This is a genomic window from Olleya sp. NP1-10 (genome assembly GCF_055804415.1).
Genome location: NZ_CM147840.1, coordinates 175,001 through 232,671, shown reverse-complemented (window position 1 = coordinate 232,671; position 57,671 = coordinate 175,001). Strand labels below are relative to the sequence as shown.

Below are 57,671 nucleotides of genomic sequence, written 5' to 3'. Positions count from 1 at the left end.
ATTTAGCTAATTTGTCAAAAGAGCCTTCATGGATTACAGCGGTAACAAAGTTGCTTAAATCTTCAGGAGATCCCATTTTAAAAGAATTTACATCTTCAATAACGTAATCTTTAACTTCGTTCCAAATACTTTTAGATACATACGCTCTAGATGCAGCGCTACATTTTTGACCTTGAAACTCAAAAGCACCTCTTACAATTGCAGTAGCAACTTGTTTTGGATGAGCGGTTTTGTGTGCAACAATAAAATCTTTCCCTCCAGTTTCTCCAACTATTTTAGGGTAAGTTTTATAATTATGAATGTTGTTACCTATTTGTTTCCACAGTTCTTTAAATACATATGTAGACCCAGTAAAGTGTAAACCAGAAAAATCAGGACTTGCTAAAACAGTATCGGTAATCATTACAGGATCACCAAAAACAACGTTTATAACTCCAGCAGGTACGCCAGCTTCTTTAAAAACGTCCATGATTACTTTAGCAGAATATATCTGAGAATCACTAGGTTTCCATACTACAACGTTACCCATTAAAGCCATGCAAGCAGGAAGGTTTCCGGCAATAGCAGTAAAGTTAAAAGGTGTAACAGCATAAACAAACCCTTCAAGTGGTCTGTATTCTAAACGGTTCCAAGCGTCACTAGTACTTTCTGGTTGATCATGATAGATCTCAGTCATGTAATGTACATTAAAACGTAAAAAGTCAATTAATTCACAAGCAGCATCAATTTCGGCTTGATGTACAGTTTTTGACTGTGCAATCATTGTAGCTGCATTAATTTTAGCTCTGTAAGGACCTGCAATTAATTCGGCAGCCTTTAAAAATATTCCAGCTCTGTGCTCCCAAGGTGTATCAGCCCATGCTTCTCTTGCTTCTAAAACTGTAGAGATTGCTTCGTCGATATGTTTTTGTTCTGCTATAGCGTGTGTTCCAACAACATGTTTGTGGTCATGTGGAGGAGACATAGTGTTTGTTTTATCTGTTGTAACATCTTTACCATTAATATACATTGGTACATTAATTTGACTGTTAAACATTGTTTTGTAAGCGTCTAAAACTGCTGCTCTTTCTGGTGATCCAGGAGCATAACTTTTTACAGGTTCGTTAACAGCAATTGGTACATTGAAAAATCCTTTTCCCATGATAAGTGTTGTGTTTGTAGTTTAAAATTTAAAGTACAAAGTTAAGGATTTTTGTTGGGTTATTTGTGTTAGTAAAATTGTAAAATTAAGAGGGTTTAAAACGTTATAAATAACTTTAAATATCCTATTAAGGAAGATTAATTTAGGGCAAAAGGCGCACTTAATTTAAATGTAGGAATAGCTACATTAAATTTTTTGGTAGTTGTAAAATTAACCATATTGTAGTGTCCTTTCATAGCTCCAAATGGAGAAGTAAGTAAGCAGCCTGAAGAGTAAGTGTGAGATTCTCCTGGTTTTAAAACAGGTTTTTGTCCAATAACACCTTCGCCTGTTACAATTACTGGTTGGTTTAAGGCATCAAAGATGGTCCAATGTCTTGCATTAAGTTGAACTGAATCTTTGCTTTGATTTTCAATGGTAACTTGGTACGCGAATGCAAAGTTAATTTTATAGTCTTTATAAAATGTACCTTCAAATTCCGTTTCTACCGTAATTTTTATTCCTCTTGTAACTTGTTGAACCATTATGTAAGCAGTTTGCTTATTGTAAAAATAATAAAATATATTTTAAGTTAAACTTATTTATGGATGTAACTACCTTTTTAACAATTAATTAGTGATTCCAACAGAGTTAATTTCGCCTAAACCTATAATTTTATCATACCTAGCACCTAATTCTCTATAGTAAACTAAGACTTTATAGTTGTTTTCGGTTTGCCAAAAATTACCGCCAATGGTATATTGGTCAACGTCACCTTTGTCATTAACAATAGCATATTTGTAATTGTAATACCCTTGTTTTAATAAAATAGCAGTACTGTAAACACCTTCGTCCTCATAGTATTCTAATTTTGTTGCATCTTCTATTTCGTAATTATTAAAATTACCATAAACATAAATGTGACTGTCTTCTTCTAATTTAGGGTATTGTAGTGCAAAATGTACCCAAGCATAATCTGCTTCAGTTTCTGGTTGCTCAGAATTTAAAGCGTTAATAAAAAAGTTTCCGTTTAGATCTGGATTATAGCTGTATTTTTGATTTGCTCTAGAAGTGTTAGTGTATAAGTAAGTTTGGTATAAATCTTCTAATCTTATGTATTGTACGCCATTATTTGCAGCTCTTATTTCTTTATTTTCAAAACTTAAAAATTCATTACCTCCAAAAAAGCTTGAGGCTTCGGTGTATCTGTAGCTTAATTCGTTAGCTAAAATATACTGAGGTTCTAAATCGGTGATTGCATTTTTAATATTGTTATTTTGAATTATAACCGTTTTTACTGTTTTTTTAGGATTTACAAATTGAATTGTACTTGAGCTTATTGCAATGTCAACCGATTGTTTCTCGGCAATTGTTGATACATCTCTAGAGCGTTTTATTTGTACTCCAACATCTGATAGTTGTTGATAAACCATAAATTTTCTGTTAAAAACAATATCATCATAATCATCATAAACGGTTATGATATAATTACCGGTAACTTTAATGTTTTTGGTGTATTGATTTGGTATAGAAAGGTTGTAATGTGAGTAAGTTTGAAGTGTATTAAAAGAGTTATCATAATCCCTTATGCGTTGTTCGTCAAAACCTTCAATGTATTCTGATTTGACTAAGTTTGAAGGTGTCCAATCAAAATTATAGTGTTTAATTTCGTAATAATAATCTTCTTCATCTCCATTTAAAGCATCAAATTCTAGTGTTATAGTTTCTCCTAAAGCAATGATTGGCAATTGACTTTCAGTTGTTCCTCCATTAAAATAGATAGATTTAATATAGTCTGGAGGAATGATTTCTTCAACTTGTGCAAAACTGCAGTAAGAAATAAGTGAAAAACAGATGTAATATATGGTGTTTTTGTACATTTAAAAAGTAGCTTTAAATAACAAATATAATCAATTTCTGTGCCTAAGCGGTTTGCTTTATTTAGAATTGTTATAAATAAAGAAACAACAGTGTTAACCTCAAAGTAAATTTGTTATAAATTTGTATTTTTGCTCGGATTTTTAAGCCTTAAAAATCACAATCAGTATAACTATTAACCAATAGATTTATAATATGTCAAACGACATTAAGATTAAAAAAGGTCTGGATATTAAATTAGTCGGAGCAGCCGAAAAGGTTACCGAAAGTGCTATTGTTAGCAATTATTATTCAATTAGACCGGAAGATTTTCATCAAGTTACCCCAAAATTAATAGCTAAACAAGGCTCAAAAGTAAAAGCAGGAGAACCTGTTTTTTATGACAAAGCTAATGAAGCTGTAAAATTTGTTTCACCTGTTTCAGGAGAAATTATTGAGATAGCTCGTGGTGAAAAAAGAAAAATTATTTCAGTAAAAATTCAAGCAGACAAAGAACAATCATTTCATGATTATGGTAAGCTAGACGTAAATTCAGCTTCAGCTGAAGCTATTAAATCACGTTTACTAGAGTCAGGATGTTGGGCATTTGTAAAGCAACGTCCTTATGATGTTATTGCAAAGCCAGATGGTCAGCCTAAAGCTATTTTTATATCAGCTTATGCAAGTGCCCCTTTAGTAGCAGATTTAGATTATGTGTTACAAGGTAAAGAGGCGCAATTGCAAGCAGCAGTAACAGCTTTAAGCAAATTGACAACTGGTAAAGTTCATGTTAGTGTTGCTAAAAAAGGTAATTCGCCTTTAGCAGGACTATCAGATGTCACTTTACACAAAGTATCTGGACCACATCCTTCAGGAAATGTAGGGACGCAAATTAACAAAATAGACCCAATTAATAAAGGTGAGGTTGTTTGGACAGTAAATGCTCAAGACCTTGTTATTATTGGAGACTTATTGTTAACTGGCCAGTTTAATGCAGAGCGTATTGTAGCTTTAGCAGGTTCTTCTGTAAAAAAACCACGTTATTTTAAAACTAAATTAGGTAGCGAAATCGCAACTATGGTTTATGATAACGGAGTTGATAAAGACGGAAATGATCGTATCATTTCAGGAAACGTTTTAACAGGTAAGCAAGTTAAACCAGATGGATTTTTAGATTATTACAGTAACACAATTACTGTAATTCCTGAAGGTGATGATTACGAGTTTTTTGGATGGAATAAGCCGATTTTTAATAAAGTATCAACATCAAGAGCTTTAACTTTTTCATGGTTAACACCAAACAAAAAGTTTGACTTAAACACCAATACAAACGGAGAACATCGTGCTTTTGTTATTACTGGTAGTTATGAAGAAGTATTTCCTTTAGATATCTTTCCAATGCAAATTTTAAAATCTTGTATGTATAAAGATTTAGATGAAATGGAAGCTTTAGGTATGTATGAGGTTGCACCAGAAGATTTTGCTTTAACAGAATTTGTATGTGTGTCTAAACAACCACATCAAAAGATTATTAGAGAAGGATTAGATTTAATGCTTAAAGAAATAGGATAATGGGCTTAAAAAGTAATTTACATAATTTAAAAGAAAAGTATAAAGGAACCAAAATGGCTCCTGCGTTTAACGCCATTCATACTTTTTTATACTTGCCAAATGAAACCACTCATGGTGGAACGCACATTAAGGCAGCAGATGATTTAAAACGTACTATGAATATTGTAATCATGGCTTTAGTGCCATGTTTAATATTTGGTATTTTTAACGCAGGTTACCAGCATTATGCAGCTATTGATGCAGCATCAGGAGTTATTAGAGAAGCCTCTTTATTTAGCAACTTTATAACTTGGGACAACTTTGTTGTTGGAGCTTGGACTGTGTTACCATTAGTAATTGTATCCTATGGAGTTGGTCTTATTGTTGAATTTATTTTTGCAGTAATTAAAGGTCATGAAGTAGAAGAAGGTTACTTAGTAACAGGTATGTTAGTACCATTAATAGTGCCAGTTGATATTCCATTATGGATGTTATCTGTAGCAGTAATTTTTGGTGTAGTAATCGGTAAAGAAGTTTTTGGAGGTACAGGAATGAATATTCTAAACCCAGCATTAACCATTCGTGCTTTCTTATTTTTTGCATATCCAACATGGATGTCAGGAGATAAAGTTTGGGTACATGAAGCGGTTGAGCGTGCAGGAACTGCAGATGCAATATCAGGAGAAACCTTATTAGGTGCTTATGCACAAAATAGTAGCTTAGCAGGAATTGATTATATGGACATGTTTTTTGGATTTATTCCAGGATCAGTTGGAGAAACTTCTAAATTGTTAATCATTATTGGTGCTCTGTTTTTAATCTTTACTAAGGTTGGAAGCTGGAGAATTATTATTTCTACTCTAATAGGAGCTTTAACAATGGGATTAATATTTAACGGAGTTGTATCTGCTGAATGGATTGGAGAATCTAGCAAATTTTACGGATTAATGAATGTGCCATTCTGGCAACATTTAATTATTGGTAGTATTTTATTTGGTGCTGTTTATATGGCAACAGATCCAGTAACTGCATCTCAAACAAATAAAGGTAAATGGATTTATGGGTTTTTAATTGGTTTCATTTCAATAATGATTCGTGTATTTAATCCAGCGTATCCAGAAGGTGTGTTTTTAGCTATTCTATTAATGAATGTCTTTGCACCAACTATTGACCATTACGTAATACAAGGAAACGTAAAACGCAGAATGAAACGTTTAAAAGTTAAAACAGCATAATCATGGCAATGAACACAGATAAAAATTCATATACTGTAATATTTGCAATTGTAATGGTGCTTGTTGTAGGGTCTTTATTAGCCTTTACTGCAGCAACCTTAAAACCAAATATTGCTGAAAACAGAAGAATGGAAAAGCAACAGAATATTCTGTATGCTATGGGAGTTAACGGTAACGAAGGTGATGGAGACATAACTTTTGTATCTACAGATAAAGTCGCTGACGATTTTAAAAAGTACATCACTAAACAATTAGTTATTGAAAATGGTGTGGCTAAAGAAGATGATGAAGCTTACTTAATCGATATTAAAAAAGAACAAGCAAAAGCTAAAATTGGTGGAACAAGACGTTTACCTTTATTTGTTGGAGAAAAAGATGGAGAAACATTTTACATCGCTCCAATAAGAGGAAAAGGACTATGGGATGCTATTTGGGGTTATGTAGCTTTAGACCAAGATATGGTTGTAAAAGGTACATTTTTTGACCATGCTGGTGAGACACCAGGTTTAGGAGCAAACATCAAACAACGTTACTTTATGGACGATTTTTATGGTGAAAAATTATTAACTGACGCAGGTGTATTTAAAGGTATTACTGTTGCTAAAGGAAATAATGATCCAAAAAACGAAATTAAAGACGACAATGAGGTTGACGCTTTAGCAGGAGCAACTATCACAGGTGATGGTGTGTCTGCAATGATTAAAAAAGATTTAAAGTTATACCAACCGTATTTCGAGAATTTAAAAAAACTAGCTAGCAATTAATTATGGGACTACTTTCAAAAAAAGACGCAAAGTTAATAACAGACCCTTTAGCAGATAACAACCCTATTACTATACAAGTATTGGGTATATGTTCTGCTTTAGCTATTACCGCAGAGTTAAAAGCGTCGTTGGTAATGGGTATTGCTGTAATGTTTGTATTAGGAATAGGTAACGTGGTAATATCATTAATGCGTAACATAATTCCTTCTAAAATTAGAATTATTGTACAACTAATTGTAGTTGCTGCTTTAGTAATTATTGTTGATCAAGTATTAAAAGCTTTTGCTTACGAGTTAAGTAAAACACTTTCAGTATTTGTTGGTTTAATTATTACTAACTGTATTATTATGGGACGTTTTGAAGCTTTTGCTTTAGCAAACAAACCTTGGAGGTCTTTCCTTGACGGAATTGGAAACTCTTTAGGTTATGCAGTCATCTTAATAATTGTTGGTTTTTTTAGAGAACTTTTAGGATCTGGTACTTTATTTGGTATTCCAGTTTTAGGTGATCCAATCGAAAAAACAGGAGTGTACGCATTAGGTTACGAAAACAACGGATTTATGTTAATGCCTCCAATGGCATTAATAATTGTTGGACTTATCATTTGGGTACAACGTAGTAGAAACAAAGCATTAATCGAAGACTAAAAATATTATGGAACATTTAGAATTATTTTTCAAGTCGATTTTTATAGACAACATGGTATTTGCAGTATTCTTAGGAATGTGTTCTTACCTAGCAGTATCTAAAAAAGTAGCAACAGCTGTTGGATTAGGTGCAGCAGTAATATTTGTATTAGCCATTACTGTACCATTAAACTGGTTATTGGATCAGTACATTTTACAACCAGGAGCATTAACTTGGTTAGGTGCAGAATATGCAGATTACGATTTAAGTTTCTTATCATTTATCATGTTTATTGCAACTATTGCAACAATGGTACAATTGGTAGAGATAGTGGTAGAAAAATTTTCACCATCACTTTATAACTCATTAGGTATTTTCTTACCTCTTATTGCAGTAAACTGTGCCATCTTAGGTGGATCATTATTTATGCAGTCAAGAGAAATCGAAACTTTAGGTTTAGCATTTAACTACGGTATCTCTTCAGGTATCGGATGGTTTTTAGCAATACTTGCTATTGCGGCTATTAGAGAAAAGATTAGATACAGTAATGTACCTGCACCATTAAGAGGATTAGGAATCACATTTATCATTACAGGATTAATGGGAATTGGATTCTTAAGTTTTGGAGGTATGTTAACTGGAGGAGATGAAGAAGAAGCTCCTAAAAAGGAAAATACAACAGTAGTGAAAACTAAAGTTGAAGCAACAAAAGAATTAGCTAACAATACTAAAATAATAGAGTAATATGATTTTAGCAGCAGGAACAACAGGAACAGTAATAGTAACTGTAGTAGCTTTTTTACTTATAACATTAGTATTAGTAAGTTTACTACTTTTTGTAAAACAAAAATTATCACCTTCAGGTCCAGTAAAGATCTTAATTAATGGTGAAAGAGAAATCGAAGTATCTTCAGGAGGATCATTATTATCAACTTTGGGTAGTAATAAAATCTTTTTACCATCAGCTTGTGGTGGTGGTGGGACTTGTATTCAATGTGAATGTCACGTTTTATCTGGTGGAGGTGAAGCTTTACCAACAGAAACACCTCACTTTTCAAGAAAAGAATTAGCACATGGTGCACGTTTATCTTGTCAAGTAAAGGTTAAGCAAGACATGGAAATTACAATTCCAGAAGAAGTATTCGGAATTAAAAAATGGGAAGCAACTGTAGTATCTAACTACAACGTGGCAACATTTATTAAAGAGTTTGTAGTTGAAATTCCAGAAGATATGGACTACAAAGCAGGAGGTTATATTCAAATAGAAATTCCTAATTGTACAGTTAATTATTCAGAGATGGATATTACTGCACATCCAGAAGATCATCCAGGCGAGCCTAACAAGTTTGAGGCAGATTGGGATAAATTTGGTTTACGTCCTTTAGTAATGAAAAATGATGAGTTAGTTGAAAGAGCATACTCTATGGCTTCTTATCCTGCAGAAGGAAGAAGAATCATGCTTAACGTACGTGTGGCTACTCCTCCTTTTGATCGTGCCAAAGGTGGCTGGATGGATGTTAATCCAGGTGTTGCATCATCGTATATCTTTAATCAAAAGGTGGGTGATAAAGTAACTATTTCAGGACCTTATGGTGAATTCTTTATCAACGAGTCTGATGCAGAAATGCTATACGTTGGTGGAGGTGCAGGTATGGCTCCAATGCGTTCTCATTTATATGAGTTATTTAGAACGATTAAAACTGGTCGTAAAGTTACGTATTGGTATGGTGGACGTTCTAAAGCAGAGCTATTCTACATTCACTATTTTAGAGCATTAGAAAAAGATTTCCCGAACTTCAAATTCTTTATTGCATTATCAGACCCAACCGAAGCTGATAACTGGAAATTAAAATCAGATATTAATGATGAGTCTGGTGATGGATTTGTTGGATTTATTCACCAAGTGGTAATAGACCAATATTTATCTAAGCACGAAGCTCCAGAAGACATAGAATTATACTTCTGTGGTCCTCCTTTAATGAACCAAGCAGTTCAAAAAATGGGAGAAGATTTTGGTATTGACGATGAAAATATCAGATTTGATGACTTTGGAGGATAGAAATAATCAAAAGATTATAAAGTTTTCTTAATATATAAAAAGCTCGATACGAAAGTGTCGAGCTTTTTCGTTATTTGTATTATGAGAAAATTAGCTCTTATTACTTTAATTATTGTCACATTAGTGCTTTTGTTTTATCAATTAAACCCAAAACCTATTAAGCATTTTGTAAATGCAGTTACTAAAACAGTACAACTTTTAGATAAAGATAGCTTAACAATAGCCTCTAGGGTTAATATACCTTCAGGTTTTAAACGCGTTGATTATCCAAAGGGAAGTTTTCAAGAGTATCTTAGACATTATAACTTAAAACCTTTTGGTAGTAAAATTATAAATTATGATAATTCAGAATACTATTGGCAGAAAGGACATATTGGTATTTTAGAAGTACCAGTACCCAAAAATGGTTTACAGCAATGTGCTGATGCTTTAATTAGAATACGAAGCGAATACCTTTGGGACACCAATCAAAAAGACAAAATAGGTTTTAATTTTACTTCAGGACACTATTGTTCTTGGTCAAAATATGCAAAAGGTTATAGACCTAAAGTCAATGGTAATAGAGTTACATTTAACAAAACAGCAAGAGAGGATTATAGCAAGTCTAATTTTTATAAGTATTTAAACTTAATTTATATGTATTCAGGGACGTTGTCTTTGTATAATGAGTTAGATGCTATAACAGAAGTTCAGGATCTTAAAATTGGAGATATGTTAATCCTTGGTGGTAGTCCAGGACATATTGTAATGATTACAGACGAGGCTATTAACAAGAAAGGCCAAAAGTTGTTTTTGTTGTTTCAAGGTAATACACCTGCGCAAAGTGTTCATTTAGTAAAAAATTTAGAAGACATGACCATTTCTCCTTGGTATGATCTTAAAATGAATGCTATAATTCCTGTATCCAACTACACTTTCTACAATTCCAAATTTGTAAGATTTAAGTAATTTGTTATCTGGCTTTTCTTCCGCGAAAGCGAAATAAACTTTATTTTTGTTACATGAGTAAAGCATTATCAAAACAAGAGTTACATAACTTGGCTATGAATCATGTTGGTAAAGATTTAGAACAACGTGGTTTTGAGTTTATAGCCATAAACAGTCAATTAAAAAGGCATCCACAATTTGTTTGTATGGACAAAAACAAGCAATATTTTTTTGTGGTTGTTCGTGCTGTTATTTTACCTGAAAATGCCAATAATTATGATATTGTTTGGATGGAGTCCTTTAAAAAGCATGCATTTGAAAAAAATGCAAAAGTGCTTTATGCTGGTGTTGGATTGGGTAATCCTAAAGGCGAAGATTTACCAATATATCTAAATGAAGAATATTTAATTGAATACAACGGTATACAATTATTAGAATCTAATTTGAATTAAGATGAAAAAAAGTCTACTAGCTATTTTATTTTTGGTTGTAATGAGTTGTAAAAAACAACCTGAATTACTTAAAATATCAGGACCTGTATTTGGTACCAGTTTTAGTGTGCAGTATTTTGACTTAGATGGTCGTGATTACAATAAACAATTTGATAGTTTGTTTACGGTTATAAATAAGTCTATGTCTAATTATCAGGCAGATTCTGATATATCTAAAATTAATAGAAACGAAGCTGTTACTGTAGATCATCATTTTAAAAACGTCTTTAAAGCTTCAAAACAAATATATCGTGAAACTGAAGGTGTTTTAGACCCTACTATTGGACGTTTGGTCAATGGATGGAACTTTGGGTCAGAGCAAACTAAAACAGCTTTAGATAGCGTAAAAGTAGATAGTTTAATGCATTTTGTTGGACTTAATCGTGTTGGTCTAAAAAACAATAAAATTATAAAATCTAAAGAGGCTTTTATAGATTTTAATTCCATTGCAAAAGGGTATGGTGTAGATGTTATTGCAGATTTTTTAGAGTCTAAAAATATCAAAAATTATATTGTAGATATTGGTGGAGAGCTTCGAGCTAAAGGGATTAATCTTAAAAAAAATAAAGGTTGGACCGTTGGAATAGAAAATCCAAATTTTGATGGTTCTCAAACCTATGATAAAACGATAGTATTAACCAATCAAGCTATGGCGACTTCTGGTACATACCGTAAATTTAAAATTGATAAAAATGGAAACCGATACGCACATATCATAAACGCTAAAACGGGATATCCTACTAAAACCAATATCTTAGGAGTCTCTGTAATTGCAAATACCTGTATGATGGCAGATGGTTATGCAACCGCTTTTCAAGCAATGGGATTACAAAAACTGGATTATTTTTTAGCAAAGCATCCAGAACTAAAAGTTTATGTTATTTATGAAGGTAATAATGGTGAATTGGAGTCTAAAGCATTTAATAATTTTTCAGTTAATTAATCTTATTACCATTTAAATGGCTTTTTATACTGTTCGCTAATAATTTACAATTTAATAGCAGTCAATTTTGTAGCTTTGAAAAAAGCATAATGTATTGATCCATCGCTATTTTATATTGTTTTTAGTCTTACTCGCTTATCATCATACTTTAGCGCAACAACCCGTGTCCATACATCTTACTGAAAACGATGGTTTACCTGATATAGAATTTTATGATTTATTAGAGGATAATAAAGGTTTTATTTGGTTAGCAGCAGACAAAGGCTTGTATAGGTATGATGGAAGATCCTACAAGTTATTTACAAATCCTGATAAAAGGGGACGCTCGCTTTTTGGTTTAAAATTAGATAATAAAGGGCGAGTTTGGTGTAATAACTTATCAGGTCAATTCTTTTTTGTCCAGGATGAGCAGTTAAAGCTTTTTGAGGATTATAGCCATATTAAAACGTTAGTAGATTTTAATATCTACAATAATCATCTAATAATTTATGAGCCATCCAGAATAGTAACTGTAGACATTAATACAAAAAGTATCACTGCAATATTAGATAGTAGGACAAGGTCTTATATGGGAGATCTAAATCATAACCCAAAGGGGTTTTATTATAATAAAAATAGCATTATATGTTTTTCTTCATCAGTTGATTTTCAAGATGCTAAAACTTTAAATAATTCACCAATTGCAGCATTTAATAAACGAGTTATAAGTAAATTTTTTGAATGGAATGACCAATTATATTATTTCAACCAATTACAAACAACTAGTAAAACTAGTTTGTATCAATTATTAGATGATGGTATAAACGAAGTGGACATCCCAAAACAACTTCAAAATGTCATTGTAATTCATTCCTATAACATCAACAATGACTTATGGATTTTAACAAATAAAGGCATTTTTATATGTCAATTGGATAGTGATGTTTTAATAGTAAAAGAACATATTTTTAAAAACCAATATATCACAGATCTTGTTATCGATAAGGATAATAATTATTGGTTGTCAACACTTAAAAATGGCGTTTTTGTGTTGCCAAATAAGCAATTAAATAAGATAAATTTACCCAATAATATTGGAGTACAAGCAATAGAGAAAGTTAATGACGATTTATTATACATAGCTACTAACTCAAATGAGGTTTTTAGTTACAACCTAAAAAAATAAGCTTAAAAAATTACCAGAAAACTTTAATAACAAAATATACAATATTTGCTATAACCCTTTAGCAAAGGACTTATTAATGGTGGCGACTACGGATTCAAAAATTTATAATTTAGACACCAGACAAAGTCAAAGCAGTAACCTGATAGTTACAAAATCGATTGATGTGTTGGATCATAATCAATATTTAGTTAGTCTTCCACATTCACTTTCTATATATAATAAAAATAAAGACTCTATTTATAATCTTAGGATATTAAGAAGCTATGGATCTGTATTAAATAAAGAAAAAAGCAAAGCGTATTGTAGTTTTGTAGATGGCTTAGGTTGGGTAGATTTAAAGACTAAAAAGTATAAAAAAATAACCCATAATAACAATCCTGTTTATGCCTTAAAAATCGCGATAGGTCATGACGATATGGTTTGGGTTGCTGCAGATGAAAAAGGATTATTAGGTTTTAAAAATGATAGTTTAATTACTACAATAAATATGAGAAATGGACTAGTATCAAACTTAATTAATGTACTAGTAGCAGATAAAAATGTAATTTGGATAGCTACAGATAAAGGTTTACAAAGCTATAATTATAAAACAAAAACATTAAATACTATTAATAAACAAGACGGTATAGACTCGTACAATATTAACGCTATTGAAGTCATAGGAGATCAAGTGTTTTTTAGTTCAAATACTGGTTTGTATAAATTTAATAGTAATAAAATAAATACAGTTAGAAGTACTTCTCAACCTTATTTTACTAATGTATCCATTCAAGAAAAAGACACTATTATAAAGACGTCATATACCTTAAAGCAAACAGAAAGCGAAATTAGATTTGGATTTAATGTCAATGGATTTAAAACCAATCAGTTTGTTGATTTTGAATATCAGTTGGAAGGTTATGATAAAAATTGGATAGCCTTAGACAACGGATTAAACTTTGTTAAATTTAATACATTGCCAGCAGGACAATTTAAATTTAATGTAAGAGCAAAAAATATATCTCAAAATAATTACACTAATCCAATAAGCATTGCCCTTATAGTCCGTTTACCATTCTATAAAACCTGGTGGTTTTATCTGTTGTCTTTACTAACTTCTGTTGGATTGGTTTGGTGGTATTATTCCCAAAAAACAAAACGATTAAATAGTGTACAACTTCAAGCCTTAGAAAAAGCAAAGATCAATCAACAACTAGTGTTTTCGCAATTAGAAAATTTGAGATCACAGATGAATCCTCATTTTATATTTAATGCCTTAAACTCTATCCAAGATTATATTATTTTAAACGAAAGTAAATTAGCGCGCCAATATCTAGTTAAGTTTTCTAGACTTATTAGGACCTATTTAGAGCATAGTCAAGCCAATGAAATTTCATTAAATGAAGAAATTAAAACGCTAAAACTTTATCTAGAACTTGAAAAAGATAGATTTGATGACGATTTTAAATTTGAAATTAACATCCATCCAGATCTAGATTTAGAAAACACTTTTGTCCCAACATTATTTATTCAGCCTTACGTTGAAAATGCTTTAAAACATGGTTTGCTTCATAAAAAAAACAATAAAAAATTAGTGCTTAATTTTAAACAGGAGATTGATAATCAAAGTCTAATATGCGAAATTATAGACAATGGTATAGGACGTAAAGCATCCGCAATTATAAAAAATCAACGTCAGGATAATTACAAGTCTTTTGCAACCTCAGCAAATCAAAAAAGGATAGAACTACTAAATAGAAGTCATAATAAAGCAATAACATTAAATATTGAAGATGTTATTAATGCAAAACATGACGTTTGCGGTACAAAAGTGATAATTAAAATATCAAGTAACAGATTAAAAATTAGACAATGAAAGTGATAATTATAGATGACGAAAAAAGAGCTAGGCGTATTTTAAAAACTTTAATAGAGGAGGAGTGTCCAGAAATTGTAACCGTTTTTGATGCAGAAAATTTATTGGAAGGTGTAGCAATAATTAAAGCAGAACAACCAGACGTAGTGTTTTTAGATATAGAAATGCCCAACCATTCTGGGCTTCAAATTTTAGAGTTTTTTAAAAATGATACAATTAACTTTCAAATTATTTTCACGACCGCTTATGGACACTATGCGATTGATGCATTTAAATTATCAGCTGTAGATTATTTATTAAAACCAATTGATATAGACGAATTGAAAATAGCTATTAATAAAGCATCTGATAGTTTAGAAGAAAATTTTATAAAAGAAAAATTACTTAATCTAGAACGTAATTTTCAACAATTGGCATTAAATAAAATAGCTTTAGAAGTCCCTAAAGGAATACGATTTGTTTCGCATGAAGATATCTTGTTTTTTGAGGCAGATGGTGTATATACTAAGGTGTTTTTGCAAAATGGTAAAACAGAATTAATTTGTAAAACACTAAAACATTTTACAGAGCAATTAAGCAATAAACCATTGTTTTATAAACCGCATAGATCGTATTTAATTAATCTTAAGTACATGACAGAAATCACTAAAAAAGATGGTCTTCAAGTTATAATGAGTAATAATAAAAGCATTCCAATTGCAAGAGACCGTAAAGATGAATTTATGGATATTATTAATCGTGTGTTTTAAAATCACCGTTTATTTACAAATACTTACCATTCACTAAAAAGTTTAAAAATTAAAGTCTATAGTTTAGCATTTTTGTTCCATAATTTTAAAATTAAATATATTATGAGAATAAAATTACTTTTTGTATTGCTTTTAGTAAATGGTTATGCTTTTGCGCAAACCTGGACACAAGTAGGAGCTACTCAGTTTACAAATTTTGCTTCAGATGGCGCAATGACTTTTGATGCTGCAAATGGCGACATTTATGTGGCTTACACCAATGTAGTAGACGGTAATAAGGCTTATGTATCTAAGTTTGATGGTACAAATTGGACGTCTATTGGACCAGTTTCCAATGACGCTGCAGATAACCTTGCTATAAAAATCAACCCTTTTAATAATGAAATTGTTGTTGCCTACATAAACATTACTAATAACATGACCGCTTATAAATATAATGGAACTGCTTGGTCATCTATTTTTACAAATGTAGGAAGTTCAGCCTTGTCGGACCATCGTTTACAAATTCAATTTAATGCAGTTGGTACTATTAGAGTAGCAGGAAGAGAATGGACTCAAAAGTTGTTTATTGCAGAACGTGATACTGCTGGTACTGGCCCAAATCATCTTGAAGCCCTGATACAAACAAACAACCAATATAATGGTGATCATAGATATGATTTTACAGCCTATGGTGAATATTTTGTTTCTCAAGAGAATAATTATAATGGAAGTGTTACAGGACGTAAAAATGTAGGGTCAGCAAATAATAATTTTGATTTTAATAATTTTTTAAATGGTACTACTACAAAAAATATATCAGGAATTTATGATTCTAATTACCATGCCTTTTATAATGATATAATTCCACAAGGTGCAACAGTTAATGATATTAGAGTTTACAATGGAAGTTCTTTTGTTAAATCAGAAAGTGCAACAAATGGTATCGTAGAGTTAAGAAAAAGTACAAACGATGATAAATTGTATTTAATGTATGCTAATAATACAGAAGATATTGTTTTTGAAAATTATGATGCAACTTTAAATACGTGGACAACTTTACCAAGTATAGGTTTAAATAGTAGTAATTCCAATTTTTTTATAAAAATGACAATTAATGAATATGATGGTAATTTGTATGTTTTATATCAAGATAATGACAAAGTTTCATTAAAAAAATACACTATTGCAACAACAGCTTGCAACGTAAACATTCCCGATGCTAATTTTAAAGCAGCCTTACTTGGATTTTCATATATAAATACGGATGGTAATAGCGAAATTTCTTGTGCAGAAGCATCATCTTATTCAGGATCTATATATGTTCCAAACCTATCCATATCAGATTTAACAGGTATAGAAGCTTTTACGAATATTACGGAATTATGGTGCGGAAGCAATTCGTTAAGCAGCTTAAATGTTTCCGCTAATACAGCTTTAACAAATTTAAATTGTTATGGTAATCAATTAACTAATTTAGATGTGTCTGCTAATACAGCTTTAGAGCAGTTACGCTGTGGTAATAATCAATTAACAAGTATAGATGTTTCAGCTAATACAACTTTAGAGGAGTTATTCTGTGATAATAACCTATTAACAAATTTAGATGTATCTTCAAATACGGTTTTAACGACTTTATATTGTCTTAATAATCAATTAACGAGTATAGATGTTTCTTCAAATACAGCTTTAGAGCAGTTACGCTGTTATAATAATCTATTAACGAGTTTAGATGTGTCTTCAAATACAGTTTTAACTACTTTACATTGTTATAGTAATCAATTAACGAGTTTAGATGTTTCCGGAGCTACTGCTTTAAATACTTTAAACTGTGGTAGTAACCAATTAATAAGTTTAGATGTTTCAGGAGCTACGGCTTTAACGACTTTAAGTTGTGCTAATAATCAATTAACGAGTTTAGATGTTTCCGTTAATACAGCTTTAATTAATTTATTCTGTGAGGTTAACCAATTAACGAGTTTAGATGTATCTTCAAATACAGCTTTAATTTACTTATACTGTTTTAATAACCAATTAACAAGCATGGACATATCGTCAAATACAGCTTTAAATGAGTTATATTGTGCCGATAATCAATTAACAGATTTAAATGCAGCAAATGGCAACAATAATAATTTGATTTTTTCTCTGCAATAAACAATTCAAGTTTAACTTGTATACAGGTAGATGATGTAGCTTATAGTACTACAAATTGGACAAATATAGATGCTTCAGCAAGTTTCAGTACAAATTGTACGACCTTAAGTAATATTGATTTTGAAAAGGAAAAAATTTCATTATATCCAAACCCAACAAAATCTATCTTAAATATAAAAACAGCAACAGCTATTACTAATATATCTGTCTATTCATTATTAGGGAAACAAGTTTTTAAAACAAACTCTAAAAACGTAGATGTTTCTAGTCTTTCAAACGGTGTTTATCTAATAAAAATCATAGATTTAGAAGGAAATCAACACGTAAAACGATTTATTAAAGAATAAAGCTATCTACTAATTTTATAAAAAAGGAAAGTCAATTTGGCTTTCCTTTTTTTGTTGCTATTCATTAATAAAACCTTACCATTCACAAAAAAGCAGAAAATGGATTACTATTATCGCTCCATATTTGTATCAAACCAGAAACAAATATATTATGAAGTACATTATTTTATTTTTTATTGCATTAGTAACAACAAGTACATTTGCTCAAAAAACATTTTTTGAAAATTTAGAACAACATGGCGATAGTATTACCTATCTAGAATATGGAGCCATTAGAAAAGATAATAAAGGCAAGCTTTACGCACATCTTAACCCAGGAAGACAGCCAGAAGAAGTACAGATAAAAATAAGAAGACACGAAAATATCCCTTGTGGTATAGAAATCTTATCTATTTCTGAAGATGGAGAGCAATCTGTCAAATATTGGCAGGACATGACTAAACAAACCTATATAGATTTAATTAACTACCCATTTACCTCTATTTCTTTTCATAATGGGTATTATGAAGGTTATGTGGCAATAGCTAACTACGTGTTTTTTCTTAAAGGCTTTAAAAGTAAAACCGAATTCTCAGAAATTAGTCGTGTTTATGTATTAAAAGGAACAACACCAAATGGAGAAGAACCAGCAAAAAAGAAAAAGAAGAAAAAGTTTGGCAAATTTTTAAGTAAAGTAAAAGACGTTGCTTTAAACACAAAGTCTGAAGTAGATTATACTAAAGCACCTGAGTATAAAGCATTGATGTCTCAGGATAATAAAAAAATGATTACGGATTATTTAGTAGCAATGAAAGCAAAACAAGCAGGACATACAACAACTGCTAAAGAAGAAGCAGATTTAGAAATTGTAAAAGCTGAAGGTCAAAAATATGCAGAGTACATTAAGACTAAAAATGATGCCTACTGGCAAAGTGCTGAAGGTCAAAAAACACTCAGAGTTTGGAAATTAAGAGACCAGCATAAAGCAAGTTGTCCTAAAACAGCAGAATCGTGTGACAGTTCTTATCATTAATCAAGACAACACTAATAATCTAAAAATTCAACTAATTATGAAAAATTTTAAAACCCTAATGTTATTATGTTTAACTGTATTACTATTTAATTGTAATTCAGACGACGATCAAGTAGAAGCAAATAACAACCCAAGTACTTTTACATTAACAGAAGGTGCGACTACAGCAGATGGTATAACGTTTAATTGGACAGCATCTTTAGATCCCGATAATCAGGACGTTACCTATGCTGTTTATTTAAACGGAGATTTGATAATTGATAATTTAAATACTTTAAGTTATATAATTGAATATAACCTATTTGTAGACGGAGAAAACACCATTGTAGTTGTTGCTTCGGATGGTGTTGGAGGTACATCAGAGCAACAAATAGTTGTTAATTTATTATCTTAATCAAATAAATGGAAAATAAAAAAAGCTACATAATTGTAGCTTTTTTTATTTTAAAACATATTAATTATTAATAGCAACCAACCAGAAACTAAAAGTAATCCTCCAATAGGAGTTATAGGTCCTAAAAATTTTAATTTTTCACCTTTTGCGTCAGATAAAATTAATCCATAAATACTAAACGAAAACAAGATTATACCTACCACAAAACACCAATAAATGCTTTTAGACATTGGACCTTGGCCATAACCTAAAGCAAGTAAAACAATAGCATGATACATTTGGTATTTAACACCAACTTCAAAACTATGTAGCTGATCTGTTGTTAATATCTTTTTTAAAGCATGTGCACCAAAAGCTCCAAAAATAACAGCTAGCATCCCGAATAAAGCGCCTGTTGCAATTATAGTTTGCGATGTCATAAATTTATATTTAGGTTATTGTTTTTTGTAAACTACAGGTATAATTTCACCTTTTGCTAAGCAGTATTTTTTTATCGCTTCCGCGGAAAGTTTAGCCGTATAATCAACCTCATTTACCATAAACCCAATAGATCTTAGTTTGTTAAAGTAGTCGTAGCCATACACACGTACATGGTCATATTGACCAAAAATTTCAGCGCGTTCTTTTTTATCGGTAATACTATCGTCCTCAAAAGTGGTTTGTCTACTTAAATCTTGCGGAATTTGAAACACACCATATCCACCAGGTTTCATTACACGATATAGCTCTTGCATAGCTTTAGTATCGTCTGGAATATGTTCTAATACATGATTACATAAAATAATATCATAAGTATTATTTTCAAACGGAAGGTCACAAATATCTGCTTTTACATCTGCAATAGGAGACAGTAAATCTGTAGTTGTGTAATCTAAATGCTTTAAAGCTCTAAACCGATTTAAAAAACATTGCTCTGGTGCAAAATGAAGCACCTTAAGTTTTTCAGAACTAGAAGTATTTTCAGATTCAAAAAAATTAGTTTCATTTTGTAAATATAACCATAGCAACCTGTGACGTTCTAAAGATAAGGTAGAAGGTGATAATACGTTATTGCGTTGTGTACCATAACCATAAGGTAAAAAACTTTTAAAGCTTTTACCATCAATAGGATCTGTATAAGTGTTTCCTTTTAAAAAAAACGCTAAAACGGGTCTTATAACATAGCTCAACCTTATTAATAAAGGTCTTGGTATCAGGTTTAATATTAGTTTAAAAAGACGTTTCATTTAAGCTTTGGCTAATTTCTTTTTCAAAATCAAGTCAGCAATAGCATCCCAAAGTGCAATACGTTGTTGTAAAGCTTGTTTAGCGGTAGTTAATGTTTCTTCCCATTTATTACTATCATTTCCACATAACTCTTCAATCATTTTTAAAGATAAAGGACCATGTTCATCTCCATCTAACTCAATGTGCCTGTTTAGATAGTAAGACAATTTGCTAAATGATTGCTCTTCGGTTTTAGAATGTTTTATAATTTGAAAAAACATATCAGGTATAATATCCTCTCTACCAAAAGTAAAAGCAGAGGCAATAATATGAGGTTGATTAGTGTCTATGGTTTTAAAAGTGTAATCTATAAACTGATAAGTTTTAGAATTTAAATTTATGTTATTTGCAGCTTCTTCTACTGTTTGTCCTAAAGTTAAATTAGCTATAAATTGTTTGATTTTAGTCGTATCTGCACCAATTTGCGTCATAGCATCTAAGTACATTTCAAAATGACTTTTAGCTTCACCAAGCTCATTAATATCACTTTCTTCGCCTAAAACAATTTCGTTTATAAATCTTGACGTTGCAGGATTAGATACAGGTAGCCAAGGTAACGTTGTTGTAGTTAAATGGTTTTGAAGTGCTTTTAAAAGCGACATAAAATCCCAAACAGCATAAACGTGCTGTTCCATAAAAAGTTTAATATCATCAAGGTTTGATAATACCGAATATAATTTATGGTTGTTTAATGTTTCTCTTAAAGGCTGTAATTGCTGTTCTAAACTTTCAATTGTCATAAATTTATAGCACTAAAGGGGTTTGTCTAAATTCATCTTCTTCATTACTAGTAATACCTAAAGCTTCATATATGTAAGCAAAAGTGGATAGTAATTCTGGTTTACCATCTACAATTGCAACATCATGTTCAAAATGTGCACTTGGCTTACCATCTAAGGTAGTGATAGTCCAACCATCTCTGTGTTGTTTAATGCGTTGTGTACCAAGATTAATCATAGGTTCAATTGCTACAACCATCCCTTCAATAAATTTCTTACCACGACCACGTTTACCATAATTTGGCATTTCTGGATCCTCATGCATTTTAGTACCTAGACCATGTCCAACAAGTTCGCGTACGACACCATAACCATGGTCTTCGCAATATTTTTGAATAGCATAACCAACATCGCCAACACGATTACCAACTTTTAGTTGCTTGATTCCAGCGTATAGAGATTCTTTAGTAACTTGAAGTAGTTTTTCAGTTTCTGCGTCTATTTCACCTACAGCAAAAGTATAGGCATGATCACCATAATATCCATTTAAAATAGAGCCACAATCAATAGATATAATATCTCCATTTTCCAACGGAGTATTATTTGGTATACCATGTACAACTTGTGAGTTTGGACTCATACACAAGGTATTAGGGAAATCATATAATCCTAAAAAACCAGGAACAGCACCTAAGTCTCTGATGTGTTCTTCGGCAATTTTATCTAATTGTAATGTGGTAACACCTGGTTTTACTGCTTTAGCAACTTCACCTAATGTTTTAGAAACAACTAATGCAGCTTCGCGCATTAATTCTATTTCTTCTTTTGTTTTTACTATAATCATGGTTCAAAAAAATATGTGCAAATATACTTAAAATAAACCGCTTTATTAATTTTGAAGACATGACATTTAGCAGGTTTTAAAGTATTTTGATATGGTATTTTTGTAACATAAAAATTACAATTATGTTTACGTCAGTCACTGCGGAAGAAGCAGTAAAAGTTATAAAATCTAATAACAGGGTTTATATTCAAGCTGCAGCTGCAGCACCACAGTCATTAATACAAGCAATGACCAAAAGGCATGAAGAGTTACGTCATGTCGAGATTTGTCATTTACATACCGAAGGAGAAGCACCTTATGCAAATCCAGAATTAAAGGATAGTTTTCATGTTAATTCCTTTTTTATTGGAAAAAATGTGAGACATACCTTAAAAGCTGGAAATGGATCTTACACACCTGTTTTTTTAAGTGAATTACCAATTTTATTCAAAAGAAATATCATTGATTTAGATGTCGCTTTTATTCATGTCTCTGTTCCAGATAAACATGGGTATTGTTCTTTAGGAGTTTCTGTTGAAGCGACATTAGCAGCAATTGATAATGCAACAACCGTTATTGCTCAAGTTAATAGATATATGCCTAGAACACATGGAGCAGGAATTATACACGTGTCCGAAATAGATACTTTTGTCGAAAGTCATCAGCCTTTACCAGGTCATGAGGTCGTAAAACCTAACGCTATTGAAAATAAAATTGGCGATTTTGTAGCTAATTTAATTGAAGATGAAAGCACCTTACAAATGGGAATTGGAAGCATACCAAATGCAGTGTTAACAAGATTGACTAATCACAAAAACTTAGGATTACATACTGAAATGTTTTCGGACGGAGTGATAGATTTAATTTTAAATAATGTTATTAATGGAAACTATAAAGCTATTAACAGAGGACGTGCATTATCTACCTTTTTAATTGGGTCACAACGTTTATACGATTACGTGGACGATAATCCTTTTGTTGAAATGCGTGCATCCAATTACACTAATGATGTGTCAATAATTAAGCAAAACCCTAAAATGGTAGCCATAAATAGCGCTATAGAAGTTGATGTTACAGGACAAGTTTGTGCAGATAGTATAGGTGCAAATATGTACTCTGGAGTAGGAGGTCAAATGGATTTTATAAGAGGTGCTTCTTTAAGTCAAGACGGAAAAGCAATCATAGCATTACCATCGGTTACAAAAAATGGAATTAGTAGAATTGTACCAACTTTAAAACCAGGAGCAGGAGTAGTGACAACACGATCACATGTGCATTATGTGGTTACAGAATATGGTGTGGCTAATTTGTTTGGTAAAACAATAAAACAGCGTGTAAAATCTTTAGTTGAAATTGCGCATCCTGACCATAGAGCGCTAATAGATAAACAATATTATGATTTAATAAAGTATTAAAATTTAAACCATTTTTTTCTTTGGCTTAGCTAGTTGAGGTGTTTCGTTGGTTAACATCTGGTAAATTTCGCCCCAACCTAAGATGCCACCAATGTTACGGTCGTCTATAAATAAATCGGCATGTATTTTTCTGCTGGCTTCATTTTTAAAGACTTCTTCAGGAAAACTTTGATTTACAGCATAAAAAGTAATGCCATTATCTTGACAAAATGAGACCGCTTCATCTAATTTTTTACCATGTCTATAAGTCCAAAGTATAAGTCTATGTCCATCAGCTTGAAGACGTTTAAGGGTTTCAAAAGCAAAAAGACGAGCTTGTCCAATACTTGGATAAGCATCTTCTACTATTGTACCATCAAAATCTACAGCAATTATAAGTCCTTTGGAAAGTTTCATTTTAATAAAATTGAATTCAAAAATACAATATTAATGACAAATTAATAATCATTACCATATGGTGAAATTAAAAAGTGTATCAATTTATATTGATACACTTTTTAATTGAAGTTATTTTAATTCTTGTAGCTTAAATTAAACTGCTACAAGTCATTGCTTCAGGTTGATCTACTCCCATTAATTTTAAAATGGTAGGAGCCATATCACCTAAAACACCATCTTTTATAGTTTTTAAGTCTTTATCAATTAAGATTAAAGGTACTGGATTTGTTGTGTGCGCTGTGTTAGGTGAACCATCTGGATTAATCATTGTTTCACAATTACCATGGTCTGCAATTAATAAGGTGGTGTAGTCATGTGCTAAAGCAGTAGTTACAACTTGATTTACACATTTATCAACGACTTCACAAGCTTGTATTGCAGCAGGCATGGATCCTGTGTGACCAACCATATCTCCATTGGCAAAATTCAAACAAACAAAATCTGCTGTTTCTTTTTCTAATTCTGGGACTAAAGCATCGGTTAATTCAAAAGCAGACATCTCTGGTTTTAAATCGTAGGTAGCAACTTTAGGCGAATTCTTTAAAATACGACTCTCTCCTTTAAAAGGAGCTTCTTGACCACCAGAAAAGAAAAATGTAACGTGTGGATATTTTTCTGTTTCGGCAATACGTATTTGTGTTTTATTGTTTTTTTCTAAAACTTCTCCTAAAGTTTCAGTAATATTATCTTTATCAAAAATCACTTTTATACCAGTAAATGCATCACCATAATTGGTCATGGTTACGTAGTATAAATTTAGTTTGTGCATGTTTTGCTCATGATGGTCGTTTTGGTATAACGCATCTGTTAACTCACGTCCACGATCTGTTCTAAAATTAAAAAAGATAACGACATCATCTTCTTTTATAGTGGTTAAAGGTTGTCCTTCTGTGTTTGTTTTTATAACAGGTTTAATAAACTCATCAGTAACATCAGCATCATATTGGTTTTGCACACTTTGTGGTAAATTATTAGATAATTCACCTGTACCATTTACTAATGCGTCATAGGCTAATTTGATGCGTTCCCAACGGTTATCACGATCCATTGCGTAGTAACGACCTGTTAAGCTAGCTAAAGTTGTATTTTTATCTTTTGTAAAGTCTTCTATATCTTCAACAAAGCTTTTTCCTGATTTTGGATCTACATCACGTCCATCTGTAAAAGCATGTATGTAAGCATTTTTTACACCTGAAGCTTCGGTAGCAGTAATTAAACCTTTTAAATGGTTAATATGAGAGTGTACTCCACCATCACTTAACAAACCTAAAAAATGAATGTTTTTATTTTCCGCTTTAGCGTAATTAAAAGCGTCTTGTAAAACTTGCTCTTGCGCTAAAGTATTATTGTCTATTGCTAAGTTGATTTTTGCTAAATCTTGGTATACTATACGTCCTGCACCAAGATTCATGTGGCCAACTTCACTGTTTCCCATTTGACCTTCAGGTAAACCAACATGTAAACCATCTGTACGCAATTGTGCATTTGGATAATTGGTATATAAACTATCTATAAAAGGCGTGTTAGCATTATCTATTGCAGAGACTTTTGGATCAGGTGATTTTCCCCATCCATCTAAAATCATTAAGATTACTTTTTTGTTCATTTTATTAGATTTTGTTTATACAAATATAAAAACAAAAGTCCTGCGATTGCAGGACTTTAAGGTTTGTTTACGATAACGATTTAGTTAACTGAGTATTTTTCAATAGACTTTCGAATATGTTCTATACGATTGTCAGGATCTGGATGAGTACTTTTAAATTCTGGCTGTCTGTTAGGTCCAGCAGCTGTTTTTAAAATTTCCATAACAGCTATCATTTCTTCTGGATTATAACCAGATTTAATCATAAATTTTACGCCTAAGTCATCACTTTCTAATTCGTCATCACGACCGTTAGTTAATAATTTGGTCATACCGTATTGCTGAATGAATCCACCAGCATCTGCACCTACAGATCCTGCTGTTGAAAGTCCTTGCCAAAGCTCGGAATTGGCAATACGCTCTGCACTGTGTTTACCTAAAACATGACCAATTTCATGACCTAATACACCAGCTAATTGGTCTTCGTTTTCTAGTTTAGCAAATAAAGCATAGGTGATAAATATTTGTCCTCCAGGCAACGCAAATGCATTTATAGTATTGGCGTCTGCTAATAAGTGAAACTCATAGTTATATGGTGTTTCTTTGGCGATACTATTATTTACTAGCTTGTTACCTACATTATCCACTAAGGTTTGATAAGTTTGATCTGGATAAATCCCACCATGTTGTGCAGCCATTTGATCACGACTTTGTAAACCCATCTGTATTTCTTGATCAGGAGTCATAGATATGGCTTGTTTTTTTCCTGTGTATGGATTTATTTCTTGTTGGCTGCAATATTTAAACCCAAAAAATGCTGCAATACACAAGCCTATAAGTAATCGTCCTTTTAAATTTCCTCTCATTTTTAATTAAAATTGTTAATGTTACAATTTACAAAAGTTCTGGGTTAATATCTAATATGTTCTGGTTTATGTATTGATTTACAAATGTTTCTGTAAAAGAGTCACTTCCGGATAAAGCCTCTTTTTTTAATATTTCAGTGATATTTAATTTTTGATAAGCTTTTAAATAGTCAAAAGAAAGTGCTTTGTAACTAAAGTGCCAAGGTTCATATTTAAAACCTTTACGGTTAGCACTATCTGTATATACTAAATAAAAACCGTAGGTAGCAGCATTAACATCCATCCATTCTTTTAGTTTACAATACGGTCCATTATTATGAAAATTACTTGGTAGTAAAACACTTCTAGGTTGTTTGACGTTAGTTTGGTAAATGTCAATATCAGTTCCCCAATGATGGCGAGATGTACCTGGAATTGTAGAGTATTCGATAATTTTTTTAATATTGTCTTGATCAGATAACCCTTTGGCTTTATTGCTTTTAAATTTACGTTCCCAAATACGTTTTTGATGAGCAAATCCTCTATAGCTAGAAACAGCACCTATGCTAATTCCGTCCTTTAAAGCAGCAGTCTGCATTTTTTTAAAGGCTAAATGAGCCTCTTCTCTTAGGTTATACCCATTTCCAAACAGTTTAGGTTGTCCTTTTCCTATTAATTCTTCATTTGAAATTACAGTTTGATAAAAAGCAAATTGTGGTAAGCTTGCAATTGTAAAGCAAATAGTTAATACGATTTTTTTAAAGTTTGTTTTTTCATTTTAATGATTTATGCATGGTGTAATGTGGACCAACTTCGGGAATGTTAAATTGCGCTCCTATCGTTTCAAATCCATTTTTTTATAAAAATTTAAAGCTACAATTCTAGCATTAAACCACAGTCTGTTTATGTTTTTACTTTTTAAAAAATTAACTCCATGCGTTAGTAATTGCTTTCCAAATTGTAATCCTTGAAATTCTTCTAAAACACCCATTGCTCGTAATCTGTATTGATTTGAGTCTTGAAATAAAGGAGATTGATCTGCGACAAAAGTACAAACTCCAGCAAGTTGATTTTTATAAAATAGACCAAAATGATAAGTGTTATTTAATTCGTCCTGATGAATATAGCAAGCTTCTATTGGTTTGCCTTGTCTTAATACTGCATGCCTAACTGGTATTGTCTCGCTTCCTTTAATAGGTTGGATTGTAATATCCTTTTGTGATAATGTATTTAAGCTATTTTGCATAGATGTTAAAACTAGAAATAATGTAAATATGATATTCCAAAATTAATTAATTTTGAATAAAAATATGTAATGTCTATTAGCTTTAAATTAATTGAAAAGGAAAATATTAATTGTATTATTCCTTTAATTCAGAAATTATCCAATAATAAAAATTCAGATGCTCTTTTAAAAGAACGTTTTGCAGAGATGATTACCCAAAATTATGAATGTGCAGGAGTTTATGATAATGGTACCTTGATTGGTGTTTCAGGTATGTGGTTTCAAACAAGACATTATGCAGGAAAAAGTATGGAGGTTGATCATGTTTATATTGAAGCTGAATACCAAGGACAAGGTTTGGGTAAGCAGTTTTTTAAATGGATGTATGCGTATGCTAAAAGTAAAGGTTGTAATACTTCAGAATTAAATACCTATGTACAAAATTACCCTTCGCATAAGTTTTATTATAACGAAGGGTATGAGATTTATGGATATCACTTTTTTAAAACCTTGTAGTTTTAATACGTTATATAAATGTAGCCTGAATAATTTTTGTTTTCTTCGGGAAGTTGTAATACATAAAAATAGGTGCCAACAGGTAATTTTTCTCCCTGATTACCAACTACCGTTTTATTTGAAATACCATTAAATGTATTGTCATAATTTTCGGCATCATAAACAACTCTTCCCCAACGATTAAAGATTTTAAGATTATTTTTGAAAAGTTCTACTCCTTCAATTATAAAATTATCATTTAGACCATCATTATTTGGGCTAATACCATTATATACTGTTAATCCATCACTTCCAATTAAAGATCCAAAAGTTATAATTGAATAGTCATTTGGTATAAACTCTATTGAGCTTATTGTTCCATTGTTAATATCTCCAGTTACAGCAGAATTACCTAAGTCCATCCATTTGTTTTCAACTTCACTCCAGCCAACAACTCTTAAATTCATTAAATCATCAACAAGATTGTTTATTTGGCTTTCTTGATTCCAAGTTAAAGTAACATACGTTTCTGTACGACCATCAAAATCCCAAAACTCTTCAATGTTAACTTGATCAATAATACCTTCAGAGATAGAGGTGTCAAAATTAGTATTGAATGTAGAAGGGAAATTTGGATCTTCATTATAATATGCAGCACTAAATTTTTCAGGTCCAGTCTGATTAGGAGTAATTAAAGGTCTAAATTTATCATCTTGACCAATTGGGAAAATAAAAGATTGATTAGTGGTAGCAGATGCATAACCATCAACATGTCTTAAATCGTCTTCGAGAGTATAAATAGCATTCCCAAAATAATCTAATGAAATATTAGGAGTCAATCTTGGTGTGATAATATCTCCAATTATATAATCTAGTCCGTTTGTTATTTGTGTGTTTATTTGAAGGTATAAATGATTATCAACAGCAACTTCCATATCATAAAATCTAGGCACGTTTGTTCCTGAAATTGTTATGGGATTGTTCTCGTTATAAAAACCAGCTAAACCAGTATTTTGATTAAATGGACCATCATTTTGTAAATCTATATGAAATCCAATTTTTCCATCGTCATGAATTTGCATATTACCAACGTTATGAAAAGCTTCTTGAGCAAAACCAATATTAAATACTAGTAGGGCTATAATTGTTATAGTTCTCATAGTCTTTAATTATTTATATGCTGTGAATAAAACCACGACATTATCTGATTTATCTGTAACATTAATAGTAAAACCATTAGCGTTAAATGAGGTTAAGCTCGCTAAGGTTCTTCCTACAGCATTACCATTTTGATTACCATATCTTAACCCAATACATCTAGTACTTGATGCATATCTAGAAATATCATTAATTGAGTTACCACTACCTCCTACATATATAACTTGCTGCATTACTGATCCAGAATCATTTCGTGCAAAACCATTCATCGTTCCAAAAGAATTTGCTATGCTTGTATTATTATCTCCAATACCGTTATCAGAATCTAAATCTAGGGTTTCTACATTAGCGTGAGCTATAAATGTAATAGATGAAGGTTCAAAAGGTAGACCAGTTATAGTCTGGTTTCCTGTAGCAGTAATAATAAACTGTCCAACATATGTACTTGAAGGCCCAACTTCACCTTGAACTCCTTGTGGACCTTGTGGACCAACCGCTCCATCAACACCATCAGCACCATCGTTTCCGTCTGCTCCAGCAGGACCTTGTGGTCCAGTTTCACCTTGAATACCCTGAAGGCCTTGAGGTCCAGTTGCTCCATCAACACCATCAGCACCATCGTTTCCGTCTGCTCCATCAGGACCTTGTGGTCCAGTTTCACCTTGAATTCCTTGAATACCTTGAGGACCAACCGCTCCGTCAACACCATCAGCACCATCGTTTCCGTCTGCTCCAGCAGGACCTTGTGGTCCAGTTTCACCTTGAATTCCTTGATTACCTTGAGGGCCAACTGCTCCATCAACACCATCAGCACCATCGTTTCCGTCTGCTCCAGCAGGACCTTGTGGTCCAGTTTCACCTTGAATACCCTGAAGGCCTTGAGGTCCAGTTGCTCCATCAACACCATCAGCACCATCGTTTCCGTTTGCTCCAGCAGGACCTTGTGGTCCAGTTTCACCTTGAAGACCTTGAGGACCAACTGCTCCATCAACACCATCAGCACCATCGTTTCCGTCTGCTCCAGCAGGACCTTGTGGTCCAGTTTCACCTTGAATACCCTGAAGGCCTTGAGGTCCAGTTGCTCCATCAACACCATCAGCACCATCGTTTCCGTCTGCTCCAGCAGGACCTTGTGGTCCAACTTCACCCTGAAGGCCTTGAGGACCTTGCGGTCCAACTGCTCCATCAACACCATCAGCACCATCGTTTCCGTCTCCTCCAGCAGGGCCTTGTGGACCAACTTCACCTTGAATACCTTGAAGACCTTGAGGTCCAGTTGCTCCATCAACACCATTATTTCCGTCAGCTCCAGCAGGACCTTGTGGACCAGTTTCACCTTGAATACCTTGAAGACCTTGAGAACCAACTGCTCCATCAACACCATCAGTACCATCGTTTCCGTCAGCTCCAGCAGGACCCTGTGGTCCAGTTTCACCTTGAATACCCTGAATACCTTGAGGACCAACTGCTCCATCAACACCATCAGCACCATCGTTTCCGTTTGCTCCAGCAGGACCTTGCGGTCCAGTTTCACCTTGAATACCTTGAGGTCCTTGTGGACCAACCGCTCCGTCAACACCATCAGCACCATCATTTCCGTCTGCTCCAGCAGGACCTTGTGGTCCAACTATACCAACAGTTGTAGTTTGGTTGCTTTCGTTTGTATAAGTAACAGTGCCATTACCATTATCAATAAGAGTTGTTATTGTTTCTTTGATTTCAACATTTGTTCCATTTCCTGAAGAGTGGTTTGCTATTGTGTTTCCTGATGTAACAGTTGGTAATACACTAGAGGTTAGTGATGATAAATCAATAGATTGATCACCACCAGCATCAGTAATGGTAAGTTCAGTTCCAATAAATGTTATATCTGTATTCAATTCGTTAGTAGTATCTGCATCAGCATCTTGAATGTTAATATCTATATTACCACCATCTTCAAGAGCAACGTTTACTTCTTCAAGCGGAATTGTTACTGTAGAAGAAATAGTTTGATTATCAGTATTATCTAAGTATGGTGTTAGATCAATAGTAGTTGAGGTTGCATCTTCATCCATATAAGTTAATATATTGGTTGTTGAATTTAATGAAATTGAAGTTAGCGTTTCTAAGTTAGCAACATCAATATCTGTAGTTTGCCCATCTTCATCTGTATAAGTAAAAGTTCCGTCGTTGTTATCAATGATAGTTGTTAAAGCTTCAAGGTTAGCAACGATAGCCGATAAGTCTAATTGAGTTATTACGCCATCTTCATCTGTATAATCGATGTTGGTATTATCAGTATTTAAAGCAATAGTTGTTAGCGTTTCTAAGTTAGCAACATCAATATTTGTAGTTTGCCCATCTTCATCTGTATAAGTAAAAGTTCCGTCGTTGTTATCAATGATAGTTGTTAAAGCTTCAAGGTTAGCCACGATAGCCGATAAGTCTAATTGAGACACTACGCCATCTTCATCAATATAATCGATGTTAGTGTTGTCGATGTTTAAAGCAACAGAAGTTAGGGATTCCATGTTAGCAACATCTAGGGTTGTTGTAACGCCATCCTCATCTGTGTAGGTGAAAGTTCCGTCATTGTTGTCAATAATAGTTGTTATAGACTCAAGGTTATTTATAATGTTAGATAAGTCTAATTGAGTCACTACTCCATCTTCGTCAGTATAATCTATATTGATGTTGTCAGCATTAAAGGCTATTGTTGTTAATGTTTCCGCGCTATTTGTATCTATTATTGTTGAAGTGCCATTTTCAGAGGTATAAGTAAATGTGCCATTAGCATTATCAACTAACGTTGTTAAGGTTTCTAATGCAGATACATCTAGAGTTATAGGGTTTCCATTACCATTATTAAAAGTATATGTGCCATCTCCATTATCCGTTAATGCGGATTTAATAATTGTTGTAAAAGAACCATCTTCACTAGTATAACTAATTGTGCCATCATTATTATCCACTAATGCAGTAATGGTTTCATTTGCCATAACATCAACACATAAACTTGTCCATGAAGAATTATTAAATTGAAACAAACAATCTTCGTCAGTGTTATAAATTATAGCACCATTTAAAGGTGATAAAGCAGTCATTTCAGCATTAGAAATTCTAGTAACGACTAAAACTTTGTCCGCACTTTCTAATTCTAGTAAAGAATTTTGATTAATGGTTTGAGGATTGTCTCCTATCTTAACCTGAGCCATTAAACTGGTAGTCAGAAGGATAGTTAGTATTAGTAATAGTTTTTTCATAATAAGGGGAATTTTCTCTAAAATAATATGTGTTTAATATAATTTACGTTGTAACAGGTGGTTAGGTTTTGTTTATCGACAAAGTGTTGAAATAATCGATTAAAAGAGAAATAAAATTTCTGTTTTATAGTTGTAGATTGTAAATAATTACTATTTTTGCCCACGGAAATGCGAGAGTAGCTCAGTTGGTAGAGCGTCAGCCTTCCAAGCTGAATGTCGCCAGTTCGAACCTGGTCTCTCGCTCAAAAGCTTCATCATAACGATGGAGCTTTTTTTATGAGTTATAGTTAAGTTTTGTAAAATGTAGGTTATTGTAGATGTTATCAAAAGAGGGATAAGTTTGATTTAAAATAGTGAACAGTTATTTTTTTGTTTTTTTATTTTAATTCGTTTAGAAAAGTACCAGTTTCGATTTCATAAGGTTCTTTTTCATATTCAAAGATTCTAGCATTTAGCATTCCTTTTAATTGTATTGAAGTTCCTTTAACTTCTAGCCAACTACCCTCACGTAAACCAACAACAGGTTGAGTATTAAATTTATGAAACTCCTTTATACGTGTTTCTCTAGTTTCACCCATATGTTTACTATTGGTGTCAGGATCTAAATAATGTGGATTTATATTAAAAGGGACACAACCTAAGGTTTTAAAATTAGGAGGATAAACAATAGGCATGTCATTAGTAGTGCGCATGGTTAAGCCACAAATATTACTTCCTGCACTTGTACCTAAGTAAGGTGTTCCTTCATTAATAACACTAGTTAACGTGCTTAATAAATTGTGTTTATACAATGCATTTACCAATACAAAAGTGTTTCCACCTCCAGTAAAGATTCCTTTAGCATTTCTAATAGCTTCAATTGGATTTTCAAATTGATGTAACCCTTTTACAGTAATTCCTATGGTGTTAAAAGCTTCATTTGCTTTTTTTGTATACTCATCATGAGAGATACCTCCTGGTCTTGCATAGGGTATAAAAACAATTTCATTTATATTTTTAAAATGAATTTTTAACTCCTCCATTAAGTAGTCTAAATATGATCCAGAATGAAGGGTAGAGGTACTTGCAATTAGTAATTGCTTCATAAAAATAGTTTTTGTAAATTTAATTAATCGAAGCTTTTAACAAAAGATTATATAGCAATTAGATTAAAATTAAGAGTAAAAGTTTTTATTTTACTTAAAATCAGCCATTATGAAATTAAAATTACTAGCATTCCTTATGTTAATCGTAGGTTTTTCCTACGCTCAAGACTCAACTCGAGTAGAAATCACAGGTAAAATTATTATAGATTCTCCAGATTTAGAAGGAATAACGGTCTATAATTCTTCTTCAAACAGAGGAGCTGTTACAGACCAAAAAGGAGAGTTTAAAATTAAAGTCATGTTAAACGACAGGATAAATGTATCCGCATTACAGTTTAAAGATTTTAACGTCGTTATAGCACAAGAAGTTATTGAAAATAAACAAATGAATGTTTATCTAGTAGAGCAAGTCAATAAATTAGATGAGGTCGTAATCTTACCCTATGATTTAACAGGTATTTTAAAAGAAGACGTAGCAAATGTAAAAACGTTTAACCCAGATTTAGATGCTATTTATTTTGGAGTCAATGATATAAGTTTTTATGAGTTTTCTAACGATGAATATAGTAAAGTGGAAAACTTAGCAGCAATGAATCAAAACGAAAGAATTAGATATCAAGCAGATGGAATGGCTATTATTGGAGGATTGGTCAACTTGATTTTTAAAAAGAAAGATAAAAAGAAGTCCTCAACAGCTGTAACAACAATTGAAACTTCAAAGGATTTAAGCGATATGTATAAACATGAATATTATACTGTTAATTTTAAAATTCCAGAAGATCAAGTAGAAGCTTTTATTGCATTTGTTCAAAATAATAATTTTGATACTGGTTTGTTAGTAAAAGGTAAGGAAATGCAATTAATAGAACATTTAAACGGTCAAAGTAAGCAATTTTTAAAAACTAGTATTGAGAAAAACTAAATTAATACTTAGTCTTTTACTGTTGTTAGTTAATTCAACTTTACTAGCTCAAACAGTAGAATTGTCTGGTGTTATAACTGGAGATGATGATGTAGAAAATATACACATACTTAATAAAACAGCATTAACTAATGCAACGTCAGGTAAACAAGGTGCGTTTAAAATAAAAGCTAAATTAAATGATACTATAGTTTTTACTTCCGTACAATACAAAATGTTAGTTAAAGTGGTAACACAACAGGATGTACTCTCAAAAACATTAAATGTAACTTTAGAGGTTTTTACCAATCAATTAGATGAGGTATTTATAACTAAACCCTTGTCAGGGAATTTAAGCGACGACATTTTAAATTCAACAGCAAAACCAAAAATCAACTTTTACGATGTTGGTATACCGGGTTATCAAGGAAAGCAAAAAACACAATCAGAAAGACGTTTGAATGAAGCTACTACAGGTGCTGGGTTAATTCCTTTAAATCCAATTATTAATGCTATAACAGGACGTACTAAAAAGATAAAAAAACAAATAGAATTAGAAAATAAAGATGCTTTATTGGTAAGGTTGAAAAATGATTTAGCTAAAGATTTTTTTAAAACTAATCCATTAGATGAAAAATACCATGTCGAATTCTTTTATTTTGTACAAGAAGATCCATTATTTAAAGAGAAGTGCGGTAAAAGTAACTTAGACGCATTAGCTTTTTTTAAACTGAAATTAAAGCAATACAAACAAAATTTATCAGAAAAATAATAAAGTATTAATTGGAATACTTTTTGTTTCTATTCCGTTAAATTTGTAACAAAATAACCCTTCATGAAGCCTATAAAATACCTTTTAATATTTAGTTTATTTACACTGTTTTCATTTACTGCTGTGCATAAATATTATGTTAGTATCACTCAAATAGAATATATTAAGGACAAACAATCTGTTCAGATAATAACAAGAATATTTGTAGATGATTTTGAAAAGTTATTACGTAAACGTTACGACAAAACTATTGTATTAAATGATGGTAAAGATGAAACTTTAATAAATGGTTATATCAAAAAGTACTTGTTACAAAAACTGGAAATAAATATTAATGACACTCCAAAAACCTTAGCTTTTATTGGTAAAGAGTATGATGATGACATCGTGTATTGTTATCTAGAAATTGAAAATGTAAAAGCCATCAATAGCTTTGAAGTTAAAAACACTGTGTTATTTGATGTGTTTCCAGATCAAAAAACATTGTTAGAAATAATATTAACGGAAAAAACAAGACTTTTGTTTTAATTCCTGAAAAAGATAAAGGTTTGTTAAACTTTTAACAAAGCCTTTAGACAACGTTAATTTTTGTTAAATTCACGTTCTTAAAGTAACAATCACTCAAAATGAAAAAATTAAAGTATCTATTTCTTTCGGCACTTTTTGTGTCTGTTAGTACCTTTGCGCAAGACCAAAAGGAAGACAAAAAAGAACCTCAACAAGGTCACAGCAACAACAACAAGTTTAAGCAGTTGTATGAAGAGTTTTCAACACCTAATATGTACAGAGCTGCCTCAGGTGCTCCAGGTGCTGCCTATTACCAGCAGCAGGCAGATTACAAAATGGACTTAGTGCTTGATGATGTAAATGCAAAATTATCAGGTTTTGAAACCATAACATATACTAACAACTCTCCAGATAATTTAAATTATTTATGGGTACAGTTAGATCAGAATATGCGTGCTAAAGATTCTAAAACACCTTTAATTAGTGATGACTCTGCGCAACCAGCAACAACACCAGGACGTTTTGCTAATAGTTATTTAACTGAAGCTTTTGATGGTGGATTTAATATCCAAGAAGTAAAAGATTCTAAAGGACGTGCATTGCCACATATGATTAACCGTACGATGATGCGTGTTGAAATGCCAACAGCATTAAAATCAGGTGATTCTTTTTCATTTTCAATAAAATGGTGGTATAACATTAACGATCATGTTAACGGAAGAGGTCGTTCTGGATACGAGTATTTTCCTGAAGACGATAACAGAGCATATGTAATTGCGCAGTTTTACCCAAGAATGGCTGTTTATAATGATGTTGAAGGGTGGCAAAATTCTCAGTTTTGGGGACGTGATGAGTTTGCATTACCATTCGGTAACTTTGAAGTAAATATAACAGTACCTGCAGATCATATTTTAGATGGAACAGGAAAGTTAACAAATAGAAAAGACGTTTTCTCAAAAGAAATGATGAAACGTTATGAGCAAGCTAAAAAATCTTACGATGAGCCTGTAGTCATTGTAACTCAAGATGAGGCAATTGCAAAATTAAGCACAAAGTCAACAAAAACAAAAACATGGAAATTATATGCTGAAAATGTACGTGACTTCGGTTTTGCTACTTCAAGACGTTACATTTGGGACATGATGAGTGTTAAGATTGGTGGTAAAGATGTAATGGCTGTGTCTTTATATGGTAAAGAAGGAAACCCATTATGGGAAGACTGGTCTACTAAAGCAGTAGCAAGTACATTAAAGTCTTATTCTCGTATGACTTTTGATTACCCTTACCACAAAGCAATATCTGTTCATGCTAAAGAGCAAGGAATGGAATATCCAATGATTTGCTGGAATTATGGTCGTCCTGATAAAGATGGAAACTATAGTGACAGAACTAAATTTGGAATGATGTCTGTAATTATTCACGAAGTTGGACATAACTTTTTTCCAATGATTGTAAATAGTGACGAGCGTCAATGGACTTGGATGGACGAAGGTTTAAATACATTTGTACAGTATGTTGCAGAACAAGATTTTGGTAAGTGGTATCCAGCAGCATTGTCAGAAGGGCAAACAGCATACCCATCACGTCGTGGACCAGCAGCCAATATTGTACGATATATGGGTGGAGATCAGGATTACATTGCTCCAATTATGACAAAAGGATTAAATACCTACCAATTTGGTAACAATGCTTATAGTAAACCAGGTACTGCCTTAAATATACTTCGTGAAACAGTAATGGGTGAGGAGTTATTTGATTATGCTTTTAGAGAATATGCACAACGTTGGATGTTTAAACACCCAACACCAGAAGATTTTTTCCGTACTATGGAAGATGCTTCAGCAGTAGATTTAGATTGGTACTGGAGAGGATGGTTTTACACAACAGACTATGTTGATATAGGTGTAAAAGACGTTAAAAAGTATTTTGTTTCAAATGAACCTAATGCTGAAATTAAAAAAGTAGCAGAGCAAAGAGGAATGAAGTTAAGTGACTTGCCTCCTTTAGTGTATTTTGTTGAAGAAGGTAGTGAAGATTTTGATGCTAATTTAAAAGGAAAATCTGCTCTAGAAAATTCAACTACTCTAAATGAGTACATCATGGATAACTTTACTCCAGCTGAAAGAGCTAATATTAAAGAACCAAAATTCTTTTACAGTGTTACTTTTGAAAAGCCAGGTGGATTAGTAATGCCAATTATAGTTGAGTATACTTACGCTGATGGTACTTCTAAAACAGAAACGTATCCAGCACAAATCTGGAGACTAAATGATAAAGAGGTGAGCAAAACGTTAGCAACAGAAAAAGAGATTGTAAGCATTACTGTGGACCCTAAATTAGAAACAGCAGATGTCGATACTTCTAACAATTCTTGGCCAAGAGAAATGAAGGCTAGTGAGTTTGATAACTTTAAAGAGAAAAACAAAAACTAAGTATAAATTTAGTTTTTAATATTCAAAAGTCCTTAAAAATTAAGTTTTAAGGACTTTTTTATTTTGTATATTTAGAACTATATAAAATAATGTTATGTATACATATAAGGCAAAAATAATAGCAGTTTATGATGGAGACACAGTAACTGCTGTAGTAGATTTAGGGTTTTTACATTCTCAAGAAATGAAATTACGTCTTTACGGAATTGATACACCTGAATTGAGAGGAGAAGAAAAGGAGGAGGGTAAAAAAGTTAGAGACATTGTTAGAAGTATGATATTGGATAAAGAAGTTACAATACGTTCTTACAAGGATAAACAAGGTAAATATGGACGCTATTTAGCTAATATCATATTAGAGGATGGTTTAGAGTTAAACCAATGGTTAGTAGATAATGGTCACGCTAAGCCCTACTTGATATAAAATAAAAAAGCGACTACTTATTCTAAAGTAGTCGCTTTTAATAATTAATCCTTGATATAAATTTATCATTAAATTATTTCTCCATTCCAGGAGGATATTTTTCCATGATTTTAGCAACAAATTCTTTGATGCGTTCTTCTTTTTTATCCATGTTTTTTGATAAGTAACCAGAGCCTTGTCCTTGCCAAACTAATTCTTTTTTATTAGCATCAATTAAGTCAACAAACAAGAGTCCCTGAGTTGATGTTGTAACATTAGATCCAGAGTTCCAGCCCCATCCCCAACCCCAAGCTCCTGCTCCCCAAGAGTTGTTGTATATATCAACACGTTGATTAGATTTAGTAAAAATACTAACTAAAAGATCAGGATTTTCAGATTTTGTATAGCCTTTTGCTAGTAACTCAGCTTCAATAGCACGAAGTATTCTTCGTTTATCTAAATCACTAATTTCAGCTTTGTCTATTCCTGATTTAAAAAAAGCAAAGGTTTTGTAGTTATTAAAATCTACAGCTTTGTCGTAATCTGCAGCAACTTTAACAGAGCTACATGAAGTAAGCACAATTGCAATTAATGCAATAGGTAATAGTTTGATAATTTTTTTCATGGTGATAATATTTAGGTTTATAATTGTTCTAATAAATCATCATCAACTAGATTGGGTAAGGTTACTTTTAAATTAGGTTCACTATCCATTGCGCGTTTAATAGCAAAAATAGCTTCGTCATTTCTAGCCCAACTGCGCCTTGATATTCCGTTGTTTACATCCCAAAACAACATTTGTTTTAATCTTTTTGATGCTTCTATACTACCATCAAGAACCATACCAAATCCACCATTAATTACTTCTCCCCAGCCAACTCCACCACCATTATGGATACTAACCCAAGTAGCACCTCTAAAGCTATCACCAATAACATTGTGTATAGCCATGTCTGCAGTAAAGCGTGAACCATCATAAATGTTTGAGGTTTCTCTATACGGACTATCAGTACCAGAAACATCGTGGTGGTCACGTCCTAAAACAACTGTTCCGATGTCTTTCTTTTTTATAGCTTGGTTAAAAGCTTCGGCTATTTTCATACGTCCTTCTGCGTCAGCGTATAATATTCTAGCTTGTGATCCAACTACTAATTTGTTGTCTTGTGCACCTTTAATCCATTGGATGTTATCTGACATTTGTTGTTGGATTTCTTCAGGCGAATGTTGCTTTATTTCTTCTAAAACTTGACAAGCGATTGCATCCGTTTTTGCTAAATCTTCTGGTTTTCCAGAAGCACAAACCCATCTAAAAGGTCCAAATCCATAATCAAAGCACATTGGTCCCATGATATCTTGTACGTAGCTTGGGTATTTAAAATCTATACCGTTATTTGCCATAATATCTGCACCTGCACGAGAGGCTTCCAATAAAAAAGCATTACCATAGTCAAAAAAGTACGTCCCTTTTGCTGTGTGTTTATTAATTGCGTCAGCATGACGACGAAGTGTGTCTTGCACTTTTTCTTTAAATAATTCAGGTTGATTAGCCATCATTGTATTAGCTTCTTCAAAAGTAATACCTACAGGGTAGTAACCTCCAGCCCAAGGATTGTGTAAAGAAGTTTGATCACTTCCTAAATCGATATGTAAATTATGTTTATCAAAAGTTTCCCAAACATCAACTATGTTTCCTAGGTAGGCTATTGAAACAGTTTCTTTTTCGGCTTTAGCCTGTATAACACGTTTAACTAATAGATCTAAATCTGTAATCTTCTCGTCAATCCAACCTTGATCTAAACGTACTTGAGTTATTTTTGGGTTAACTTCTGCGCAAACAGTAATACAACCTGCAATGTTACCAGCTTTAGGTTGTGCTCCAGACATTCCGCCTAAACCAGAAGTTACAAATAGATGTCCTTTTGGTGTTTTCTTAATTTTTCTAAACCCATTTAAAACGGTAATAGTGGTACCATGTACAATACCTTGTGGACCGATGTACATATAACTACCAGCAGTCATTTGTCCATATTGTGTAACGCCTAAAGCATTAAATTTTTCCCAATCATCAGGTTTAGAATAGTTAGGTATCATCATTCCGTTAGTAACGACTACTCTTGGTGCGTCTTTGTGTGATGGAAATAATCCCATTGGATGACCAGAATACATGGTTAAGGTTTGCTCATCGGTCATTTCGGCTAAATACTTCATGGTTAATCTGTATTGTGCCCAATTAGAAAACACTGCTCCATTACCACCATAAGTTATTAATTCATGCGGATGTTGTGCAACAGCATAATCTAAGTTGTTTTGTATCATTAACATGATTGCAGCTGCTTGTTGTGATTGTGCTGGATATTCATGTATTGGTCTAGCGTACATTTTATAATCAGGTCTAAAACGATACATATAAATACGTCCATAGGTATCTAATTCGTTTTTAAACTCTGGTAATAATGTTTTATGATGTTTTTTATCAAAATATCTAAGTGCATTTTTTAAAGCTAATTTCTCTTCAGCTTTACTTAAAATTGCTTTTCGTTTTGGTGCATGATTAATATTAGCATCAAAAGGTTTTGGTTGTGGTAATTGGTCAGGAATACCCTCTAATATCTGGTCTTTAAATGTCATAAAAAAGTAGACTTTATTTTTTATTAGTTGTGTTAGTTTTGGTGTTGTATCCATAAGGACAATGTCTACAACCGCTTTCACAGCAATAACCACGTTTTAAGTGATATTGTTCTGTAAAACAACGATACCCTTCAGGTGTTAAGTAGTAATCGCCTTCTTCAATAGGAATTATCTTCTTCATATCACAAAGATAACGTAAATTGGTGTACATTTTGTGAAGTATAAACTATGATCATTGTTTCCAAATACTTAGTGCCAAAAGGGTACGCAGGATTAACTATTTATCCTTTTATTTTTCTTAACAACAAACACTTAAAACAAAGTGCTAGTTTGGTAAATCATGAAAAAATTCATCTTAAACAACAGCTAGAGTTGTTAATACTTCCATTTTATATTTGGTATGTTTTAGAGTTTTTGATTAGGTATTTAAAGCATAACAATTGGCAAATGGCCTATAAGAATATTAGTTTTGAGCGTGAGGCGTATTGTAATGATTCAAATTTACAGTATTTAAAAACTAGACGTTTTTGGCAATTTTTAAAGTATCTTAGCAAGCATGAAATTTAGGCCAGAACTTAGTGTTAATCAAAACATACAACTCCCTTTTAAAACTAAGGTGACTTTACATTTAAAACGAGAAGATTTAATACATCCCATTATTTCTGGTAATAAATACCGCAAATTAAAATACAATATCGCTTTCGCGGAAACCCATAATCATGATACGTTACTTACTTTTGGAGGTGCATTTTCTAATCATATTGCAGCAACAGCCGAAGCAGGTCGTGTCTTTGGTTTTAAAACCATTGGTGTAATTAGAGGGGAAGAGTTACATGATAAAATTCAGGACAATCCAACTTTAAAATTTGCGCAATCCTGCGGAATGCAATTTAAGTTTATAAGTCGTGAGCAATTTAGATTAAAATCCACACAGTCTTTGATTGAAAAATTAAAACGCGAGTTTGGAGATTTTTATCAAATACCCGAAGGAGGTACCAATGATTTAGCAATTAAAGGATGTAAAGAAATTTTAACTCCCAACGATAAGCAGTATGATTATATATGTGCTTCGGTTGGGACAGGAGGTACGCTTTCAGGATTAATTAATAGTTCAAGTTTAAGTCAACAAGTTTTAGGTTTTTCTGCCTTAAAAGGCGACTTTTTAAAAGAAGATATTAGTAAATTTGCAACACAAAATAATTGGCAATTGCTAACTGATTATCATTTTGGAGGTTATGCTAAAATAAATGAAGAATTAGTTACGTTTATAAATCAATTTAAAACTGCGCAACAAATTGCATTAGATCCTGTTTATACTGGTAAAATGCTTTTTGGTATTTTTGAATTAATTCAGAACGGTTTTTTTAAAGACAATGCCAAAATTTTAGCAATTCATACAGGAGGCATTCAAGGCATTGAAGGTATGAACAAACGTTTAAAGCAAAAGCAACAACAATTAATAATATAGTTAATGAAAAAAATAATAACCATACTTTGTATAACGCTTTTAATTGTTAGTTGTGGTACTTCAAAAAAAGTACAAACCAAAAAAGCAAAACCTAGAACAGTTAAGGTTGATAGGACTGAAAAGAATACTACAAAGGAAAAAGAAGTTATAGTCCCTGAAGAAACTATAAAACAAACTTCTGAAGTTTACGCTAATAAAACAGAAGAATATATTGCTGTTTTTAGTGATATTGCCCAAGACGAAATGCGAAAATATGGTATTCCTGCAAGTATCACTTTAGCACAAGGTATTCTAGAGTCCGCTTCAGGTAAAGGAAGATTATCTGTAGAGGCTAATAATCATTTTGGTATTAAATGTCATAATTGGACAGGAGCCAAAATATATCATGACGATGATGCTTCTCAAGAATGTTTCAGAAAATATAAAAATGCGAAGTATTCGTTTAGAGACCATTCGTTATTTTTAACAGGACGTAAACGTTACTCTAAATTATTTAATTTAGAAAAAGATGATTATTCTGGATGGGCTAAAGGTCTGAGAGCAGCAGGTTATGCAACAGATAGAAAATACCCTAGTAAGTTAATAAGTTTAATAGAGCGTTACCAATTATACAGGTTTGATGCAGATGTTTTAGGTAAACAAGCAGCAAATAATGATAAACATACTGTTATAAAAGGTGATACTTTATATTCTATTTCAAGAAAATACAATCTCTCTGTAAACGAGTTAAAAGCGTTAAACAGTTTAGAAAATAACGATTTATTTGTCGGACAGATTTTATTTGTAAAACCAATACCTAAAGATTATTAAAGTTTATGATTTATAAACGTAGTAGTGCTTTGTTTGCAGAAGCAGAGCAAGTAATACCTGGTGGAGTGAACTCTCCTGTAAGAGCTTTTAAAGCAGTAGGTGGAACGCCAATATTTGTTAAACAAGCAAAAGGCGCTTATTTGTATGATGAAGATGATAATAAACTAATAGATTACATCGCATCTTGGGGACCAATGATTTTAGGGCATGCACATCAGCCTGTAGTGGATGCAGTAATTGATAAAGCAAAAAAAGGAACTTCCTTTGGTATGCCAACTCAAATTGAAACTCAGATAGCAGAATTAGCTGTGTCAATGGTTCCAAATATTGATAAAATACGTTTTGTTAATTCTGGAACAGAAGCTTGTATGAGTGCTGTTAGATTAGCAAGAGGTTATACTAAAAAAGATAAAATAATTAAGTTTGCTGGTTGCTACCATGGGCATTCAGATTCTTTTTTAATTCAAGCAGGAAGTGGAGCTGTAACCTTTGGTACACCAAATAGTCCTGGAGTGACTCAAGGTACTGCAAAAGATACTTTGCTTGCAAAGTATAATGATTTAGCAAATGTTGAAGCTTTAATAGAAGCTAATAAAAACGAAATTGCTTGTATTATCATAGAGCCTGTTGCAGGAAACATGGGTTGTGTTCCTCCTAAAAAAGGATTTTTAGAAGGGTTAAGACAATTATGTGATGCTAATAATATTTTATTAGTCTTTGATGAGGTAATGACAGGGTTTAGGTTAGCTAAAGGAGGTGCTCAAGAGTTATTAGGTATTAAGGCAGATATCGTTTGTTTTGGTAAAGTAATTGGAGGCGGATTACCAGTTGGAGCTTTTGCAGCTAAAGCTGAAATTATGAATCATTTAGCGCCTTTAGGTCCAGTGTATCAAGCAGGAACATTAAGTGGAAACCCATTAGCAATGGCTGCTGGATTAGCCATGTTAACCGAACTAAATACTGGAGATGTTTTTGAAAGTTTAGCTAAAAAAACAGAATATTTACACAAAGGAATTGCTGAGGTTTTAGAAAAGCGAAATGTTACACATACTATTAATAGGCTAGGTTCTATGATATCTGTACATTTTTGTGATAATGAAGTTGTGGATTTTGAAACGTCTGCAAAAGGTAACAACGATACGTTTAAGACCTTTTTTCATGGTATGCTGAAACAAGGTATTTATTTAGCACCAAGTGCATTTGAAAGTTGGTTTTTAAATGATGCATTGTCTTATGAAGATTTAGACAAAACCATAGCAGCATGTGATGCTGTGTTTAGTTAATTGAATAAAATTAAAGCATAAAAAAAGCCGATTATAAATTTATAATCGGCTTTTTTTAGTTGTTATATAATTAGAGTTTAGCTTCTGTAGCCTCTAAAAATTTGTTGAATTGTTCTTCGTTAAGTACTTCATTCATTTGTGACGCTAAACGGTCATTGATTTTATTTTCTAAATCAGTATATTCACTAGTGCCTACTTTGTGTAAACTATTAAGTGTTTCTGATTTTGCATAAAATTCTTGGTATGCAATATACATTGATTCTTGAGTTTTTTTATTGGCTTTAACAAGTCTACCCATCTCAACAGTTTTTGTTTGTGCAGCAGTATTAATTTCAGCACTAAAATTTTGTTGGGCATTAGCCTTATTGGTGGCTAAAAATAAACCAAAAACAAAAAGACAAAGTGTAAATATTTTTTTCATTGGAGAAAGAATTAATTAAGTTATGATTTTAAATGTAATACTTTTTGTTTAATTAGCGAACAAAAAAAAGCACTGAATAGATAATCAGTGCTTTTTTGTCTTTGAAATGAATTTTTATATTAATCTTCCATTTCTAAATCTCTATCTTTTTTATTGTGGTGACCTTTTCTTTTTTTATCACCTTTTTTCTTCCGTGTTTTCTTTTAGCTTGAGACTTTCCCCATTTTTCATATTGTTCAGCGTTTAAAATGCTTTTCATTTCTTTTTTAGCAGCGATCTGATCATCTAATCTTTGGTTAGCTCTTTCAAGTCTTTCCTCTTTTGTAGGTTTTACTTTTTCTTCTTTATCTTTTGCTTCAAGACGTGATTTCATCGCTTCTTTACGCTTTTTAGCGTGTTCTAAATTTAAAGCCATTACTTTTTTCTGTTGGGCATCCGTTAAATCTAAATGTAGTGTCATTTTTTTTGTTTGCAATTCTGCCATTTCTTCTGGTTCTAATTGCATGCGTTTTTCTATTTTTTCTTTTCTGTTGTCTTGACGCTTTTCTTTTTTGTCTTGCGCATTAGCTTGAAATGTTATCAAGGCTAAAGCTATAATTGCTAATTTTTTCATTTTTATAAATTTTAAATGTTATACTTCTAAGACCTGATAAAATTAAAATAGTTTAAAAGTAAGTTGGTTTTTAGCTTTTAATTAACATTGGTTTTTGCCATTTCTACTAGTTCTAAAGTAATAGTGTATAGCGGTTTATTTTCCATTTTACTTTTTAACCAAGCGTAAAAACTCATTACAAAAATATCTTCTTGTTGTGCGTCAATCCAAATAAAAGCACTTTCTATTCTAGCTTTAAATGTTGTAGTTGTTACAATATTTGGGTCTTTAAAATATAATTCGACAAAGCTTAAATACGTGATCACTCTATTTTGATTAATTTGTTTTAAATAGGAGTAGTACTGACGTTTAAAACTACGTAGTCTTGAGTCTACTAATTCTATGTTTTCTAATTCTATTTGTATTATAATGTCAATTAAGTTTTTTTTAATGACCCAATCTTTTCCTGCTTTAGTTTCGTAATAAGCATCGGTATGATAAAAGGTAGCCATAACTTGATTTGCTTTTTTATAATCGTCATGTTGTACAAATGTCATGACTAAGCATAAGTGTATGTCTAGTTGACTTTCTATATCTTGATGTTTTAGTTTAGTGCTTTTTTCTAGTAAGGCAATAGCTTCTTTTTGTTGGTTGGTGTAATTATATGTTAAGCCTTTTAATAGGTTGTGTTTTAATATAAAGGTGTTATAATGTTTTTTTTGATTGCTTTTTAATTGTATTTCCATTGCATTCAAGTACTGCAAAGCTTCGTCAAATTTTTTGTTCCTAAATAAAGTATTAGCAATCAGATATAGTATTTGAATGTGATAATAAGTTTGTTTGTCTCGATTTTTGTATGATTTTATAGAGGTGTAATGTTTTAATAAAAAGGATTCTATTTTATAATAGTCATTAGTTACAAAAGCGGATAAACTAACAATACTTATAATTTGATATAGTGCTTTAAATGTAATAGCATTTTCTAGATTTATATTATGTTCTTCTAGAGTACTGTTTAATAATGTTTCTAGATCTAAGACAACACCTTTATAGTTTATGTTGTTAAGTGTTTGTTTAATTTTTGCATAGACGATGTTTAGTTGGTCTTCTAAATAGGCATTATGTTGATTATTTTTAAAAGCAGTAATATAATGTTCTAGTTTATCTTGTGGTTGTGAGTAGGAGTATTGAATTTTTGTATGATAAATTTCGTTTAAAATAGAAAATAAAGCATGTTCTATTGCTATAGTTTCAGCTTTAGCTAATAATTTATAGGCTGTTTTATATAGTTTTTTGGTAAGGCAGGCTCTAGCAGTGATGAGTAGTTTTATTAATTTCATTTCTAGAGTGCTCTCATCTGCCAGATGTTTATTGGCTATAAAATCTATAACAGATTGATATAAGCGTTTTCTTAAAGCGTGGTACGCTCCTTTTTTCTGACTGCCATATAGTATGTTGCAAATGGTAAATGTATCCAAGTTTTTATCCTGAAGTAACTTGTATAGTTGTATGTTTTTTGTATCGCTTCTTTTGTTCTTTTTTTCTAGAAACGTTATAAACTGTTGTTGTTCTTCATTAGAAAATGTAGAAATTAAGTTGTTTAAATCAGTCATTTAATCGTCATTATTTGGTTAAAAATAGCTATTTAAATAAGGATTATTGTGTTTTTTATATAAAATATATCGTCAGTTTTATTTTAAATCTGTTTTTATATAACTATTTGCCTGTTGCATCTTTGTCGTGTAATCAAGAAATCAAAACATCATGAAAACATTTTTTAAAGCAACACTTATCGTTTTATTTTTTAGTGTATTACTAGCTAATAGAATGGAGATTCAGAATTATTTAATAGAAAGTTACCAATCTTATGTAGCAGATTTAAGTAATCATACAACAAGTAAGGTGAGTTATTTAAGTGTTTAAAATAATTTAGCATTATAAACCTTATCAAATTAGAGACTAAGGGTCTCAAACTTTATTTTATATAATAATTATCAAAAACAAAATAATATGGATTATCAAACAACAGTTTCAATAAATGAAGATCAAAAGTCTAAAAAGCCTAAAAAGAAGGCAACAACATATAATACAAAACCCACGCGAGCATTTGTAGGAGCATCTTGGACAGCTTTATGTCTTGGTATGGTTTCTTATTCTGTTGGATTATGGAATGCAAATATGCTTCTAAATGAAAAAGGTTATTACTTTACCATCTTGCTTTTTGGATTATTCTCTGTAATATCCGTACAGAAATCCGTGAGAGATAAGCTAGAAAATGTACCAGTTACAGAAATTTATTACGGAATAAGTTGGTTTACGTCTGTAGCAGCAATCGCATTATTGGTTATTGGATTGTGGAATGCAGATTTAGAACTTAGCGAAAAAGGGTTTTATGGTATGTCATTTACCTTAAGTCTTTTTGCAGCTATTGCAGTGCAAAAAAATACGCGAGATATTGCCTTTTTATCAAATGATAAAACAGACAATATTTAATGTTTTGTTTTGATGATTGGTTAATGTGATGGTTAACCTAAAACCTCGTGATGAATGTTACGAGGTTTTTAATCAAAAAACAAAAATTAAAACCATTAAAAATGAGTAAGAAATTTGAAAAGACAGTACCAGAATTAATAATAAATTAGATAAAACCTGAAGTCACTGCGTTACAGATACAACTATACTTTTAAACTCTAGAAGTAAAGCAGGTAATAACTTATTTGTAATATTTGGTATTTTTTGATCTTTAAAAACAACCAATCATCGAATTTAATTAATATTAAGAGTTTTGAATTGGTAACTAGTTGCTGGTGTGTTAATTTTATAAAAGACAATTAAGACCACAAGCCTATGACGTTTTTAAATTTGATGATATTTTTAATTTTAGTACTTGTGTTTTTTGTAATTATTAGAAGTATTTACATTGTATATAAAATTAAAACATCAAGGCAAATAGGGATAAAACTTTCCAATAGAAATTGGTACTATAAATTCTTATCTAAAAATTTTATAAAGAATTTACCCTCATAAATATATATTAGAATAAAAAAAGGAACTACATAGCTGTAGTTCCTTTTTTTTGTTTAAACCAATTTGGTTTATTTATATTAGTTAAACAACTTCTACAAATAGTCCGTCGTCAGTTTTGTTAACTTTAGCAACGCCTAATTTTGTTAACCCTTTTATAGTTTTATCCCATTTTTTATTACTTAATCCAGATTGCTCTTTTAAAGTATTTAAGTCAATTGGGTTATTAGCTTTAAGCAAGGCAAAGACAGCTTTTTCTTCATCTGTCATTGGTATAGCTTTTTTCTCAGGTTTCATTTGAGGGAAAAACAACACTTCTTGTATAGATTGGTTGTTAGTTAAAAACATGATTAATCTGTCCATACCAATTCCCATTCCTGATGTTGGAGGCATTCCGTATTCTAAAGCACGTAAAAAGTCATGATCAATAAATTCTGTAGCTTCGTCATCTCCTTTTTGAGCTAATTTTAATTGGTGCTCAAAACGTTCACGTTGGTCAATTGGATCATTAAGCTCGGAATATGCATTTGCTATTTCTTTACCACAAACCATTAGTTCAAAACGCTCAGTTAGTTCTGGGTTATCTCTGTGTTCTTTACATAAAGGACTCATTTCTTTTGGATAGTCTGTAATAAAGGTAGGTTGTATGTAGTTACCTTCACATTTTTCACCAAAAATTTCATCAATAAGCTTTCCTTTACCCATGGTTGCATCAACTTCAATTCCCATGTCTTTAGCAGCAGTTCTTATTTCATCTTCAGATTTATCTGTTATATCAAAACCTGTAAAATGTTTAATAGAATCTGCCATAGTCACTCTTGCATATGGTGCTTTAAAGTCAATTTTGTGTTCTCCAAAAGTTGCTTCAGATGTTCCGTTTACAGCAACAGCACAGTGCTCTAAAAGTTTTTCGCAAAAGTCCATCATCCAATTGTAGTCTTTGTAGGCTACATAAATTTCCATTGCTGTAAATTCTGGATTGTGTGTTCTGTCCATTCCTTCATTACGAAAGTTTTTAGAAAACTCATAAACACCATCAAAACCACCAACGATTAATCTTTTTAAGTACAGCTCGTTAGCAATACGCATATATAGAGGTATGTCTAAACTATTATGATGTGTAATAAATGGTCTTGCAGCAGCACCTCCAGGTATAGGTTGTAAAACAGGAGTTTCTACCTCAAAATAACCAGAAGTATTAAAAAAGTCACGCATAGCGTTAAACAATTTAGTACGTTTAATAAACACGTCTTTAACATGTGGATTAACTACTAAATCTGCGTAACGTTGTCTGTAACGTTGTTCAGGATCTGTAAAAGCATCATGCACTTTACCTTCTGCGTCAACACGAGGTTGTGGTAATGGTTTTAAGGCTTTACTTAATACTTTAAAGTCTTTTACTAAAACAGTTTTTTCACCAACTTTAGTTGTAAATAATTCTCCTTCAATACCAATAAAATCACCAATATCTAAAAGCTTTTTATATACAGTGTTGTAGTGTGTTTTGTCATCACTTGTACAGATTTCGTCTCTGTTAAAGTAGACTTGAATACGTCCTTCGCTATCTTGCAACTCGGCAAAACTAGCATTACCTTGTATACGTCTTGACATCAAACGACCAGCAATAACAACCTGTTTACCTTCTTTAAACTCCTGTTTAATCTGTTTAGAATTTTCTGTTACAGGAAATAAATCTGCTGGATAAGGGTTGATACCTAACTCGCGTAACTTGGCAAGTTTTTCTCTACGTACGAGCTCTTGCTCAGATAATTGTGACATAGTTTTATTGTAAATAAATTTAAGGCACAAAGATAATGGTTTGTAACAAAAAATAAGTGTTAACGTCAAATAAGTATATCATCAATCTATTAAATTTTTAATCATGTCTTTTTGGCGCGTTTTATTGTGTGTAATTTGTCCTCCATTATCTGTAATAGGTAAGGGTTGTGGCTCTATTTTAATTGTTTTTATTTTATGGTGTTTAGGATGGATACCAGGTGTATTGGCAGCTTTAATAATATTGAATAATCCTGAAAGATAAATTGTATCTTTGCTATATTATTTTTTTAGATGAATAAAGCAATAACATTACAAGATTTAGGTACAAAAGACTTTAAAGAGACTTGGGATTATCAAGAAGAATTATTTAAAGCAATTTTAGATACCAAAATAAAAAATAGGAGAGAAGCTGCAGGTTTAGAAACCGATAACTTTTTTATTTGTAGAACATCCTCATGTATACACCTTAGGTAAAAGTGGTGATTTGTCCAACTTACTTTTAGATGAAGCACAACTAAAACAAAAGGAAGCTACATTTTATAAAATTAATAGAGGAGGAGATATAACCTATCATGGTCCAGGACAAATTGTTGGTTATCCTATTTTGGATTTAGATAATTTTTTTACAGATATTCATAAATACTTACGCTTTTTAGAAGAGGTTATAATTTTAACACTTGACGAATACGGTTTAAAAGCAACACGTAGTGAAGGTGAAACAGGTGTATGGTTAGATGTAGGGACACCTTTTGCTCGTAAAATTTGTGCAATGGGAGTAAGGGCTAGTCGTTGGGTTACAATGCATGGTTTTGCATTAAATGTAAATGCTAACTTAGGATATTTTGATAATATAATACCTTGCGGAATTAGAGGAAAAGCGGTTGCGTCCTTAAATGTAGAATTAGGTGTTAAAGTTGTTGATGAAGCTGAAGTTAAAGCTAAAATATTAAAACACTTTAGTAATTTATTTGAAGCTACTTTTGTAAAATAACCAATTACTATTTACTAGAATAAAAAAGGATGTTTTTTAAGTGAATTTCACCGTAAAAACATCCTTTTACTTTTACAATAAATATAAGTAGGACTACTTTAAAGTCATAAACGTTTTTTTACGACGTCCATCACTCATCATGATAAATTTATCTAATTGGTAGGTTCCGTAATAGGGTAAATAAAACTCGTTACCTCTGTAAGCTTAATTTTCTGCGTTAAAAAAGACTTTATAGTAATGCATTTTTTTGTCTTCGTCATAACCACGTTCTAAATATTCTGCACTAGCATCTGGTGCATCTATATCTAATTTAATTTGGATATTAGTATCTAGCTTGATGTCTGTTTTAATTTTCTTTTTTTCTTTATTTAATACCTTTTCAGAAACATCAAATTGGTTTCGTATTAGGACATTTTGCTCGCTTTCAAACTCTTTTTTATAACTTTCAAAAAGCTCTAAATGTTTGTCTTCTTCAAAAATTTCATCTTTAAATCTTTCGACATTAACAATTTCATTTTCTTTAAAAAAGTCAACTGTTTTAGCTAAAAAAGTATTTTGTTCTTGCGCACCATAAGTTGTTTTAATAATTTCAGTAGAAAACTCTTTACACAACTCTAAGTAATTTTGCGTATGACTATTATAGTCATCTGCATACTTGATATTTAAAAACTTATCTGTCCAATAGGCTGCGTCATAATTGTTATTGTCAACGGTTAAAACAACTTTACCTTCTGCATCACCTGTGTTTAAAATTAAACAGCCTTTATCTACTTTTTTTGCATTAATTCCTTTTTGGACTAATACATCATAACTATTGTCTTCTAGATAGGTTTGAAAAAAATTAGTCTTGTTTTCTATTTTAAAAATACCAACAGCATCAATAACCATTTCGTTATGTTCAATACCATCAAAATAGGCTACAATTACATCTCCTGTTTTAATCTGTGCAGAGGTGGATTGCTCATACAAATGTTTGACTACATTTTTGGAGACATCCACAAAAGTTTCGTCATCTGCAAAAATAGATTTAGCGTAAGCATTAATTTCGTTTAACTCAATATTGGCATGATGACTAAATCTGTGACTTTGCACTAAGCTTGTAAATGGTCTTAGTAAAAAAGGAACCATTAGCTCATAACTGGACTCATCAAAAATAAGTTCTTTTTCAGAAAAGGCATTTTTAGTGTCGTTATGTTTATTTCCTACTTTGTGAATAATACACTTTAAAATAGAGGCTTTGTTACGATTAATCATTATTAAAAATAGTGTTTGTTTTAAAATACAATGTTACTAAATATAGCCTTAATACAACACAAAAAAACCGAAGACTTTGCTTCGGTTTTTTTATTGAATAATGTATGATTAAAAGTTTACAGTTGATTAATTAGCTGCTTTTTTATTATTAATGTTGAAAAATTATGAAGGTTAACTTTTAAACTAATTTATTTTATAAACCAAAACAGAATTGCTTTCACCTTTTGTAACAAACTCTAAATTATTATCTCTGTCAATATTTTCTAGATCTATTGCAGATGTACCATATACAGGGAAATTATCTTGTAATACACCATTACTATCATAAAGTAATACTTTTTGCGTTTGCGTATCTGTAGTGGATACGTATATTTTATTGTTAATATAAAATAATTTAGCAGGCGTATAGTTACCAAAATCAAGTTCTAGATTATGGTGTTTAATATTAAGCTTGTTACTGTACTGGCTAATTAAGGTTTTAGTCGTAGACGCTATAGTATGTTTGTCCGATATGTTTAAACTACCAACAGATACATTCCCTTTTTCTGTAATTGTAGCAATTTTTCCATCTGTAGTTGATGTAATAAAATTAGAGTTATACTCAAATACTGGTTGGTTTGACCAATTTAAATCAATCTTAACTTTAACTCTAGTTTTACCACGTCTATTTAATATGTGTAACTTGTCACTAGTTTTAAAAACTAAATAATCTTTTCTTCCAATTCTAATATGTTTAGGCGGTGTGTTTATAGTTTTTTCAGTTTTATTAAATTTGAAACCTGGCACTGGTTTGGCTTTAGCATCATATAATAATACGTTGTTATCTTGTATAACAAAAAGGCGATATTTTTTCTTGTTATCGTAATCAAACACAGCTAAAGGCTGAGTAATATTATCATCAAATTTTTTAGGGAAAGGACTGACGTCATTACCATTTCGATCAATGACATACACGCGATTTTGTGTCGCAAATACATACTGCAAACGTCCATTTTTATACATGTCAATTTGGTCTATTTGTCCCAAAATGGCTCCATGTAGTTTCTTTTTCCAGACAATTTTACCATTGTTAGATATCAAATAAAGTTTATTACTAACATCCTGAACCATAATATCCATTTGTTTGCTGCGGTAATTTTTTACAAACTGAGGTTGGTTTAAAACATCATGGTCTAACTTTATATTAAACAATTCGGTAATCGAATTACTTGAAACCGAAGTTTTACTTTGATTAACGATAGCATTAAAATGAGCAAAATCTGTATCGTATATAAATTGTAATGCCGAAGATTTGTAGTTTTTAAAGTCGAAATTTTGCTTTGACTGACTATTGTTTTGTACCAATTGTTCTAGTCCAGAAGGATTGATAACTTGTAATACCGAAGCTTGGCTGCTTAAACCTTTTTTGATGTCATTATAATAGTCACGATCATTTAAGGTTGTTTGGTTTTGATAATTAACAATTATATTTTCTAAGGTTTCTGTATTGGAAGCAAAAATTAAAAACTGGTCTATAATGCAATAGTTGCTAGCATTGTCTAATGTAACAAATGGCTTTAATAGTTGATTAAACAATTTAGGCTTAGTAAATTTAAATATAGATACACCTCTAAAAGTTTCGATAAGATCTTTCTGACTTAGTAAAGCTTCATTGGTTTCAATTATATCAAGACTATTTAAAACTACAGCATTTGATGAGTTGGTATAGATTTCGCCAAATTCAATAATATTATTAAATAAAGGTTGGTCTATTGCAACGGAGTCACTTGGGTAGATAGTATTTAAATTAGATTTAAAAGTAGTAAACTGATCAAAAGTTATACTTAAAAACCCATTACTATTAGAAGGTGTAATTTGTGCTAATTGGTTGTCTTGTGGGAATGTGTTTTTAAACACATTAATCAAGCTAGAGCTGTCATTGGATTTTGTAAATCCATTTAAAACTAATTTGTTTTGATTGACTTCTGTATCAAAAGTCAAATATTTACTAAATGATTTAAATGGTAAATTAGGATTGTAAAATGGACTTTGTAAAACGGTGTTATTTGTATAAACCGAAAATGATGCGTCTTTATCCTGTGTAGCTATTATTTTTTTTAAGTCTTCGGTTTTTTCTTTGTGGTTAAACAAGTACTCTAAATGTTGTTTATTATTAGAGCCAACAAGTATTTTGTTTTGTAATGCTATATATAATGTATGTTGCTTTGTTGAGATTTTTCGAGCATTAATGTTTTTTAATTTAATTTCAGTTTTGGTTAGCTCAAGACTATCAAGATTAAATGTAGAGTCGTTAATCTTAGTAGTAAAACTATAATCTAAACTGTCTCCTTTATTCTTAAATAAACTAATATAAAGACGTTGGTTAAAATTAAACTTATTTAAGATTTCTAATGAATTGGTTAAATCGCTATAAGATTGCGTTTTAGATAGTTGTTCAAAAAAATGATTGTTAGCGGTATTGCTTTTAAAATTATCAATATTATTTATTGTAAAAACAACATCTGCTTTACTGTAAATAAATTCTTCAACAGTGTTTTTTGAAGTTTTAGAGTTGCAAGAAAATAACAAAATGATAAATAAACTGTAACACAGGTGTTTCATAGATAGTGCAAGATTTAGACAAATATAATAAGTTACAGTTTTAATGTCAATTGTTCTGGCAATAGTCTAAAAGTTTTTCGGTGGTATTTAGTAATTCCATATTTTTTTATGGCTTCTCGATGTTGTTTTGTTGGATAGCCTTTATTTTGTTTCCAGTTATACATCGGAAATTCTTCATGAATTTTATTCATGTATTCGTCTCTGTAAGTTTTTGCTAAAACCGAAGCAGCAGCAATACTTAAATACTTGCCATCACCTTTGATTATGGTCTCAAAAGCGATATCATTATAAGGTTTAAATTTATTACCGTCAACAATAATAAATTCTGGTGTCGTAACCATAGCATCTATAGATTTATGCATTGCTAAAATAGAGGCGTTTAATATGTTGATATTGTCTATTTCAGTTTCATGTATGTGACAAAAGCCAAAGCATAAAGCTTCCTTTTCAATTATAGGTCTTAATAAGTCACGTTTTTTTTCGCTAATTTGTTTAGAATCGTTTAGTACAGTGTTTTTAAAATTAGGTTTTAAAATAACAGCAGCAGCAGTAACAGGACCAGCAAGACAACCACGACCAGCTTCATCAGTTCCGCATTCTAAATTATACTCGGAATGTTTTAATTTCAACATTAAATAAAAAGGAATGTTTTACGTTATAGTATTTCAATTTTGTGCCTTTCTTAACTAAAAGCATAAAACCATAAAGATATTTGCTATTTTTGGCAAACATAAATGATTCAGCTTTAAAATTAAAGGTCTAAAATAGTCACCATTTAATGAAAAAAATAATTTTCTTCTTTCTTTTATTTGCTTTTACAAGTATTACATACGCGCAAAAGCCAACATTAAAACAACTTAATAAACCTAATAGTGCTAGTAAAAAGGATGGTTCAGTAGCTACAGATAGTACAAAGTCTGCTAATATCAAATCAGGAAAAGACAAAAAAGCTGTCATTACAGATTATCTAATAATATCTGCCACAAGAGATACAACCTATTTAGATACCACATTAAGTATTAAAAAAGAATATAAATATAATTACCTAAGACGTGATAATTTTGGTTTAATGCCTTTTGCTAATGTTGGACAAACTTATAATAGATTAACCTATAATTTTGATAATACTAATTTGCTTCCTGGATATGGAGCAAAAGCAAAACACTTTAATTATTTAGAGGTAAATGATGTTAATTACTATCATGTACCAACACCATTAACCGAGTTGTATTATAAGACAGCCTTCACGCAAGGACAACAATTGGATGCCTTTTTTACAACAAATACCTCAAGACAATTTAACCTATCTATAGGTTATAAAGGAATGAGGTCGCTTGGGTTTTATCAAAACTCATTAACTAGTACTGGTAATTTAAGATTAACAGCAAGTTATAAAACTAAAAATAAGCGTTACGTGTTAAACACACATTTTACGTCTCAGGATATTTTTAATGAAGAAAATGGAGGTTTAAAAGATGATAACCTTGAGTTTTTCGAGTCTGGTGATCCTGATTTTACAGACAGAGGTGTTTTAGAAGTGAATTTTGAAAATGCAGAAAACAAATTACTAGGTAAACGTTTTTATCTAAATCAAAGTTATGATATAATAAGAGCTAAAGATTCTGTAAGTTCAAACCGTCTTCAATTAGCACACGTCATGACTCTAGAGGACAAAATATATACATTTGATCAAACTACTGTAGATGAAGATTATTTTGGCGAAGCGTTTAAATCTACAAGTTTGTCTGATAGAACCGAGTTGGAGCAGTTTTCAAATCAACTACAACTAAATTACAGTAATGTCATATTAGGTAAACTACAATTTAATGTAACTCACAATAATTATAATTATGGTTACAATCAAGTAGTAGTCTTAAATCAAGCAACAATACCCAATCGTTTAAAAGGAGATATATTATCTGTTGGAGCAAAATACAACAAACATTATAAAGGGTTTAATATAATAGGAGATGTAGGATTAAATATATCAGGAGATTTTGATGGTAACTATATAAAAGGTTCAGCATCCTATCAACTAAATAAAGACATCCTAGCCAATGCATCAATTAATGTAAATTCGGTTGCACCAAATTTTAATACATTATTATATCAAAGCGATTACAAAAACTATAATTGGACTAATCAATTTAATAATGTAAAAACGCAACAACTTGTATTTAATTTAAAATCTAATAAATATGTCAGTCTAACATTAGACCTAAGTACCATACAAGATTATGTTTATTTTGCAAAAGATCAAGATGAAGCAATAAA

56 protein-coding genes, 1 tRNA gene and 1 pseudogene (2 of these 58 running past the window's edge) are annotated in these 57,671 nt (G+C 31.5%); 33 read left to right on the top strand and 25 right to left on the bottom strand.

Going from position 1 to position 57,671, the window contains the following annotated elements:
* The 3 genes from pruA to AC0L4B_RS01115 all read right to left on the bottom strand — a co-directional run.
* Window positions 1-1,141 carry the 5' portion of an L-glutamate gamma-semialdehyde dehydrogenase gene (gene pruA / locus AC0L4B_RS01125; protein ID WP_473438186.1) on the bottom strand. It extends 488 nt beyond the left edge of the window, so 1,141 of the gene's 1,629 nt are visible here — the first part of the coding sequence; the start codon lies at window positions 1,139-1,141; its stop codon lies off the left edge, out of view.
* 137 nt (window positions 1,142-1,278) lie between these two features.
* Window positions 1,279-1,665 carry a Co2+/Mg2+ efflux protein ApaG gene (gene apaG, locus AC0L4B_RS01120; RefSeq protein ID WP_473438185.1) on the bottom strand — a complete coding sequence of 129 codons (387 nt, stop codon included), beginning with the start codon at window positions 1,663-1,665 and terminating at the stop codon, window positions 1,279-1,281.
* An 84-nt stretch (window positions 1,666-1,749) separates the two neighbouring features.
* Window positions 1,750-3,000, bottom strand: coding sequence for a type IX secretion system plug protein (locus tag AC0L4B_RS01115; protein ID WP_473438184.1), 1,251 nt, complete (start codon window positions 2,998-3,000; stop codon window positions 1,750-1,752).
* Window positions 3,001-3,193: 193 nt separating this feature from the next.
* On the opposite strand from AC0L4B_RS01115, the gene AC0L4B_RS01110 reads away from it, so the two are divergent.
* The 16 genes from AC0L4B_RS01110 to AC0L4B_RS01035 all read left to right on the top strand — a co-directional run bounded on the left by AC0L4B_RS01110 (window position 3,194) and on the right by AC0L4B_RS01035 (window position 19,232).
* On the top strand, window positions 3,194-4,549 hold the full coding sequence (locus AC0L4B_RS01110) for a Na(+)-translocating NADH-quinone reductase subunit A (RefSeq protein ID WP_473438183.1): 1,356 nt from the start codon (window positions 3,194-3,196) through the stop codon (window positions 4,547-4,549).
* Window positions 4,549-5,763 carry an NADH:ubiquinone reductase (Na(+)-transporting) subunit B gene (locus tag AC0L4B_RS01105; RefSeq protein WP_028290154.1) on the top strand — a complete coding sequence of 405 codons (1,215 nt, stop codon included), beginning with the start codon at window positions 4,549-4,551 and terminating at the stop codon, window positions 5,761-5,763. The genes AC0L4B_RS01110 and AC0L4B_RS01105 overlap by 1 nt, the downstream gene beginning before the upstream one ends.
* 2 nt (window positions 5,764-5,765) lie before the next feature.
* Window positions 5,766-6,527: a Na(+)-translocating NADH-quinone reductase subunit C gene (locus AC0L4B_RS01100; protein WP_473438182.1), complete on the top strand. Its 762-nt coding sequence runs from the start codon at window positions 5,766-5,768 to the stop codon at window positions 6,525-6,527.
* A gap of 2 nt (window positions 6,528-6,529) precedes the next feature.
* The gene (locus tag AC0L4B_RS01095; RefSeq protein ID WP_028290152.1) at window positions 6,530-7,174 is read left to right on the top strand and encodes an NADH:ubiquinone reductase (Na(+)-transporting) subunit D; all 645 of its coding nucleotides are present in this window, start codon (window positions 6,530-6,532) and stop codon (window positions 7,172-7,174) included.
* 7 nt (window positions 7,175-7,181) lie between these two features.
* Window positions 7,182-7,898 (top strand): NADH:ubiquinone reductase (Na(+)-transporting) subunit E, encoded by a 717-nt coding sequence (nqrE, locus tag AC0L4B_RS01090; protein WP_473438181.1) that lies wholly within the window; start codon window positions 7,182-7,184, stop codon window positions 7,896-7,898.
* A gap of 1 nt (window position 7,899) precedes the next feature.
* Window positions 7,900-9,213 (top strand): NADH:ubiquinone reductase (Na(+)-transporting) subunit F, encoded by a 1,314-nt coding sequence (nqrF, locus tag AC0L4B_RS01085; RefSeq protein WP_028290150.1) that lies wholly within the window; start codon window positions 7,900-7,902, stop codon window positions 9,211-9,213.
* Between the two features lie 81 nt (window positions 9,214-9,294).
* On the top strand, window positions 9,295-10,161 hold the full coding sequence (locus AC0L4B_RS01080) for a DUF4846 domain-containing protein (RefSeq protein WP_473438180.1): 867 nt from the start codon (window positions 9,295-9,297) through the stop codon (window positions 10,159-10,161).
* A gap of 53 nt (window positions 10,162-10,214) precedes the next feature.
* Window positions 10,215-10,592: a Na(+)-translocating NADH-quinone reductase subunit F gene (locus AC0L4B_RS01075; RefSeq protein ID WP_473438179.1), complete on the top strand. Its 378-nt coding sequence runs from the start codon at window positions 10,215-10,217 to the stop codon at window positions 10,590-10,592.
* Window position 10,593: 1 nt separating this feature from the next.
* On the top strand, window positions 10,594-11,574 hold the full coding sequence (locus AC0L4B_RS01070) for an FAD:protein FMN transferase (protein ID WP_473438178.1): 981 nt from the start codon (window positions 10,594-10,596) through the stop codon (window positions 11,572-11,574).
* A 163-nt stretch (window positions 11,575-11,737) separates the two neighbouring features.
* Window positions 11,738-12,739, top strand: coding sequence for a hypothetical protein (locus tag AC0L4B_RS01065; protein WP_473438177.1), 1,002 nt, complete (start codon window positions 11,738-11,740; stop codon window positions 12,737-12,739).
* 76 nt (window positions 12,740-12,815) lie between these two features.
* On the top strand, window positions 12,816-14,594 hold the full coding sequence (locus tag AC0L4B_RS01060) for a sensor histidine kinase (RefSeq protein ID WP_473438176.1): 1,779 nt from the start codon (window positions 12,816-12,818) through the stop codon (window positions 14,592-14,594).
* Window positions 14,591-15,343 (top strand): LytR/AlgR family response regulator transcription factor, encoded by a 753-nt coding sequence (locus tag AC0L4B_RS01055; RefSeq protein ID WP_473438175.1) that lies wholly within the window; start codon window positions 14,591-14,593, stop codon window positions 15,341-15,343. Before AC0L4B_RS01060 ends, AC0L4B_RS01055 begins: the two co-directional genes overlap by 4 nt.
* A 102-nt stretch (window positions 15,344-15,445) precedes the next feature.
* Window positions 15,446-17,479: a leucine-rich repeat domain-containing protein gene (locus AC0L4B_RS01050; protein ID WP_473438174.1), complete on the top strand. Its 2,034-nt coding sequence runs from the start codon at window positions 15,446-15,448 to the stop codon at window positions 17,477-17,479.
* Entirely contained in the window at window positions 17,476-17,826 is a 351-nt protein-coding gene (locus AC0L4B_RS01045) for a T9SS type A sorting domain-containing protein (protein ID WP_473439370.1), read from the top strand. The genes AC0L4B_RS01050 and AC0L4B_RS01045 overlap by 4 nt, the downstream gene beginning before the upstream one ends.
* Before the next feature lie 151 nt (window positions 17,827-17,977).
* Window positions 17,978-18,838, top strand: a complete 861-nt coding sequence (locus AC0L4B_RS01040; RefSeq protein WP_473438173.1) for a hypothetical protein — start codon at window positions 17,978-17,980, stop codon at window positions 18,836-18,838.
* A gap of 37 nt (window positions 18,839-18,875) precedes the next feature.
* On the top strand, window positions 18,876-19,232 hold the full coding sequence (locus AC0L4B_RS01035) for a hypothetical protein (protein ID WP_473438172.1): 357 nt from the start codon (window positions 18,876-18,878) through the stop codon (window positions 19,230-19,232).
* 50 nt (window positions 19,233-19,282) lie between these two features.
* Here the strand turns inward: AC0L4B_RS01035 and AC0L4B_RS01030 are convergent, their stop codons facing one another.
* Genes AC0L4B_RS01030 through map form a run of 4 tightly spaced genes read right to left on the bottom strand, consistent with a single transcriptional unit; the run spans window position 19,283 to window position 22,061 of the window.
* A complete protein-coding gene (locus AC0L4B_RS01030) occupies window positions 19,283-19,651 on the bottom strand; it encodes a DUF423 domain-containing protein (RefSeq protein WP_473438171.1) in 369 nt (122 codons plus the stop codon).
* A 15-nt stretch (window positions 19,652-19,666) separates the two neighbouring features.
* Entirely contained in the window at window positions 19,667-20,458 is a 792-nt protein-coding gene (locus tag AC0L4B_RS01025) for a class I SAM-dependent methyltransferase (RefSeq protein WP_473438170.1), read from the bottom strand.
* The gene (locus AC0L4B_RS01020) at window positions 20,459-21,238 is read right to left on the bottom strand and encodes a DUF3050 domain-containing protein (RefSeq protein ID WP_473438169.1); all 780 of its coding nucleotides are present in this window, start codon (window positions 21,236-21,238) and stop codon (window positions 20,459-20,461) included.
* Between the two features lie 4 nt (window positions 21,239-21,242).
* On the bottom strand, window positions 21,243-22,061 hold the full coding sequence (gene map / locus AC0L4B_RS01015; RefSeq protein WP_473438168.1) for a type I methionyl aminopeptidase: 819 nt from the start codon (window positions 22,059-22,061) through the stop codon (window positions 21,243-21,245).
* A 122-nt stretch (window positions 22,062-22,183) separates the two neighbouring features.
* Between map and AC0L4B_RS01010 the strand changes: the two genes are divergently transcribed.
* On the top strand, window positions 22,184-23,455 hold the full coding sequence (locus AC0L4B_RS01010; protein ID WP_473438167.1) for an acetyl-CoA hydrolase/transferase family protein: 1,272 nt from the start codon (window positions 22,184-22,186) through the stop codon (window positions 23,453-23,455).
* Window positions 23,456-23,458: 3 nt separating this feature from the next.
* Here the strand turns inward: AC0L4B_RS01010 and AC0L4B_RS01005 are convergent, their stop codons facing one another.
* The 5 genes from AC0L4B_RS01005 to AC0L4B_RS00985 form a co-directional block, all read right to left on the bottom strand.
* Entirely contained in the window at window positions 23,459-23,851 is a 393-nt protein-coding gene (locus AC0L4B_RS01005) for a BT0820 family HAD-type phosphatase (protein ID WP_473438166.1), read from the bottom strand.
* Window positions 23,852-23,981: 130 nt separating this feature from the next.
* Window positions 23,982-25,499, bottom strand: coding sequence for a 2,3-bisphosphoglycerate-independent phosphoglycerate mutase (gene gpmI / locus AC0L4B_RS01000; RefSeq protein ID WP_473438165.1), 1,518 nt, complete (start codon window positions 25,497-25,499; stop codon window positions 23,982-23,984).
* Between the two features lie 80 nt (window positions 25,500-25,579).
* Window positions 25,580-26,344: a M48 family metalloprotease gene (locus tag AC0L4B_RS00995; protein ID WP_473438164.1), complete on the bottom strand. Its 765-nt coding sequence runs from the start codon at window positions 26,342-26,344 to the stop codon at window positions 25,580-25,582.
* A 28-nt stretch (window positions 26,345-26,372) separates the two neighbouring features.
* The gene (locus AC0L4B_RS00990) at window positions 26,373-26,975 is read right to left on the bottom strand and encodes a M15 family metallopeptidase (protein ID WP_473439369.1); all 603 of its coding nucleotides are present in this window, start codon (window positions 26,973-26,975) and stop codon (window positions 26,373-26,375) included.
* A gap of 183 nt (window positions 26,976-27,158) precedes the next feature.
* The gene (locus AC0L4B_RS00985; protein WP_473438163.1) at window positions 27,159-27,569 is read right to left on the bottom strand and encodes a GNAT family N-acetyltransferase; all 411 of its coding nucleotides are present in this window, start codon (window positions 27,567-27,569) and stop codon (window positions 27,159-27,161) included.
* Window positions 27,570-27,638: 69 nt separating this feature from the next.
* On the opposite strand from AC0L4B_RS00985, the gene AC0L4B_RS00980 reads away from it, so the two are divergent.
* Complete coding sequence (locus AC0L4B_RS00980; protein ID WP_473438162.1) at window positions 27,639-28,064, top strand: GNAT family N-acetyltransferase; 426 nt, start codon at window positions 27,639-27,641, stop codon at window positions 28,062-28,064.
* A gap of 2 nt (window positions 28,065-28,066) precedes the next feature.
* Here AC0L4B_RS00980 and AC0L4B_RS00975 read toward each other — a convergent pair whose 3' ends face one another.
* Window positions 28,067-29,203, bottom strand: coding sequence for a gliding motility-associated C-terminal domain-containing protein (locus tag AC0L4B_RS00975; RefSeq protein ID WP_473438161.1), 1,137 nt, complete (start codon window positions 29,201-29,203; stop codon window positions 28,067-28,069).
* A gap of 9 nt (window positions 29,204-29,212) precedes the next feature.
* Entirely contained in the window at window positions 29,213-32,446 is a 3,234-nt protein-coding gene (locus tag AC0L4B_RS00970; protein ID WP_473438160.1) for a hypothetical protein, read from the bottom strand.
* A 170-nt stretch (window positions 32,447-32,616) separates the two neighbouring features.
* Between AC0L4B_RS00970 and AC0L4B_RS00965 the strand changes: the two genes are divergently transcribed.
* Window positions 32,617-32,689, top strand: a tRNA-Gly gene (locus tag AC0L4B_RS00965).
* Window positions 32,690-32,823: 134 nt separating this feature from the next.
* Here the strand turns inward: AC0L4B_RS00965 and pepE are convergent.
* A complete protein-coding gene (pepE, locus tag AC0L4B_RS00960; RefSeq protein ID WP_473438159.1) occupies window positions 32,824-33,531 on the bottom strand; it encodes a dipeptidase PepE in 708 nt (235 codons plus the stop codon).
* A 109-nt stretch (window positions 33,532-33,640) separates the two neighbouring features.
* On the opposite strand from pepE, the gene AC0L4B_RS00955 reads away from it, so the two are divergent.
* The 5 genes from AC0L4B_RS00955 to AC0L4B_RS00935 all read left to right on the top strand — a co-directional run bounded on the left by AC0L4B_RS00955 (window position 33,641) and on the right by AC0L4B_RS00935 (window position 38,567).
* Window positions 33,641-34,453 (top strand): carboxypeptidase-like regulatory domain-containing protein, encoded by an 813-nt coding sequence (locus AC0L4B_RS00955; protein ID WP_473438158.1) that lies wholly within the window; start codon window positions 33,641-33,643, stop codon window positions 34,451-34,453.
* A complete protein-coding gene (locus AC0L4B_RS00950) occupies window positions 34,440-35,204 on the top strand; it encodes a peptidase associated/transthyretin-like domain-containing protein (protein ID WP_473438157.1) in 765 nt (254 codons plus the stop codon). The genes AC0L4B_RS00955 and AC0L4B_RS00950 overlap by 14 nt, the downstream gene beginning before the upstream one ends.
* Window positions 35,205-35,267: 63 nt before the next feature.
* Window positions 35,268-35,732: a DUF6702 family protein gene (locus tag AC0L4B_RS00945; protein ID WP_473438156.1), complete on the top strand. Its 465-nt coding sequence runs from the start codon at window positions 35,268-35,270 to the stop codon at window positions 35,730-35,732.
* Window positions 35,733-35,830: 98 nt separating this feature from the next.
* On the top strand, window positions 35,831-38,143 hold the full coding sequence (locus AC0L4B_RS00940; RefSeq protein WP_473438155.1) for a M1 family metallopeptidase: 2,313 nt from the start codon (window positions 35,831-35,833) through the stop codon (window positions 38,141-38,143).
* 94 nt (window positions 38,144-38,237) lie between these two features.
* The gene (locus AC0L4B_RS00935; protein WP_028290586.1) at window positions 38,238-38,567 is read left to right on the top strand and encodes a thermonuclease family protein; all 330 of its coding nucleotides are present in this window, start codon (window positions 38,238-38,240) and stop codon (window positions 38,565-38,567) included.
* A 73-nt stretch (window positions 38,568-38,640) separates the two neighbouring features.
* Here AC0L4B_RS00935 and AC0L4B_RS00930 read toward each other — a convergent pair whose 3' ends face one another.
* Genes AC0L4B_RS00930 through AC0L4B_RS00920 form a run of 3 tightly spaced genes read right to left on the bottom strand, consistent with a single transcriptional unit; the run spans window position 38,641 to window position 41,355 of the window.
* Window positions 38,641-39,171 carry a DUF4136 domain-containing protein gene (locus tag AC0L4B_RS00930; RefSeq protein WP_473438154.1) on the bottom strand — a complete coding sequence of 177 codons (531 nt, stop codon included), beginning with the start codon at window positions 39,169-39,171 and terminating at the stop codon, window positions 38,641-38,643.
* A gap of 17 nt (window positions 39,172-39,188) precedes the next feature.
* Entirely contained in the window at window positions 39,189-41,174 is a 1,986-nt protein-coding gene (locus AC0L4B_RS00925) for a urocanate hydratase (RefSeq protein WP_473438153.1), read from the bottom strand.
* 13 nt (window positions 41,175-41,187) lie between these two features.
* Window positions 41,188-41,355, bottom strand: coding sequence for a DUF5522 domain-containing protein (locus AC0L4B_RS00920; protein WP_162874861.1), 168 nt, complete (start codon window positions 41,353-41,355; stop codon window positions 41,188-41,190).
* Between the two features lie 47 nt (window positions 41,356-41,402).
* Between AC0L4B_RS00920 and AC0L4B_RS00915 the strand changes: the two genes are divergently transcribed.
* From AC0L4B_RS00915 to hemL, 4 genes are read left to right on the top strand one after another with little or no spacing between them, the layout of a single operon-like run.
* The gene (locus AC0L4B_RS00915) at window positions 41,403-41,741 is read left to right on the top strand and encodes a hypothetical protein (protein WP_473438152.1); all 339 of its coding nucleotides are present in this window, start codon (window positions 41,403-41,405) and stop codon (window positions 41,739-41,741) included.
* On the top strand, window positions 41,731-42,642 hold the full coding sequence (locus AC0L4B_RS00910; RefSeq protein ID WP_473438151.1) for a 1-aminocyclopropane-1-carboxylate deaminase/D-cysteine desulfhydrase: 912 nt from the start codon (window positions 41,731-41,733) through the stop codon (window positions 42,640-42,642). Before AC0L4B_RS00915 ends, AC0L4B_RS00910 begins: the two co-directional genes overlap by 11 nt.
* A 3-nt stretch (window positions 42,643-42,645) precedes the next feature.
* Entirely contained in the window at window positions 42,646-43,452 is an 807-nt protein-coding gene (locus AC0L4B_RS00905; RefSeq protein ID WP_473438150.1) for a glucosaminidase domain-containing protein, read from the top strand.
* 5 nt (window positions 43,453-43,457) lie between these two features.
* Complete coding sequence (hemL, locus tag AC0L4B_RS00900) at window positions 43,458-44,735, top strand: glutamate-1-semialdehyde 2,1-aminomutase (protein WP_473438149.1); 1,278 nt, start codon at window positions 43,458-43,460, stop codon at window positions 44,733-44,735.
* A 70-nt stretch (window positions 44,736-44,805) separates the two neighbouring features.
* Here the strand turns inward: hemL and AC0L4B_RS00895 are convergent, their stop codons facing one another.
* The 3 genes from AC0L4B_RS00895 to AC0L4B_RS00885 all read right to left on the bottom strand — a co-directional run bounded on the left by AC0L4B_RS00895 (window position 44,806) and on the right by AC0L4B_RS00885 (window position 47,361).
* Window positions 44,806-45,156, bottom strand: coding sequence for a hypothetical protein (locus tag AC0L4B_RS00895; protein WP_473438148.1), 351 nt, complete (start codon window positions 45,154-45,156; stop codon window positions 44,806-44,808).
* A 133-nt stretch (window positions 45,157-45,289) separates the two neighbouring features.
* A complete protein-coding gene (locus AC0L4B_RS00890; RefSeq protein ID WP_473438147.1) occupies window positions 45,290-45,769 on the bottom strand; it encodes a hypothetical protein in 480 nt (159 codons plus the stop codon).
* A gap of 77 nt (window positions 45,770-45,846) precedes the next feature.
* Entirely contained in the window at window positions 45,847-47,361 is a 1,515-nt protein-coding gene (locus AC0L4B_RS00885) for a hypothetical protein (protein WP_473438146.1), read from the bottom strand.
* A gap of 151 nt (window positions 47,362-47,512) precedes the next feature.
* Between AC0L4B_RS00885 and AC0L4B_RS00880 the strand changes: the two genes are divergently transcribed.
* Together AC0L4B_RS00880 and yiaA are read left to right on the top strand one after the other, a co-directional pair.
* Window positions 47,513-47,671 carry a hypothetical protein gene (locus AC0L4B_RS00880; protein WP_473438145.1) on the top strand — a complete coding sequence of 53 codons (159 nt, stop codon included), beginning with the start codon at window positions 47,513-47,515 and terminating at the stop codon, window positions 47,669-47,671.
* An 87-nt stretch (window positions 47,672-47,758) separates the two neighbouring features.
* On the top strand, window positions 47,759-48,241 hold the full coding sequence (gene yiaA, locus AC0L4B_RS00875; protein WP_473438144.1) for an inner membrane protein YiaA: 483 nt from the start codon (window positions 47,759-47,761) through the stop codon (window positions 48,239-48,241).
* Between the two features lie 615 nt (window positions 48,242-48,856).
* Here yiaA and lysS read toward each other — a convergent pair.
* Window positions 48,857-50,551: a lysine--tRNA ligase gene (gene lysS, locus AC0L4B_RS00870; protein ID WP_473438143.1), complete on the bottom strand. Its 1,695-nt coding sequence runs from the start codon at window positions 50,549-50,551 to the stop codon at window positions 48,857-48,859.
* A 103-nt stretch (window positions 50,552-50,654) separates the two neighbouring features.
* Here lysS and AC0L4B_RS00865 point away from each other — a divergent pair, with 103 nt between their 5' ends.
* Both AC0L4B_RS00865 and lipB read left to right on the top strand, forming a co-directional pair.
* A complete protein-coding gene (locus tag AC0L4B_RS00865) occupies window positions 50,655-50,813 on the top strand; it encodes a YqaE/Pmp3 family membrane protein (RefSeq protein WP_082396253.1) in 159 nt (52 codons plus the stop codon).
* A gap of 29 nt (window positions 50,814-50,842) precedes the next feature.
* Window positions 50,843-51,542 (top strand): annotated as a pseudogene (gene lipB / locus AC0L4B_RS00860) (lipoyl(octanoyl) transferase LipB).
* A 204-nt stretch (window positions 51,543-51,746) separates the two neighbouring features.
* On the opposite strand, the gene AC0L4B_RS00855 reads toward lipB, so the two are convergent.
* The 3 genes from AC0L4B_RS00855 to AC0L4B_RS00845 form a co-directional block, all read right to left on the bottom strand.
* A complete protein-coding gene (locus AC0L4B_RS00855) occupies window positions 51,747-52,796 on the bottom strand; it encodes a nucleoid-associated protein (RefSeq protein WP_473438142.1) in 1,050 nt (349 codons plus the stop codon).
* 183 nt (window positions 52,797-52,979) lie between these two features.
* Window positions 52,980-55,397, bottom strand: a complete 2,418-nt coding sequence (locus tag AC0L4B_RS00850) for a ribonuclease HII (protein WP_473438141.1) — start codon at window positions 55,395-55,397, stop codon at window positions 52,980-52,982.
* A gap of 32 nt (window positions 55,398-55,429) precedes the next feature.
* Window positions 55,430-56,029: a ribonuclease HII gene (locus AC0L4B_RS00845; RefSeq protein ID WP_473438140.1), complete on the bottom strand. Its 600-nt coding sequence runs from the start codon at window positions 56,027-56,029 to the stop codon at window positions 55,430-55,432.
* A gap of 146 nt (window positions 56,030-56,175) precedes the next feature.
* Here AC0L4B_RS00845 and AC0L4B_RS00840 point away from each other — a divergent pair, with 146 nt between their 5' ends.
* Window positions 56,176-57,671, top strand: the 5' portion of a protein-coding gene (locus AC0L4B_RS00840; protein ID WP_473438139.1) for a putative porin. The gene runs 478 nt beyond the window's last position; the window shows 1,496 of its 1,974 coding nt (coding positions 1-1,496); its start codon is at window positions 56,176-56,178; its stop codon lies beyond the right edge, outside the window.

Excerpts from the sequence above, each read along its gene's own strand:
- AC0L4B_RS00970 (WP_473438160.1), bottom strand. The coding sequence starts at position 32,446 with ATGAAAAAACTATTACTAATACTAACTATCCTTCTGACTACCAGTTTA.
- AC0L4B_RS01115 (WP_473438184.1), bottom strand. The coding sequence starts at position 3,000 with ATGTACAAAAACACCATATATTACATCTGTTTTTCACTTATTTCTTAC.
- AC0L4B_RS00920 (WP_162874861.1), bottom strand. The coding sequence starts at position 41,355 with ATGAAGAAGATAATTCCTATTGAAGAAGGCGATTACTACTTAACACCT.
- AC0L4B_RS00930 (WP_473438154.1), bottom strand. The coding sequence starts at position 39,171 with ATGAAAAAAATTATCAAACTATTACCTATTGCATTAATTGCAATTGTG.
- AC0L4B_RS00955 (WP_473438158.1), top strand. The coding sequence starts at position 33,641 with ATGAAATTAAAATTACTAGCATTCCTTATGTTAATCGTAGGTTTTTCC.
- AC0L4B_RS01025 (WP_473438170.1), bottom strand. The coding sequence starts at position 20,458 with ATGAAACGTCTTTTTAAACTAATATTAAACCTGATACCAAGACCTTTA.
- AC0L4B_RS01040 (WP_473438173.1), top strand. The coding sequence starts at position 17,978 with ATGAAGTACATTATTTTATTTTTTATTGCATTAGTAACAACAAGTACA.
- AC0L4B_RS01020 (WP_473438169.1), bottom strand. The coding sequence starts at position 21,238 with ATGACAATTGAAAGTTTAGAACAGCAATTACAGCCTTTAAGAGAAACA.
- AC0L4B_RS00910 (WP_473438151.1), top strand. The coding sequence starts at position 41,731 with ATGAAATTTAGGCCAGAACTTAGTGTTAATCAAAACATACAACTCCCT.
- apaG (WP_473438185.1), bottom strand. The coding sequence starts at position 1,665 with ATGGTTCAACAAGTTACAAGAGGAATAAAAATTACGGTAGAAACGGAA.
- map (WP_473438168.1), bottom strand. The coding sequence starts at position 22,061 with ATGATTATAGTAAAAACAAAAGAAGAAATAGAATTAATGCGCGAAGCT.
- AC0L4B_RS01035 (WP_473438172.1), top strand. The coding sequence starts at position 18,876 with ATGAAAAATTTTAAAACCCTAATGTTATTATGTTTAACTGTATTACTA.
- AC0L4B_RS00905 (WP_473438150.1), top strand. The coding sequence starts at position 42,646 with ATGAAAAAAATAATAACCATACTTTGTATAACGCTTTTAATTGTTAGT.
- AC0L4B_RS01060 (WP_473438176.1), top strand. The coding sequence starts at position 12,816 with ATGGTGGCGACTACGGATTCAAAAATTTATAATTTAGACACCAGACAA.
- AC0L4B_RS01030 (WP_473438171.1), bottom strand. The coding sequence starts at position 19,651 with ATGACATCGCAAACTATAATTGCAACAGGCGCTTTATTCGGGATGCTA.
- AC0L4B_RS00880 (WP_473438145.1), top strand. The coding sequence starts at position 47,513 with ATGAAAACATTTTTTAAAGCAACACTTATCGTTTTATTTTTTAGTGTA.
- AC0L4B_RS01005 (WP_473438166.1), bottom strand. The coding sequence starts at position 23,851 with ATGAAACTTTCCAAAGGACTTATAATTGCTGTAGATTTTGATGGTACA.
- AC0L4B_RS00865 (WP_082396253.1), top strand. The coding sequence starts at position 50,655 with ATGTCTTTTTGGCGCGTTTTATTGTGTGTAATTTGTCCTCCATTATCT.
- AC0L4B_RS00890 (WP_473438147.1), bottom strand. The coding sequence starts at position 45,769 with ATGAAAAAATTAGCAATTATAGCTTTAGCCTTGATAACATTTCAAGCT.
- AC0L4B_RS01055 (WP_473438175.1), top strand. The coding sequence starts at position 14,591 with ATGAAAGTGATAATTATAGATGACGAAAAAAGAGCTAGGCGTATTTTA.
- AC0L4B_RS00845 (WP_473438140.1), bottom strand. The coding sequence starts at position 56,029 with ATGTTGAAATTAAAACATTCCGAGTATAATTTAGAATGCGGAACTGAT.
- AC0L4B_RS01010 (WP_473438167.1), top strand. The coding sequence starts at position 22,184 with ATGTTTACGTCAGTCACTGCGGAAGAAGCAGTAAAAGTTATAAAATCT.
- AC0L4B_RS01050 (WP_473438174.1), top strand. The coding sequence starts at position 15,446 with ATGAGAATAAAATTACTTTTTGTATTGCTTTTAGTAAATGGTTATGCT.
- lysS (WP_473438143.1), bottom strand. The coding sequence starts at position 50,551 with ATGTCACAATTATCTGAGCAAGAGCTCGTACGTAGAGAAAAACTTGCC.
- AC0L4B_RS00850 (WP_473438141.1), bottom strand. The coding sequence starts at position 55,397 with ATGAAACACCTGTGTTACAGTTTATTTATCATTTTGTTATTTTCTTGC.
- AC0L4B_RS00935 (WP_028290586.1), top strand. The coding sequence starts at position 38,238 with ATGTATACATATAAGGCAAAAATAATAGCAGTTTATGATGGAGACACA.
- AC0L4B_RS01110 (WP_473438183.1), top strand. The coding sequence starts at position 3,194 with ATGTCAAACGACATTAAGATTAAAAAAGGTCTGGATATTAAATTAGTC.
- AC0L4B_RS01095 (WP_028290152.1), top strand. The coding sequence starts at position 6,530 with ATGGGACTACTTTCAAAAAAAGACGCAAAGTTAATAACAGACCCTTTA.
- gpmI (WP_473438165.1), bottom strand. The coding sequence starts at position 25,499 with ATGAACAAAAAAGTAATCTTAATGATTTTAGATGGATGGGGAAAATCA.
- AC0L4B_RS01100 (WP_473438182.1), top strand. The coding sequence starts at position 5,766 with ATGGCAATGAACACAGATAAAAATTCATATACTGTAATATTTGCAATT.
- AC0L4B_RS01105 (WP_028290154.1), top strand. The coding sequence starts at position 4,549 with ATGGGCTTAAAAAGTAATTTACATAATTTAAAAGAAAAGTATAAAGGA.
- AC0L4B_RS00915 (WP_473438152.1), top strand. The coding sequence starts at position 41,403 with ATGATCATTGTTTCCAAATACTTAGTGCCAAAAGGGTACGCAGGATTA.
- AC0L4B_RS01070 (WP_473438178.1), top strand. The coding sequence starts at position 10,594 with ATGAAAAAAAGTCTACTAGCTATTTTATTTTTGGTTGTAATGAGTTGT.
- yiaA (WP_473438144.1), top strand. The coding sequence starts at position 47,759 with ATGGATTATCAAACAACAGTTTCAATAAATGAAGATCAAAAGTCTAAA.
- AC0L4B_RS00975 (WP_473438161.1), bottom strand. The coding sequence starts at position 29,203 with ATGAGAACTATAACAATTATAGCCCTACTAGTATTTAATATTGGTTTT.
- AC0L4B_RS01080 (WP_473438180.1), top strand. The coding sequence starts at position 9,295 with ATGAGAAAATTAGCTCTTATTACTTTAATTATTGTCACATTAGTGCTT.
- AC0L4B_RS00885 (WP_473438146.1), bottom strand. The coding sequence starts at position 47,361 with ATGACTGATTTAAACAACTTAATTTCTACATTTTCTAATGAAGAACAA.
- hemL (WP_473438149.1), top strand. The coding sequence starts at position 43,458 with ATGATTTATAAACGTAGTAGTGCTTTGTTTGCAGAAGCAGAGCAAGTA.
- AC0L4B_RS00855 (WP_473438142.1), bottom strand. The coding sequence starts at position 52,796 with ATGATTAATCGTAACAAAGCCTCTATTTTAAAGTGTATTATTCACAAA.
- AC0L4B_RS00895 (WP_473438148.1), bottom strand. The coding sequence starts at position 45,156 with ATGAAAAAAATATTTACACTTTGTCTTTTTGTTTTTGGTTTATTTTTA.
- AC0L4B_RS01075 (WP_473438179.1), top strand. The coding sequence starts at position 10,215 with ATGAGTAAAGCATTATCAAAACAAGAGTTACATAACTTGGCTATGAAT.
- AC0L4B_RS00995 (WP_473438164.1), bottom strand. The coding sequence starts at position 26,344 with ATGAGAGGAAATTTAAAAGGACGATTACTTATAGGCTTGTGTATTGCA.
- AC0L4B_RS00945 (WP_473438156.1), top strand. The coding sequence starts at position 35,268 with ATGAAGCCTATAAAATACCTTTTAATATTTAGTTTATTTACACTGTTT.
- AC0L4B_RS00940 (WP_473438155.1), top strand. The coding sequence starts at position 35,831 with ATGAAAAAATTAAAGTATCTATTTCTTTCGGCACTTTTTGTGTCTGTT.
- AC0L4B_RS00925 (WP_473438153.1), bottom strand. The coding sequence starts at position 41,174 with ATGACATTTAAAGACCAGATATTAGAGGGTATTCCTGACCAATTACCA.
- nqrF (WP_028290150.1), top strand. The coding sequence starts at position 7,900 with ATGATTTTAGCAGCAGGAACAACAGGAACAGTAATAGTAACTGTAGTA.
- AC0L4B_RS00980 (WP_473438162.1), top strand. The coding sequence starts at position 27,639 with ATGTCTATTAGCTTTAAATTAATTGAAAAGGAAAATATTAATTGTATT.
- pepE (WP_473438159.1), bottom strand. The coding sequence starts at position 33,531 with ATGAAGCAATTACTAATTGCAAGTACCTCTACCCTTCATTCTGGATCA.
- AC0L4B_RS00985 (WP_473438163.1), bottom strand. The coding sequence starts at position 27,569 with ATGCAAAATAGCTTAAATACATTATCACAAAAGGATATTACAATCCAA.
- nqrE (WP_473438181.1), top strand. The coding sequence starts at position 7,182 with ATGGAACATTTAGAATTATTTTTCAAGTCGATTTTTATAGACAACATG.